Raw genomic sequence first — 54,854 nt, 5'->3', positions numbered from 1 at the left:
AAAGCGCCGCGGTGGCCGATGATCTCGGCTGGGCCATGGTCGGGCTGCGCGATGCCGCCGATCGGCTCGACGGGTGGGCTCAGGCGCTCACCGAACTGGCCGACCAGCGTTTCCGAACGCGTCCCTGAGAACTGCCCGCGTCCGAGACGAGAACTCCGTGTGGTCTGGGGCTCTCTCGTCAATGCCCGCACTGCCGCCCGCATCGATGTCGCGGCGGCGCGTCCCATTCCCGCATCTGTGGACCCCGGGGTCGCGCTTCGGGCGCGCGTGCGCGCGATTGCCGGGGGCAGCGACGCCCGCGGCGGCCTCGGCCGGCAGCACCGCAGGTAGGGCGGGGTCCGGCACGCCGGATCGACCGCTCCTGGACAGTCGCACGACCTCGGGGTGAACCCTGATTCTGTCCCGGATATCGCGGCTGACCTGGTGATTTTCTGGCCCGGCCGACGCAGTATGGATGGTGTCGGATCGCGCGGACGGCGGTTCGGAAACTAGGAGGCAAGGAATGTTCTGGAAGATTCTCGGCGTCGTCGTCCTCGTCTGGATCGCTTTCATGATTCTCGGCGCGCTGATCAAGAGCCTGTTCCCCATCCTGATGGTGAGCGCGGTCATCTTCGGCCTGTACCTGCTGTACAAGGCGGTGTCGGGGTCGAAGGACAAGTCGCCGCTGAGCAAGTTCTGACCGTACGGCCCACGACGGACCGTCTACCCGGGGAGACCCGGGCGGGCGGTCCGTTCTCCGTATGATCGCCGTATGGCTACTGCTGTCGTTGCCACCGCTTACGGTGGACCGGAAGTCTTGTCGCTCATCGACGTCGATGTGCCCGACCCGGGGCCTGGCGACGTCACCATCGCGGTGCGTGCCGCCGGGGTGAATCCCTTCGACTACAAGCTCTACAGCGGTGCGTTCGGCACCGATCCGAGCAAGCTGCCGATCCGGCTGGGGCTCGAGGTGGCCGGCGTGGTCACCGCCATCGGCCCCGACGCGGTGGGCCCGGCCGGGCCGATCGAGGTCGGTGACGAGGTCATCGCGACGGTGGGCGGCGGATACGCCACCGCGGTCACCGCGAACGCCTCCCGCGTCGTGCCCAAGCCCGCCGACGTGGACTGGAAGCAGGCCGCGGGCGTGCTCAGTGTCGGCGGCACCGCGGTGCATCTACTCGCCGCCACCGCCGTCGGCCCCGGTGACACCGTGCTCGTGCACGGCGCGGCGGGCAGCGTCGGCGCTCTGGCCGCCCAGCTGGCGGTCGCGCGCGGCGCCCGGGTGATCGGCACCGCCTCGCCGAGTCGTCACGAGCGGCTGCGGGCGTACGGCGTCGAACCCGTCGCCTACGGTCCCGGTCTGGCCGATCGGGTGAAGGCCTTGGCCCCCAAAGGAATCGACGCCGCCATCGACACGGCCGGCACCGACGAGGCGGTGGACGTCTCTCTCGAACTGGTCGCCGACCGCGGCCGGATCGCGAGCATCGTGGCCTTCGGCCGCGCGGCCACCGACGGTTTCAAGGTGCTCGGCCAGGGCCCCGGCGCCGATCCGGGCACCGAGATCCGCGGCAATGCCTGGCGTGAACTGCTGCCGCTGCTGTCGGCGGGCAAGCTGGATCTGGCCATCGCGAAGACGTTCCCGCTGGCGGAAGTGGCTGCGGCGCATACCTTCGTGATGGACGGCCACGCCGGTGGAAAGGTCATTCTACTGCCCTGATCGGCCTCGCCAGTTTTGGCGAATCGTCCCCTCCGTGACCGCGCACGGCATATGTTGTTGCCCACAACATATGCCGTGTGTGCGGTCGCAACCCAGTGACCGCTGCTGAAAGGTCACCCTGATGAGGACGAAAAGCGCGCTCCCGCCGAAGAAGTCCGGACGTCGACGGGGTTACGCCGCCGCCGCGCTGGCTCTGTCCGGCTTGCTCACCCTCACCGCCTGCGGATCCAATTCCAGTACCGACACCGCCACGTCCAACGCTCCCGCCGGTGGCGGGGGAAACGGGACGGTCGGTGTCATCCTCCCCGAGACGGCCACTTCGGCCCGCTGGGAATCCTTCGACAAGCCCCTGCTGCGAAATGCCTTGAACCAGGCCGGATTCGACGCCGACGTCCAGAACGCGCAGGGCGACGTCCAGAAGTTCACCACCCTCGCCGACGGCATGATCTCCAAAGGCGTCAAGGTCCTGGTGATCGCCGCCATCAACAGTGAGGTCGGCAGCGCCGTCGCGGCCAAGGCCAAGAAGGCGGGCATCCCGACCATCGACTACGACCGCCTCAACCTCGGCGGATCCTCCGACTACTACGTGTCCTTCGACAATGTGAAGGTCGGTGAGCTGCAGGGCCAGGGCTTGGCGACCGCACTCAGGGACAAGCCGGGCGCGCAGGTCGTGGAGATCGAGGGCGCGCCGACCGACAACAACGCCACTCTCTTCCACCAGGGCCAGCAGAAGGCGTTGCAGCCGCTCTACGATTCGGGCGCGCTGAAACTGGTGCGCAGCCAGCCCATCGACGACTGGAACAACCAGAAGGGCGGCACCACCTTCGAGCAGATCCTCACCGGCAATGGCGGCAAGGTCGACGGCGTGGTCGCCGCCAACGACGGCCTGGCGGGGGCGGTGATCACGGTGCTGAAGAAGAACGGCCTCAATGGCAAGGTGCCGGTGACCGGTCAAGACGCCACCGTCGACGGGCTCAAGGCGGTGCTGCGCGGGGACCAGTACATGACCGTGTTCAAGCCCATCAAGGAGGAGGCGGAGAACGCGGCCAAACTCGCCGTCGCCCTGGCCAAGGGTGACAAGGCGGCCGCGGACGCGCTGGCACAGGCCGTGAGCCAGGACCCGAAGGGCAAGCGGGACGTGAAATCCGTACTGCTGCAACCGCAACCGATCACCAAGACCGAGGTCAAGCAGGTGGTGGACTCCGGCTTCGTGAAGGCCGGTGACGTCTGCTCCGGTGACGTCAAGTCCGCCTGCTCCGCGCTCGGCATCGCCTGAGGATTCGGCATGAATGAGCCGCTGCTCCGGATCACCGGCCTGAACAAGAGTTTCGGACCGGTGCACGTGCTGCACGACGTGGACCTCACCGTGCCGGCGGGCGAGGTCACCGCACTCGTCGGTGACAATGGCGCGGGCAAATCCACGCTGGTGAAATGTGTCGCCGGAATCCACGCCGCCGATTCGGGCGAGGTGCGATTCCGGGGCGAACCCGTTCACCTGCGTGGCGCCAAGGACGCGGCGGCGCTCGGCATCGAGGTCGTCTACCAGGACCTGGCCCTGGCCGACAATCTCGACATCGTGGCCAATATGTTCCTCGGCCGGGAGCGCGGCAAGCCGTGGCTGCTGGACGAGGCGAGCATGGAGGAGGCGGCGCGGCGCACCCTGGCCTCGTTGGGGGTGCGCACCGTGAAATCGGTGCGCACCCCGGTCGCGGCACTTTCCGGCGGGCAACGCCAGACCGTGGCGATCGCCAAAGCCGTGCTGTGGAACAGCAATCTGGTGCTGCTCGACGAACCCACCGCGGCGCTCGGCGTCGCGCAGACACGGCAGGTGCTGGATCTGGTGCGGCGGCTGGCCGAACAAGGTCTCGGGGTGATGTTGATCAGCCACAACCTGGCCGACGTCTTCGAGGTCGCGGATCGGATCGCAGTGCTGTACCTGGGGCGGATGGCCGCGCAGGTGCGGACCGCCGACGTCACCACCGGGCAGGTGGTGGAGTTGATCACCGCCGGGCGCTCGGGGGATCTCGGGTTGGCGCGTCCGGAAGCGGTGGCGATGTGAGCGAGGAATCCACCGCTATGACCAATGTTCCCGAAGCGACGGCCGAATCCGGGACCGCCGTCACCGACTTCGGAATCGACACCACGACACTGTCGGTGCGAGAAGCTTTGAGCGACTATATGGCTCGGCTGCGCGGCGGCGAGATCGGTTCGCTGCCCGCGATTCTCGGCCTCGTGGCGTTGATCGTGTTCTTCTCGGCCCTCTCGGATGTGTTCTTCTCGCTCAACAACATCGCCAACCTGCTGGCGCAGGGCGCGGGGCAGACCATCATCGCCATCGGGATCGTGTTCGTGCTGCTGATCGGCGAGATCGATCTGTCGGCGGGCACGGCCTCCGGGGTGGCGGGCGCGGTGCTGGCCATGCACTACGTGGAGAACGGGAACCTGTTGACCGGCATGGGGTCGACGGTGTTCTTCGTGTTCAACGCCATGCTGGCGCTGGCCGCGATCCTGGCGGGGCTGCTGCGGATCTGGCCGGGGGTGGCGTTCTCGCTGCTCGGGATTCTGCTGACGGTCCTGGGCCTGTCCGCGAATCCGTGGGTGGAGATGCTGCTCGCGGTATGCGTGGGCGCGGCCATCGGGTCCATCACCGGGTTCCTGATCGCCAAGATCGGGATGCCGTCGTTCGTGGTGACGCTGGCGCTGTTCCTGGCGTGGCAGGGCGTGATCCTGCAGCTCATCGGGGAGGGTGGGGTGCTGGGGATCAGTTCCTCGCACGTGCTCGACGCGGTGGCCAACGGGAATCTGTCGACGGTGGGCAGCTGGGCGCTGTGCGTGGTGGCGGCGGGCGGGTACGCCGTGGTCACGCTCGGCGGGCACGTGCTGCGCCGGCGGCGGGGGCTGGTGACGCGGCCGACGGCGCTGGTGGTGGTGAAGGTTTCGGCGCTGGTGATCTTCGCGGTCGTCGTGACGGCGCTGCTCACCGTCAACCGGTCGCCGAGCTCGCTGATCGTCATTTCCGGTGTGCCGTACGTGGTTCCGATCGTGCTGGTGCTGCTGGTCGCCGGAACCTACGTGCTGACGCGGACCACCTACGGCCGTCACATCTACGCGGTCGGCGGCAATGTCGAGGCGGCGCGGCGCGCGGGCATCAATGTCACCCAGTTGCGGGCCAGCGTCTTCGTGATCAGTTCCGCGTGCGCGGCGGTCGGGGCGATCGTCTACTCCTCGAAGGTCGGTTCGGTGGATCCGCAAGCGGGCGGGCTCAATACGCTGCTGTTCGCGGTCGGCGCGGCCGTGATCGGCGGGACGTCGCTGTTCGGGGGGCGCGGGCGGGTCGCCGACGCGGTGATCGGCGGCGCGGTGCTGGCGGTGGTGTCGAACGGGCTGGGCCTGCTGCGGCAACCGGCGGCGGTGGTGTCCATCGTGACCGGGCTGGTGCTGCTGCTGGCCGCCTCCGTCGACGCGCTGTCGAGACGCCGCGTGGCGATGTCCGGTCGGTGAGCCGCGCGATGGTATATCCGAGTTCATGACCGTCGCCCGTCCGGACGAGGTGCGCCGGTTCAACCGGTCGACCCTCCTGCGGCTGCTACACACCGGAGGCCCCGCCACCCGCGCGACCCTCGCGGCCGAACTCGGGCTCAACCGATCCACCATCAAGATGCTCGTGGACGGGCTCGCCGAGGACGGCGTGGTGGAGGAGAAGGTGCCGCGGCTGGCCCGTGGGGCCGGACGGCCGTCGCTGCTGGTGCTGCCGCAACCCGAGGCGGCGGTGGTGCTGGCGGTGGACGTGCAGGTCGAGCACGTGGGGATCGCGCTGGTCGGGTTCGGCGGGCAGATCATGGGCCGCAACAGCTGGAATCTGCGTGGGAGGCAACGGGAACCGGACGAGGTGATCACCCACGTCGCGGAGTCCTCGGCGATCCTGGCCGAGGATCTGGGGCTGCGGCCGGTCGCGGCCGGGGTGTGCGTGCCCGGGGTGGTGCGGCGCGCCGACGGGCTGGTGCACCATGCCGCGAATCTGCGCTGGGGCGAGGTGGCGCTCGGGCAGCGGCTGCGGGCGGTGCTGGATGTGCCGGTCACGGTCGGCAACGACGCCGAATTCGGCGCTCTCGCAGAGCATGTCAGGGGTGCGGGGCGCACCGCCGCCGACGCGGTGTTCGTGTCCGCCGATGTCGGGGTGGGCGGCGGGCTCATCGCCCAGGGCGCGCTGCTGCGCGGGCAGGCCGGGTACATGGGCGAGATCGGGCACATGACGGTGCGACCCGGCGGGCGAAAGTGCTACTGCGGCAACGAGGGCTGCTGGGAGGGTGAGGTGGGGGAGGCGGCGCTGTGCCGGGCCCTCGGCATGCCCGAGCACGGTCCGCGCGGCGCGATCGTGGCCGAACTGCGTGCGCTGGGCGGGAATTGGGAATCCCAGCTCGACGAGTACCTGGACTGGCTGACGCTCGGGCTGGTCAATGTCGTGAACATTCTCGGACCCGAACTGGTGGTGCTGGGCGACCTGTTCACCGCGCTGCCCGACGGAGCGATCGCGCGGGTCCGCGAGGAGGTGCACCGGCGCAGCATGGTGAGCCGGGCATTCGGCGGGGTGCGGATCGAGAAGTCTTGTCTGGGACCGGATCTCAAACTGCTGGGAGCGGCCGAGGCGGCGTTCGAGGGCGTGCTCAGCATGCTGTGATCCGCCGCTGCCGGCTCGGCGCGGGCGACGCGATACGGGTCCGGGGTGCGAAGTTCGTGCCCTGGTGGCGCGGGCCGGTGCGGCCGGAGTTGAATACAGGCATGGAGCAGCTTCCCGAGGACTGGCAGCGGGGGATCGTCATCGTGGCGCATCCCGACGACATCGAGTACGGGGCCGCCGCCGCGGTCGCACGATGGACCGGGCAGGGTAAGGACATTCGCTACGTGCTGGTCAGCAGTGGTGAGGCCGGTATCGCGGGGCTGTCGCCCGCCGAGGCGGGGCCGCTGCGCGAGGACGAGGAGCGGGCCTCGGCCAAGATCGTCGGCGTCAGCTCGGTCGAATTCCTCGGCTACCCGGACGGCCGCATCGAGGAATCCCTCGCCCTGCGGCGCGACCTGGCCGCCGCCATCCGCCGCCACCGCCCCGAAATGGTGCTCCTGTTCAACTACGGCGACACCTGGGCGCGCGGCTACGTCAACTCCGCCGACCACCGCGCCGTCGGCCGCGCCGCCCTCGACGCCGTCTCCGACGCGGGCAACGAGTGGATCCACCCCGACATCGCTGACCTGCCCGCCTGGTCCCCGCGCTGGGCCGCCGTCTACGGCGTCGGCGACGGTAGCCACGGCCTCGACGTCACCGACACCGTCGAGGCCGCCGTCGAATCCCTCACCGCCCACCGCCGCTACCTAGAGGTCCTCAGCCCCGAACCCGTCGAAGCCCAGGCCCGCGCCGTCATCGAGATGACCACCGGCCCCAAGGAGGGCTTCCCCGCCGCCCGAGCCCTCAGCTTCGAGCTGTACCGCTTCGCGGGCTGAGCTGGGATGCCGCCGTCCGCCCGGCGGCGCGAGGTCGGAATGCGGGTGAGGTTCCGGAACTGTCGGGCGGGTGTGGCACCCTGGCTGCGTGCGAGTAGCGGTGGTGGCCGGGCCTGATCCGGGGCATGCGTTTCCGGCGATTGCGTTGTGTGAACGATTGCTGGCGGCCGGGGACGAGCCGGTGCTGTTCACCAGCCCGCGCTGGTTCGACGCCGCCCGCGACGCCGGGATCGGGGTGCGACGGCTCAAGGGCCTCGCGCCGCGGGCCGAGGACGACGACAATGACGCCGGGGCGCGGATTCATCAACGGGCCGCGCATATCTCGACCGAGATCCTGCCGGATCTGAGCGCCATGCTGCCCGAACTCGTGGTGTCGGACGTGCTCACCGCCGGCGGTGGGATGGCCGCGGAGCGGTTGCGGCTGCCGTGGGTGGAACTGTCGCCGCATCCGCTGTACCTGCAGTCGAAGGGGTTGCCGCCCATCGGGAGTGGCCTCGCGGCGGGAGAGGGGCTGCGCGGTCGGGCCCGGGACTCGGTGCTGCGCGGGCTGAGCTCGCGCGCCGTGCGACGCGGAGAAGTGCAGCGTGAGCAGGCGCGGGCCAGTATCGGCCTGCCCGCGGAGGATCCGGGGCCCGATGCCCGGCTGATCGCCACGCTGCCCGCCCTGGAGGTGCCGCGGCCGGACTGGCCGGAGAACGCCCACCTGGTCGGGCCCCTGCTGTGGGAGCCCACCTCTCACATCCTCGACCTGCCGCCCGGCGACGAACCGCTGGTCATGGTCGCCCCCTCGACCGCTCAGACCGGCCAGGTCGGTCTGGCGGAGGCCGCATTGGCGGCGTTCGAGGGCGCGGGCGTTCGTGTCGCCATCTCCACCCTCGACACCCCGCCCACCGACCTCCCGTCCTGGGCCACAGCCGGTTTGGGTCGTCAGGACGAACTGCTGCGGCACGCCTCGGTCGTGATCGGCGGTGGCGGACACGGTCTGCTCGCCAAGACCCTGTTGTCAGGCGTCCCGATCGTCACCGTTCCCGGTGGCGGCGACCAGTGGGAGCTCGCCAATCGCGCGGCCCGCCAAGGCAGTTCCCTGTTCGTGCGGCCGCTCACCCCCGAGGCCCTGCGGGACGCGGTGAAACGCATCCTGGACGATCCCGCCTACAAGACCGCCGCGGAGTCGGCCGCCGCCGGCATCGCGGACACCGTCGACCCGGTCGAGATCTGTCACGCCGTTGTGCGCTGACGCCGCCTGCTCGGAGAGTGTCGGACCAGCGGCGCGAGTTCCGGACCAACCGGTCGTGTACGAGTCGGGCGATCCGGTCGGACCGGTATGCCACCGGCCGGATTCGGTCGGTGGCGTAGGCTCGCGGCCGTGCGGCTGACGGAGTTTCAGGAGTTGATGCATACCGAGTTCGGCACGGCGCGCGCCGACGCGCTGCTGGCCGATCACGTGCTGCCGTCCATGGGGCGGACCGGCGCGCAGGCCATCGAGGCGGGGATCGATCCCCGCGACGTGTGGCGGGCGCTGTGCGCGGAATTCGATGTACCGAAGTCGCGCTGGTGAATTCGGGTTACCCGGCGGACTGCTCCGACTGGGTCTTCTTCGCGTAGTGCCGCGTCGCCTTGGCGCGATTGCCGCACGCCGCCATGGAATGCCAGCGGCGGGTGCCGTTCTTGGAGGTGTCCAGGAACCACAGGACACAGTGCGGGTGCGCACACTGCTTGATGCGTTCGGGGGAGCTCGCCAGCAGGTGTAGCAGGTTGTCGGCGGCGAGCCAGGCGGGTAGCCAGGCCGGGTCGGCGACCTCGGGGACGTCGGCCGGGCCCGCTGCGGTCAGGGCGCGGCGGATGCGGCCGTGCGCGAGCACCGCATTGAGGTCGTCGGCGATGTGCGGATCATCCGCGGAGTCGGCCTTGACCACGCGCAGGATCGCGTCGCGGGCGGCTATCAGGGCATTGAGCGTGTCCTCGTCGGCGGGCATGTCGAGATCGTTGTCGGCCAGCCACTGCCGGGCGCCGGCCACATCGGTGAGCAGATCCTGCGGGCCCGTCTGCGCTATCCAGCGCGTGTTGAGCAGGTCCAACGCGGGCGGTTCACCGAGGTGGGGGCGTGGTTCGGGCACGTCTGAGGGTAACCGGCTCCATGTCGTCATCGGATCATCCACTCCCTTCTAACCAGACAAATCAACTATAGGGGTTGACGGTGGGCGACCCACGCGACTAGTTTCTAACCTGTCAAACAAAGAACATGGGTTAGATCATTCCGAAGGGATTCATCATGACCGCACCCGTCCTCGCCACCGGGCACATCGGCCTCAATGTCACCGACCTCGACCGCTCGGTGTCCTTCTATCGGCGCGCACTCGGCTTCGAACAGCTCGGCGCGGGCGGGGAGGGCGCGCAGCGCTTCGCCTTCCTCGGGCGCGACGGGCAGCTGCAGGTCACGCTGTGGCAGCAGAGCGACGGCGAGTTCTCGGCGAAAACTCCCGGCCTGCACCACCTCTCGTTCCAGGTCGACACCATCGACCAGGTCCGTGCGGTGGAGACCGCGCTGAAGGACCTGGACGTCGCGTTCGCGCACGACGGCGTCGTCGCCCACGGCGAGGGCGCGGCCTCCGGCGGCATCTTCTTCATCGACCCGGACGGCATCCGCCTCGAGGTGTACGCGCCCTCGGGCGCCGAGCACGCTCCCGCTCCCTCGGGCAGCGCCCCGACCTGCGGGTTCTTCTGAGCCGGAATATCGGACTGCCACCGCGGGATTCGCATGGGGTGCCGCTGCGGCGCCTCGCTACCGAACCGAGCCCCCGAAGGGAGACGGACATGAACGACATACGGGTCCGGGACCTGCCCGGCGGGGTCGCCTATCACCCCGGGGAACTGGCGGTGCAGCGGCGGCTGGGCCAGGCCGACATCGCGCAGCGGGTCGGCCGGATGATCCGGCCCGACATTCCGGCCGCCGCCGCGCAATTCCTGGCCGAACAGCCGATGATCGTCCTGGCCGCCGCCGATGACGCGGGCCATATGTGGGCGGGCCAGCTGGCGGGGTCGCCCGGGTTCGTCCACGCCACCGGCGAGCGCGTCATCGAGGTCGAGGCGACACCGGTGGCTGGTGACCCGCTGGCCGAATCGCTGCGCGGCACACGGCATGTCGGGATGATCGCCTTGCAGCCGCAGACGCGCCGTCGCATGCGGGTCAACGGGGTGGTCGCGCCCACCGCGACCGGACTGCGCATCGACACCGAACAGGTGTATTCGAACTGCCCGAAGTACATTTCCCGTCGAGGGGTCGAGGAATGGATCGCGGGCGCGACGCCGGAGGTGCGCCGCGGCACGGAGTTGGATGCCGCTCAGCGGGAACTCGTCTCATGCGCCGACACCTTCTTCGTCGCATCCGCCGACGCCGACGGGCACGCCGACGCCTCCCATCGCGGCGGCAATCCCGGCTTCCTGCAGGTGCTTTCCCCGACCCGCCTGCGCTGGCCCGACTACCGTGGCAACTCCATGTTCATGACCCTCGGCAATATCGCCGCCGATCCGCGCTGCGGCCTGCTCGTGCCCGACTGGGGGACCGGGGCCACCCTGCAACTCACCGGAACCGCCGAGATCACCTGGGACGAGGCGGTTTTCACGCCCGGCGCGCAATGCGCCATCGATTTCACCGTCACCGAGGTCGTCGAGATCTCGGGCGCCACGCCCCTGCGCTGGACCGACCCCGAGCTGTCGCCGGTCAACCCCTGACCCGCGATCCCCGTCAACCCGAAAGGCCCGCCGCCATGCGTCCTCCACTGCCGCCCTTCGACCTGGAATCCGCGAAGCAGAAGGTTCGCGCCGCCGAAAACGCCTGGAACACCCGCGATCCCGAGAAGGTCGCGCAGGCGTACACCGAGGATTCCGTCTGGCGCAATCGCGACGAATTCCTCACCGGCCACGCCGAGATCGTCGACTTCCTGAAGCGCAAATGGTCCACCGAGAACGGCTACGCCCTGCGCAAGGACCTGTGGACCTTCACCGAGAACCGCATCGCCGTCCGTTTCCAGTACGAATGGCACGACGACGAGGGTCGGTGGCATCGCAGCTACGGCAACGAACTCTGGGAGTTCGCGCCCGACGGCCGCATGTCGCGCCGCGAGGCCAGCATCAACGATGTGCCGATCGCCGAGTCCGAGCGCCGCATCTTCGGCCCGCGCACCGAGGAGGAGGACGACGCCCTCCTCCCTGTGCGCTAACGGTCAGACCAGCGCGGGAGCGGGAGCCGGTTCGGTATCGCGTTCGTGGGTGCGGAAGAGCGCGAAAACCGCGACGCCACACACGATTCCGACGGCACTCGCCACCGCGACCGCCGAATCCAGACCCGTCACGAAGTGCGGCAGCGTCGGACGGCCGTCACCGGCGGCGCCGCGGAACACGGTGCCCAGCACCGCGACCCCGAGCGCCAGGCCCAGCTGCCGCGCGGTGTTCACCGCCCCGGCCGCCGTCCCGCTCTGCTGCGGCGGGACGGCGGCCATGCCCACGGCCACCAGCGGCGGGGCCATCACGCCGACGCCGGCGCCGATCACCAGCAGCCCGGGAACCGCGGCGGTCCAGGACGATCCGGCGTCGATCAGGGTCAGCAGCCCGCTGCCCACGCCGATCGTGAGCAGGCCGCCCCCGATCGACCACCTCGGCGACAGGTCGTGCAGCTGCCGGCCGAACACGCCCGACGTCAGGAAGGCGCTCACCGACATCGGCAGCAGCGACAGCCCGGCCCGCAGCGGAGTCAGGTGCAGTTGCTGCTGGAGCCACAGCGAGATCAGCGGGCTGGCCGCGAAGGCGGCGAAACTCATGCCGAGAGCGGCGATCAAGGTCGCGACCAAGCCGGTGTGACGCAGCAGGGTCAGCGGCAGCATCGGTGCGGCGCTGCGGGATTCGACGGCCAGGAACGCCAGCAGAGCTGCCGCACCGGCGATCAGGGCGGTCACCGCGCGGGCATCGGTCCAGCCGTGTTCACCGCCGCGAATGATGCCGTAGGTCACCGCGGTCGCCGCCAGCGCGAACGCCGCCATACCCGGCAGGTCCACACCACGATCGGCGCGGCGCGGCGACGGGCCGAAAGCGATGGCGGTCAAGGGAATCGTGATCGCCGCGATGGGCAGGTTCACGAAGAAGATCCACCGCCACGACAGCAGATCGGTCAGCACACCGCCGAGCACCACGCCGATGCCCGCGGACGCGCCCGCCACCGCGCCCCACGCGCCGAACGCCACACCGCGCTCCTTGCCGGTGTAGGTGGCGTGCAACAGGGACAGCGTCGTCGCCAGCATGGCCGCGCCGCCGATGCCCTGCGTGGCGCGCGCGGCCACCAGCACCTCCGCGGACTGCGCGACACCGCAGGCCAGCGAGGCGGCCGCGAACAGGACCAGGCCCACCAGATAGGTGGGTTTCGCGCCGACCCGGTCGGCGAGCGAGCCCAGGACCAGCAACAGCGCGGCCAGGGCGAGAGCGTAACCGTCGACGACCCACTGCAATCCGGACAGGCCGGTGCCGAGATCGACGGCGATGTCGGGCAGGGCGACATTCACGATCGTGACGTCGATGAGAAGCATCAGCGTGCCCAGGCAGGCCGCGACGAGGGGGAGCCATTTCCGCATGGGAACCTCCAGGAGAACGAGCGATTTCGTCACCTAGACTGACCATGAAGGCCGGTTTCCCCTAGCCGTACCGGCTCTGGCGAAAGATTCCTCCCATGGATGCTGAACAAGCGGACGAATCCGCCGTTCTGGATACGCTCGACAAGCAGATCATCCACGGCCTGGTCACCGACGCGCGCATCCCGTTCGCCCGGCTCGGCGCGATCCTCGGCGTATCCGAACAGACCGTCGCCCGCCGCTACCGGTCGCTGCGGCGGCGCGGCATGCTCCACGTCGCCGGGCAGGTGAATACGGTGCCGCTCGGGCGCACCCGGTGGATCCTGCGCATGCGGACCCCGCCGAATCGGGCGGTCGCGCTGGCCGAGGCGCTCGCCCGGCAACCGGATGTGAGCTGGGTTTCCTTGCTGGCCACCGGATTCGAGGTCACCTGCGTGTGCCGGCCGCGATCGGTGGAGCGGCAGGACGAGCTGCTGTTGCGGATGATCCCGCGCGCCACGCAGGTGCTCGAGCTGACCGTGCACGAGGTGATGCGGCAGTTCCCGTTCGCCGAGGAGTGGCCGCGCTACAGCGGGCTGCTCACGGCCGGGCAGCTGCGTGAACTGGGGCCGCGGCCGCCCATGTGGGAGCCGCGGGGGCCGGAGAAATCGGTCCAGCTGTCGCGGGAGGACGAGGCGATGCTGGCCATCCTGGGGCGTGACGGGCGGGCCTCCTACGCGCAGATCGCCACCGCCACCGGGTGGAGTTCGAGCCGGGTGGCGCGGCGCATGAGCGAGCTCATCGAATCCGGGGTGCTGTACTTCGATCTCGACTTCGCCTTGGAGCGAATGGGTTACGTGTCGCGGGCCATGCTGTGGATGCGGGTGCGGCCCGGGGATCTGGAGGCGGTGGGCCGGGCCGTCGCCACGCACCCGGAGGTCGCCTTCGTCGCGGCGACGACGGGGACCGTGAACCTGGTGGCCGCGGTGGTGTGTCACGACACCGCGCATCTGTACCGGTACGTCACCGAGTCACTGGGGGTGCTGCCGGGGATCAACGATGTTCAGGTGCTGTCGGCGTTGCGGATGTTCAAGCAGTCGACGACGTTGTTGGATGACCGGAAGGTGGGGGTCGTGCCCTGAGCCCGGTCGGCTTGCCGATCGGTTGCTACCAGGTGTTTCGCGTGTCGTTCAGCGCGTCGCTTGCATCGAACACCTGTTCGTCTAAGCTCGTCGTCGGAAGTTGTCGGTGCCTCCCTCTAACGTGGGCGCCAACCACAGTATGAGACTCACCCGTTGAGAAGGGGACAGACGATGGCACCTCCGGCTTTCGATCGTGACAAGGCCCTCGAACTGGCGTTGGCGCAGATCGAGAAGGGTTTCGGTAAGGGCGCGGTCATGCGCCTGGGAGAAGAGGCGCGCCAGCCGATCGCGGTGATTCCCACCGGATCCATCGCGCTGGACGTCGCTCTCGGCATCGGCGGCCTGCCGCGCGGCCGCATCGTCGAGGTCTACGGCCCGGAATCCTCGGGTAAGACCACCGTCGCGCTGCACGCGGTCGCCAACGCGCAGGCCAACGGCGGTGTCGCGGCGTTCATCGACGCCGAGCACGCGCTCGATCCCGACTACGCCCGCAAGCTGGGTGTCGACACCGACGCGCTGCTGGTCTCCCAGCCCGACACCGGTGAGCAGGCGCTCGAGATCGCCGACATGCTGGTGCGTTCCGGCGCCATCGACATCATCGTCATCGACTCCGTCGCCGCCCTGGTGCCGCGCGCCGAGATCGAGGGCGAGATGGGTGACAGCCACGTCGGTCTGCAGGCCCGCCTGATGAGCCAGGCGCTGCGCAAGATGACCGGCGCCCTGAACAATTCGGGCACCACCGCCATCTTCATCAACCAGCTGCGCGAGAAGATCGGCGTCATGTTCGGCTCGCCGGAGACCACCACCGGTGGTAAGGCGCTGAAGTTCTACGCCTCGGTCCGCCTGGACGTGCGCCGCATCGAGACGTTGAAGGACGGCTCGGACGCGGTCGGTAACCGCACCCGCGTGAAGGTCGTCAAGAACAAGGTCTCGCCGCCGTTCAAGCAGGCCGAGTTCGACATCCTCTACGGTGTCGGCATCTCCAAGGAGGGCTCGATCATCGACATGGGTGTCGAGCAGGGCTTCATCCGCAAGTCCGGCTCCTGGTACACCTACGAGGGCGACCAGCTCGGCCAGGGCAAGGAGAACGCCCGCAAGTTCCTGCTCGAGAACACCGACGTCCGCGACGAGATCGAGAAGAAGATCAAGGAGAAGCTCGGCATCGGCGCGGACGTCACCGCCGAGGAAACCGCCGCCGACTTCTGACATGACCTCGCGGGATTCCGAAGGGCCCCGGCGCACCCCGCCGGGGCCCACCCCCCAGCTCGACGCGGTGGAACGCCTCCGCCGCCAACTGGAATCCCGCGACGCCAAGTCCGCGCGCCGCGGATCCCGCCCTTCCGCCCCTCGCTCGTCCGAGCCGAGCCACGACCTCTTCGGCCGCGACTCCGCCGACCCCTACGCCTCCGGCGGCGGCTGGAACTACGGCCCCTCCGGCCGAGCCGACTCCTACCGCCCTCCCGCCGAACACAATCCAGCGGAGGGCCACTCCTCCACCTGGCGCACCACAGACGCATCCGACGCGGCCACCCCGCACCCGCCGGCCCACGAGACCCCGCCGACTCGGGCGACCGAGCCCGGATCCCTCAACGAGCCTGCCGCCCCTGTCTCCGGGGAGACGGCCACCTCGGCGACCCCGCTGTCGCCGATCGCGCGCACCGCTGTCGGTGGGGGAGAGTCGAATTCGGTCACCTGGGCTCCGGGCCACAAGCTGGCTGCGGCGCGGGCGGCCTTGGCCGAGGCCACCGCCATTGCCGCTGCGAACGCGGCGCAGGCTGCGGCGGATTCGGATCGGCGTCGTCGAGGCCGCCGTGCTGAGGCTGCGGCCTCGGCGGATCCGGACGGTACCGAGCATGACGATGCTGACCAGGGGAGTAGCCGTCGCACTGCACGTCGGGCCGGACGGAACTCGGTTTCGGCGGGGGCATATCCGGCCGATAGCGAGAATTCAGGTGCAGCGGGGTCGTATCCAGGTGATTGCGAGAGTTCGGTTGCGGGCGAGCCGTATCCCGATGACGATGAGACTTCCGGCCGGGCTGGTCGACGCGGGCGGCGTGGTGGTCGTCGGCACGGGGAGTATGGGGAACGGGATGGCAGAGATGCGGAACGGGCTGGGGTAGATGGTGCCGACTCCGACGATGACGGCAGTCGTCGCGGTCGGGGCGGCCGTCGTAGGCGACGAAGCGGGGCCGGTGAGGAGACTGCCGGACCGGGTGCTCCGGCGGGCGGCGGCACGGAAGCGCAGGCGAAGGATGTGTGTCTGCGGCTGCTGACCGATCGGGCTCGGAGCCGGTTCGAGTTGGCTGATCGGCTGGCGGACAAGGGTTTCAATGCCGAGCTGGTGAAGCGGGTGCTCGATCGGCTGACCGAGGTCGGGCTGATCGATGACGCGGCGTTCGCCCAGCAGTGGGTGCATTCGCGCCACACCTACTCGGGCAAGGGCAAGAAGGTCCTCGCCGAGGAGTTGCGGCGCAAGGGAATCGCACCCGAACACGCGGAACCGGCCCTGGAGGCGATCACCCCCGCCGCCGAGCGGACTCGTGCGTCGGACCTGGTCCGCCGCAAAGCCGCGAATCTCTCCCCGGAACTCGACCGTGACAAGGCTGTCCGTCGCCTGGTCGCCATGCTGGCCCGCAAAGGCTACAACCCGGGCACCGCCTTCGACGTGGTGGCCACCGAACTCCCGCCCCAACCCACCTCTCGCCGCGCCGCCGCGTCCACGCCGACCGGCGACTCGAATTCCACTCACCCCCGCCGCGAATCCCCCTCTGACGACACCGAATCCGCAACCGAACTGATCCGCACCAAGCTCCGCACGCTCTCCCCAACCCTCGACCGCGAAACAGCCACCCGCCGCCTGGTCGGCCTCCTGGCCCGTCGCGGCTACGCCTCCGCCACCGCCTACAAGGTCGTGACCACGGAGTTGAACGCCGCCAACTTCGGCACCGATGCTCCCGATCGGACCGACCGGTCATCTGGAACAGAGTCCTCGCCTCGCCGTTCGAAGCTCTCGTCCCCGCCCCCTACCGACTCGGCCGAGGATGACGAGCAAGCCCGTGCCGCCGAATTGGTGCGTTCGAAAATTCGCACCCTGCCCCGAAACCTGGACCACGCCAAGGCCACCCAACGCCTGGTCGGCCTCCTGGCCCGGCGCGGCTTCAGCGCATCGACGGCCTACGCGGTGGTGAAAGCCGAACTGGCCGAGGCCGATCTCTCGGGCGACTGATCACAATCGCCGAGTGCTCACTCCGCCAGCGCGCGTAGTTAGGTCAGCAGGTCAGTGCAGGACCCCACCCGGGCGGCGGGTGGAGAGTGCGCGGCGCGCGTGCCGGTGTCCGGTGTGGCGGAACGGGCGCTGGGCGGCGAGGTGCGGGAACTCGGGCTCCGGAGGTTTCTCTCGGCGGGCGGCGCGGAGCCGGTGTGCGGCCGCGCGGGTGAGGTGGGCGCCGAGGATGGCGGCGAAGGTGGTGAGCCCCGCGAGGAGCGGGGCGAGCACCGTGGCCAGAAAGAGCCCGAAGACGAATTCTCTTCGAGCGCTGTCGTCTTCGGTCATGAAATTCAGTATGCGAGCTGGGGGAGCGGCTTGTCCGGCGGTCGGGCAAGCCGCACCGGTCAGTTCGGCGGTTTCTGCAGGGAAACGTCGGACACCATGGCGTCCATGCCGGGCGGGGCGGTGATGGTGCCCGCCGCGACCACGGCTCGGGAGCCGCGTTTGCGGGTGCGCAGCCACTTCTCGACGCGAGTGGCCAGCACGGTCAGCGTGTAGTTGAGCACGATCATGATGATGGCGATCACGATCAGCGACGGGATCGGGTTCTGCTGGGCGGCACCGAGTTGGGTGCCCGAGCGCACGATCTCGAGGTAGGTGATCTGGTAGCCGAGCGCGGAGTCCTTGAGCGCCACCACCATCTGCGAGATCAGCGCCGGCATCATGGCGGTGATCGCCTGCGGGAGCAGGATCGACACCATCACCTGGGTCTTGCGCATGCCCAGCGCCACGGCCGCCTCGGTCTGCCCCTTGGGCAGCGCGCGGATGCCCGAGCGCACGATCTCGGCGATGACCGACCCGTTGTAGACCGTCAGCGCCGTCACTACCGCCGCCAGCGCCAGCTGATCGGAGGGGAAGGCGTTCTGCTTGGCGAACAGGTAGTAGAGGAAGATCATCAGGACCAGCACGGGAATCGCCCGCGAGACCTCCACCACCACGGCCGCGAACCAGCGGATCGCCCGATGATCCGACATGCGCAGAATGCCGAACAGCATGCCCAGCACCAGCGCCAGCACGATGGACAGCGCCGCCGCCTCGAGCGTGCCGCGCAGACCCGGCAGCAGGTAGGTGCTCCACACCTGGCTCTCGGTGAACGGCTTCCACTTGGCTTCGGTGAACTGACCCTTGTCGGCGAGCCCGCGGTAGACGAACCACAACACCGCGGCGACGGCGGCGATCGCGATGACCGTATAGATCCGGTAGCGCACCCGGGCGCGGGGGCCGGGCGCGTCGTAGAGCACGGACGCCGCGGTCATCGCGCCACCTCGTATCGTTTGGCCAGCCAGCCGAAGAACAGGCCGGTCGGCAGGGTCAGGATCACGAACCCGAGCGCGAAGATGGCGCCGATATTGAGCACGGCCGCCTCGTTCTCGTTCATCTCCGCCATGAGCAGCGCCGCCTCGCCGACACCGATGGCCGAGGCGATGGTCGAGTTCTTGGTCAGGGCGATGAGCACGCTGCCCAGCGGCGCGATGACCGCCCGGAAGGCCTGTGGCAGCACCACCATGCGCAGGTTCTGCCCGAAGGTGAACCCCAGCGAACGGCCCGCCTCCGACTGCCCGAACGGCACCGTGTTGATGCCCGCCCGCAGCGACTCGCAGACGAAAGCCGCCGTGTAGACGCTCAATCCGACGATCGCGAACCGGAAGTTGTTCTCGGAGATACTGTTCGGACCCTCCGCCGCGAGCCGCAGCCCGAGCGTGGAGTACAGGCCGATGGAGCAGAACACGATGATCAGCGTGAGCGGCGTGTTCCGGATGATGTTGACGTACAACGTGCCGATCCAGCGCGCGATCGGAATCGGCGACACCCGCATACCCGCGACGAGGGTGCCGAGAATCAGCGCCCAGAACCCCGAGTACAGCGTCAGTTTGATGGTCACCCAGAACGCGTCGAGCAGCTTGGTGTGATAGTTGGAGATCAAGTCGAACACGACTGCCCCATTCCTCCGATCGGAAAACGAAGCGTGCCAGGTGATTTCAGCAGCAGGAAATCACCCGGCACGAGTCCGCGAATCAGTACCGGTCGACCTTGGGCGGCTCCGGAACCTGGAATCCGGTGGCGCCGAACTCCTTCTCCAGCGCGGCCTTCCACGCTCCGGAGGCGATCATGGCGTCGATGGCGTCATTGATCTTGCCGCGCGATTCGGTGTCGCCCTTCTTCACGCCGATGCCGTACTTCTCGACGGTGAAGGTGTTGCCGACCACCTTGAGCGCGCCCGGCGACTGCGCCGCGTAACCGCGCAGGATGATGTCGTCGGTGGTGACCGCGTCGACCGCGCCGGACTTGAGCGCCTCCACGCACAGCGAGTAGGTGTCGTACGTGATCAGCTGCACCTCATGGGCGGCGACGTACTTGTCCTTGATGTTCTGCGCCGGGGTGGAACCCTTCACCGAGCACAGCTTCTTGTTGCCGTTCAGCGAGTCCGGCCCGGTGATGTCGGTGTTGTCCGACCGCACCAGCAGCGACTGCCCGGTCTGGAAGTACGGGCCCGCGAAATCGACCTTCTCCTTGCGCTTGTCGGTGATCGAGTAGGTGGCGACGATGAAATCGACCTGCCCGTTCTCGATCAGCGTCTCGCGCTGCGCCGACGGCGACTCCTTGAAGGTGATGTTCTCCGCCTTCACGCCCAGCTTGTCGGCCACGTAGGTGGCGACGTCGACGTCGAAGCCGCTGAAGCTGCCGTCCTTGTTGTGCAGGCCCAGGCCCGGCTGGTCGTACTTGATGCCGATGGTGAGCTTGCCGTCGGCGGCGTGCTGGCTGGCGGTCTTGTTGCTGCCGCCGCCGCACGCGGTGACGGCGAGGGCCAGGGCAGCCACTCCGGCGGCGATCCTGAGCGTGGGGTTGATCCTCATCGAACGTCCTGTTCTCTTGTGGAGTCAGTGGGAGAGGATCTTGCCGAGGAAGTCCCTGGCGCGATCCGATTTCGGTGCGGTGAAGAAGGATTCGGGCTCGGTGTCCTCGACGATCTGCCCGTCGGCCATGAACAGCACCCGATTGCCGGCGCGGCGCGCGAAGCCCATCTCGTGCGTGACGACCAGCATGGTCATGCCGTCGCGGGCCAGCCCGACCATGACCTCGAGCACCTCGGACACCATTTCCGGGTCGAGTGCGGAGGTGGGCTCGTCGAACAGCATCACCTTCGGGCTCATGGCCAGCGCGCGGGCGATGGCCACGCGCTGCTGCTGTCCGCCGGACAGCTGCGCCGGATACTTGTCGGCCTGATTGGCGATGCCGACCCGGTCGAGCAGCTCCAGCGCCCGGGCTCGCGCCTTGGCCTTGTCGGTGCGGCGCACCTTCACCGGCGCCAGCATCACATTGTCGAGAATTGTCTTGTGCGCGAACAGGTTGAACTGCTGGAACACCATGCCCACGTCGGCGCGCAGCTTGGCGAGGGCCTTGCCTTCCTCGGGCAGTTTCACCCCGTCGACGGCGATCTCACCGGAATCGATGGTCTCGAGCCGGTTGATGGTTCGGCACAACGTCGACTTGCCGGAGCCCGAGGGTCCCACCACGATCACGACCTGCCCCTTGGGCACTTCGAGATTGATGTCACGCAAGACGTGCAGCGAGCCGAAGTGCTTGTCCACATTCCGCATCGAGATCATCGGCGCGGGAGTGCTGATGGAATCGGCCACGTCGGTCATGACCAGTGACCCTAACCACCTTGCGCCCGAAATGCTCGTCTTTGCCGGTCCGGCCCGGGCTGTGCCGAGACTCGACACCCGCGCGTAACCAGCGATTGACGCCGCCGAGACCAGTCCGGCCGGTCGGGCGTTGATTCAGCGACAACTCCGCGACCATCGGCGGCCGTCGACCGATGGCGTTTATGGCCCGCGCGGGGCAGCTATTACCCTGGTTGAGTGAATTCCCCGGCCCGGACCTACGAGGTCCGCACCTACGGCTGCCAGATGAACGTGCACGACTCCGAGCGGCTCTCGGGTCTGCTCGAGGACGCCGGCTACGTCAAGGCCGTGGCCGGCGATACCGCTGACCTGGTCGTATTCAATACCTGCGCGGTGCGCGAGAACGCCGACAACAAGCTGTACGGCACCCTCGGCCACCTCGCGCCGATCAAGGCCGAACGCGAGGGCATGCAGATCGCGGTCGGCGGCTGCCTGGCGCAGAAGGACCGCGACACCGTGGTCAAGAAGGCGCCCTGGGTGGATGTGGTGTTCGGCACCCACAACATCGGCTCGCTGCCGGTGCTGCTGGAGCGGGCCCGCCACAACGAGCAGGCGCAGGTCGAGATCATCGAATCGCTCGAGGCGTTCCCGTCCACGCTGCCCGCCAAGCGCGAGTCCGCGTACGCGGGCTGGGTGTCGATCTCGGTGGGCTGCAACAACACCTGCACGTTCTGCATCGTTCCGGCGCTGCGCGGCAAGGAGGTCGACCGGCGGCCCGGCGACGTGCTCGCCGAGGTGCAGGCGCTCGTCGAGCAGGGCGTGCTCGAGGTGACGCTGCTGGGTCAGAACGTGAACTCCTACGGCGTCTCCTTCGCCGACCCCGAGGAGCCGCGCGACCGTGGCGCTTTCGCGAAGCTGCTGCGCGCCGCCGGCACCATCGAGGGCCTCGAGCGGATCCGCTTCACCTCCCCGCACCCGGCCGAGTTCACCGACGACGTGATCGAGGCCATGGCCGCGACCCCGAATGTCTGCCCGCAGCTGCACATGCCGCTACAGTCCGGCTCGGACCGCGTGCTCAAGGCCATGCGCCGCTCCTACCGCAGCGCCAAGTTCCTCGGCATCATCGAGAAGGTGCGCGCCGCCATGCCGCACGCCGCCATCACCACCGACATCATCGTCGGCTTCCCCGGCGAGACCGAGGAGGACTTCCAGGCCACCCTGGACGTGGTGCGGCAGGCGCGGTTCACCAGCGCGTTCACCTTCCAGTACTCGATCCGCCCGGGCACCCCGGCCGCGACCATGCCCGACCAGCTGCCCAAGGAGGTCGTGCAGGAACGCTACGACCGGCTGATCGAGCTGCAGGAGCAGATCTCGCTGGAAGGCAATCAGGCGCTGGTCGGTTCGACCGTCGAGCTGCTGGTCGCCGAGGGCGCGGGCAAGAAGAACAACAGGACCGCCCGCATGTCCGGGCGCGCCCGCGACGGCCGCCTGGTCCACTTCCGCCCCACCGTGAACCCGGCTCCGGGCAGCGAGATCCGGCCCGGCGACATCATCACCATCGACGTCACCGGCGCGGCCCCGCACTACCTGATCGCCGACGGCGAGGTGCTGAGCCACCGCCGCACCCGCGCGGGCGACGCCCACGAGCAGGGCATCACCCCCAAGACCGCGCCCATCGGCGTCGGCCTGGGCCTGCCCAGCATCGGCGCGCCCGTGGTGGTCGAGACCGCCGCCGCGGGCTGCGGTTCCGCCTGCGGCGACTAGCGGACGCCGCCCGCGCGCGAGCCCGGGCCCGCCCGGGCGCCGCGAACCGTGGGTCGGCTGTCAACTACGCAGCGTCATAGGGCAGGATCGCGGGGGACGTGCGGTGGATCGCCATCGCGGGATTCCGCCCGACACGCCGCCGACCACTCCGGTGCCGCGCCCGAGCGCGGTGCGGGACTCGACGACCCAGGCGTGAGCGAGGATCGCAGCGGTATGACCGAGCAGCAGCCCACCGGCTCCGACGAGCCTCGTGACCGGCCGGAGCAGCCGGAAGACGAAGCAGCACAATCGGATACGGCGTCGCAGCAGGCGCCCGACGCGAACGAGGAGAGCATGAAGGCGGCCGACCACAGTCAGGACTTCGAGCAGTTCCGCGCGGACCTCGAGGCTGTCGAACGCAAGATCGCCGGCGAGATCGACCCGGGCATGCGGGCCATGGTGGTCGCCGGTTCGGTGTTCGTGCTGCTGGCCTCGCTGGTGCTGCCGCACGCGGGCAAGACCCGCGGCTTCGACGTGCTGCTCTACGACACCGTCGCCCAGGCCGACCACATCGGCCTGCCGTCGCGGGTGTTCGTCTGGTTCGTGGTGATCTTCGGCATCGGCTTCTCGGTGCTCGCGCTCATCACCCGCCGCTGGATGCTGGCCTGGATCGCCGTCGCGGGTTCCGCCGTCGGCAGCGTCTTCGGCGTGCTGTCCATCTGGCATCGCCAGACCCCCGGCCTCGGCAACTATCACGGCGCGGGCCCGGGCGTCGGCCTCATCGTGGCCACGCTCGCCATCATCGTGCTGACCTTCCACTGGGTCCGCGTGGTCTGGGCCCGCACCTCGGTCCAGCTCGCCGCCGAGGAGCAGCGCCGCCTGGCCGCCGCCAAGGCCGAGGACCAGCAGCGCCGCCGCCTCTTCGGCGACGAGGACTGAGTCGCGGCAGGAACTCCACGAAGGCCCGGAGGCAACCTGATCGGTTGTGACCGGGCCTTTTTCGTGCGATCTCGGCGTTCCGTCGAGCGCTGCGGTCACCGGGTGGCGTAGACCGCCGCGGTCGTGCCTGCGGGGAGGTCGATCGGGTGGCGGCGGCGCGTAAAAGGCCCGGCCGCAACCTGATCGGATTGCCGCCGGACCTTCTTCGGCAGGACATGAGCCGATCGCCTGGGCCGCAAGGGGATCCAGGCGATCGGCGTTCTCAGCGCTGGCTGACCGCGCCCTCGGCGGCATCGGCCCATTCGCGCCACTGCTTGGCCTGCTCCAGGGCCTTCTCCGCGTCGCGGGTCTTGCCCGCGGCCTGGGCCTTGGCGGCCTGCTCCTCGAACTGGGCGACGCGCTCGCGGAACTGGGCGGCGCGGGCCATGGCCTCGGGGTCGGTGCGGCGCCACTGGGCGTCGGCGGCCTCGCGGACCTTCTTCTCGATGGCGCGCAGTCGCGATTCCAGGTCGTGCATGCGCTCGCGGGGCACCTTGCCGATGGCGTCCCACTTCTCCTGGAGTTCGCGCAGGGCGTTGCGAGCGGCATCGAGCCCGGTCTCGGGGTTGATGTGCTCGTAGGCCTTCAGCAGTTCCTCCTTGAGGGAGGCGTTCTGCTCGAACTCGTGGTCGCGTTCGCTGGCCGCGGAGTTGCGGGCGGCGAAGAACACGTCCTGGGCGGCCTTGAAGCGACGCCACAGCTGCTCGTCGGCCTCGCGGGGAGCGCGACCGGCGGCCTTCCACTCCGTCAGCAGCTCACGGAAGATGGCGGCGGTGCCGGACCAGTCGGTCGAGCCGGACAGTTCCTCGGCGCGGACGCAGAGCTCTTCCTTGCGGCCCTTGGCGGCGGCTCGTTCGCGATCCAGATCGGCGAAGTGCGCCCCGCGGCGGCGGTTGAACGCCTCGCGGGCCTTGGAGAAGCGGCGCCACAGCGCGTCGTCGACCTTGCGGTCCACGCCGCGAATGGTCTTCCACTCGTCGAGGATCTCGCGGAGCCGGTCGCCGGCGACCTTCCACTGGGTGGAGTCGTTGGCGATCTGCTCGGCCTCGGCTGCCAAGGCCTCTTTGCGCTCGGTTTGCTCGTGCCGGGTGCGGTCCTTCTCCTCCTTGGCGTGCGCGGCCGCCTCGTCGGAGTGTTCGATGATCGCCTGCAGCCGGGTGGTCAGACCGTCCAGATCACCGATCACCGCGGCCGTCGGCAACGTTTCGGCAAGCGCGGTGGCGGCGGTCTTGGTCTTGCGGGCGTCGGTGCCGGCGGCCAGGCGGGCCTCCAGCAGCGCCACCTCGGTGGCCAGATCGTCATAGCGGCGGCCGAAGTGGGCCAGACCCTCGGCGGCGTCACCGGCCTGCCAGGAGCCGATCACCCGCTCGCCGTCGGCGGTCTTGACCCAGGCGGTGCCGTCGTCGTCGACGCGTCCCCACTGGCTGGGGTCGCTGACGCTGGGCACCACGACCGGGTGCGGATGCGCGGCGGCCGGGCCGGGCATGGCGTGCGGTTTGGGAGTTTCGGGTTTGCGGCGCGGGCCCCCCGGGCGGGGTGCGGCGGCGGCCGCCGGTGATGGCTTGGCGCTCTCGCTCGGGGCAGGCACGGCGGCGCCGGGCTGGGGCGTCGGGGTCGACTCCGGGTGGGTAGCCTTCTCGTTTCCGTTGTTGTCGGTCATAGCTCCTCGTCCCTGCCGCGCGTCACGGCTGCCTGGTTACGCCCTAGCTCATCGGTCTAGCTCATCCCATTCAACCAGGCTGAGATGCGAAATGCTGTCTTTGAGGCCGCTTCGGCGGCGCGGCGATCGGCGGGGGTGGGGCTGGTGAGGTGCGGTAGCGCTACGGTTGACGGCGTGTTCTGTGTTGCGTCACTGGTCCCCTCGCCGCCTGTGCTGGTTCCCGAACTGGAGGGTGCGGCCGGGTCTGCCGTCGAGGGGGCTGTCGCGGAGCTGCGAGCTGCGGTGTTGGCCGCGGGTGAGGACTTGGCCGCCCGCGTGTCGCGATGGGTCGTCGTCGGCGTGGCGGAGCCGGGGGAGGGCTCGGGCGCTGGCGATTCGGGCCGGGTGATCGGAGCTGACGCGGTCGGCACCTTCCGGGGCTACGGCGTGGACGTGCGGGTCGGTTTGTCAGGCCGGGTTGCCGAGCGTGTCGCGGATGTCCTGTTACCGCTGCCCGCGCTGATCGCGGGCTGGCTACGCGAGCAGGTAGCGCCCGACACCGTCGCGGAATGCCGTCTGATCTCGGCCGATGCCACCGCGGAGGAGTGTTCGGCCTTCGGCCGGGCGCTGCGCGCGGAACTCGACACAGAATCCGAACCGGTCGGTGTCCTGGTGGTTGCCGACGGCGCGGCCACCCTCTCCCTGAAGGCTCCCCGATACCTGGACGAGCGCGCGGAGGGCGTGCAGGCCGACATCGATCGCGCCCTGAGCGCGGGCGATCGCCAGGCCCTCGCCGCCCTCGACACCACCCTGTGCGCCGAGATCGAGGTGGAGGGCCGGCCCGCCTACCAGGCGCTGGCCGGACTGTTCGCCGCCGACCCCGCCGATCCGCGGGTCGAAACCCGCTACGCCGCAGCCCCGTTCGGCGTCGCCTACCACGTCAGCGTGTGGCGCCCGACCCTCTCCTCCGGCAGCGGGGTCACCGCGTGACCCGCCCCATCGCGGTCGTCGGCCCCACCGCCACCGGAAAGTCCGATCTGGCCCTGGATCTGGCGGAACGCCTGGACGGTGAGATCGTCAATATCGACGCCATGCAGCTCTACCGCGGCATGGACATCGGCACCGCGAAACTCCCGGTCGCCGAACGCCGCGGCATCCCACACCACCAGCTCGACGTCCTCGACATCACCGAAACCGCCACCGTCGCCTCGTATCAGGCGGCGGCCCGGGCGGACGTGGAGGCGATCATGGCGCGCGGCCGCACCCCGGTCATCGTGGGCGGCTCCATGATGTACGTGCAAGCGCTGCTGGACGATTGGGACTTTCCGGCCACCGATCCGGAGATCCGCGCCAAATGGGAGACGGTGCTGGCCGACCGCGGCACGGTCGCCGTGCACGAGGCGCTGAAACAGGCCGATCCGGTGGCCGCGCAGACGATCCTGCCGACCGACGGCCGCCGCATGGTGCGCGCGCTCGAGGTGGTGGAGCTGACCGGGCAGCCGTTCGCCGCCTCGGCGCCCCAGATCGGTGAACCCCGTTGGGGCACGGCCATTATCGGTGTCGATCGCGAGACCGCCGAACTGGATGCCCGCATCGAACTGCGCACCGCGAAGATGTTCGAATCCGGTCTGCTCGACGAGGTCGAGGGCTTGCTCGCGCACGGTCTGCGCCACGGCCAAACCGCCCGCCGCGCCATCGGTTACGCCCAAGTCCTCGATTTCCTGGACAACGAATACGACCTGAACGAAGCTCAGGAGCGCACCTTCATCGGCACCCGGCGCTATGTCCGGCGACAGCGGTCGTGGTTCCGCCGAGATCAGCGGGTGCGATGGGTGGACGGCGCGGATCCCGCCTTGGCGGAGACCGCGCTGGCCCTCCTCGAGCCGCACCGTTGAGGGACGAACAGGAACAACCACAGTGACGCGTCGCGCGAACACACGCACCGCCGCGGTCGGGGTGTGGCAGGCCTACCTGACCACCCGCGCCGCACGCACCCGGGATTCCCGATTCCTGGTGCAGGGCATGCGGCCCATCAGCCGCGCCCTCGAATGCCGTTGGCCGCTGGAGACTCTGGTCTACCGGCTGGGCGATCCGGAACCGTCGCCGTGGGTGCGGCGGGTGCTGGATTCCAGTGGCGTGCCCAGCATCGGCCTGGTGCCGGAGGTGATGGCCGAACTGGCCGAACCGAGCGAGCCGGTGCCGGAACTGGTGGCGGTCGCGGTGACGCGTCGGCCCGAGCTCGAGGACTTCGCGCCGGGCACCGCGGAGGATCCGGCGACCTTGGTGGTCGTGGACCGGCCCGCGTCGGCGATCCGGTTGGGCGCGTTGATCCGATCGGCGGCGGCGTTCAGGGCGGGCGGGGTGATCGTGACCGGTTCCGGCGCCGACCAATACGACCCGCAGAGCGTGCGCGCCTCCGACGGCGCCCTGTTCGAGGTGCCCGTGTTGCGCACCTCGGGTCCGGCGCAGGTGGCGGCGTTCCGGGACCGGCAGCGGGCGCGTGGCATCTCGACGCGGATCGTCGGCAGTGACGATCGCGGCGGCCTGGCCCTCGACGACGCGAAGTTCGACGGCGGCACGGTGCTGGTGCTCGGCGACGAGACCGAGGCCCTGGCCCCGGGCTGGCGGCAGGTGTGCGACGAACTGGTCTGCATCCCCACCGACGGCACGCTCGGCATGCCGTCCGCGGCCGCGGTGGCCCTCTACGAAATCTCCCGTCAGCGCCGGGCGCTACCGTAATGACCATGACGAGCGAGAGCAGCGCCGCCGATATCGAATTCAGCAAGGGCCACGGCACCCAGAACGATTTCGTGGTGCTGCCGGACCCGGACGCCTGGCTGCAGCTCACCGAATCCCGGATCGCCGCCCTGTGCGACCGGCAGCGTGGGCTCGGCGCGGACGGGGTGCTGCGGGTGGCCCGCGCGGGCGCGCTGATCGAGACCGGCGTGCTGGCCGCGCTGCCCGAGGGCGTCGACGTGGACGACTGGTTCATGGACTACCGCAACGCGGACGGGTCCATCGCCGAGATGTGCGGCAATGGGGTGCGGGTGTTCGCGCACTACCTCGTCGCGACCGGGCTGGAGCAGCGTTCCGAGTTCGTGGTCGGCTCCCGGGCGGGCGCGCGGCCGGTGGTCGTGCACCACGCCGACCCTGTGCACGGTGAAGTGACCGTCGCCATGGGCATTGTGAAGAACCTCGGTCCCTCGACGGCGACGCTGAGTGGACGGGAATTCACCGGGATCGGCATCGACGTCGGCAATCCGCACCTGGCCTGCGTGGATCCGGACCTGACTCCGGCGCTGCTCGCCGACCTCGACCTCGAGCAGGCCCCCGGCTTCGATCACACGCTGTTCCCGCACGGTGTGAACGTCGAGATCCTCACCCCGTTGAATGTCGGCTCCGACGGCGAGCGGGGTGTGAACATGCGCGTGTACGAGCGCGGCGTGGGCGAGACCCGATCCTGTGGCACGGGAACCGTCGCGGCTGCGGCCGCCGCCCTGGCCCGCGACGGCTTCGACCTCGCCTCCGACACCGGGCATGTGAAGGTCCGCATTCCCGGCGGCGTGGTGACCGTCGGCATCGAGCACGGTTCGGCGTGGCTGCGCGGCCCGTCGGAACTGGTGGCGACGGGCCGCATCGCGGCCAAGTGGTGGCAGGACGCCTGAGCCTTCGCTCACGCGGCGACCGTGTCGAGCACCGGGTAGTCGGTGTAGCCGGTCGCGCCGCCGACGTACATCAGGTGCGCGTCGCGGACGGTGTTGAGCGGCGCGCCGATCCGCAGGCGTTCCACCAGGTCCGGATTGGCCAGGAACGAGCGACCCAGCGAGACCAGGTCCGCACCCGCGCCGAGGAGCGCCTCGGCCGCGGCGGCTCCGCCGTCGGCGGGTAGCGGGACGCCCCAGCCGAGGTTCGGGTTCGCGATCAGGGTGGTCGGCCACAGGCTCCGGATGCGGTTGAACAGGCCGCTTTCCGGGTCGGCGAAGACCACGTGCAGGTAGGCGGGGTGCCGCTGCGCGAGCGCGGACACGAGCGCCGGGTACAGCTCGTCGGTGTCGGTCTCGGCGATGCCGTTCACGTTCACCCCGGGCGCGATCCGCACCCCGACCCGCTCGGCTCCGATGGCCGCGATCACCGCGTCCACCACCTCGACGGTGAAGCGGATCCGGTTGGCGATCGAACCCCCGTAGGCGTCGGTGCGCTGGTTGGTGTTGTCGGACAGGAACTGGTGCAGCAGATAGCCGTTGGCGCTGTGGATTTCGACGCCCTCGAATCCGGCCGCGATCGCATTGCGGGCGGCGGTGACGAAATCGGCGACGGTGTCCTGGATTTCGGCGACGGTGAGTTCGCGCGGGGTGACCGCGTCCTGGTGCCCGGTGGGGGTGTGCACGGTGTCGGGCAGCGCGATGGCGGACGGCGCGACGGGAGTCAGCCCGCTGTTGTCCGGGTGTCCGACGCGGCCGCCGTGCTGGAGTTGCAGCACCATGCGCCCGCCCGCGGCCCGCACCGAGTCGGTGACCCGCCGCCAGCCCGCGATGTGCGAATCGGTGTAGATGGCGGGGATATTCGGGTACGTCAGTCCGACCTGGTTCGGGGTGGCGGCCTCGGCGATGATCAGTCCGGCGGTCGCGCGCTGGGTGTAGTAGGCGGCCATGAGCTCGGTCGGGGTGCCGTCGGCGGCCGCGCGATTGCGGGTCATCGGGGCCATCACGAGGCGGTTGGGGAGGTCGAGTGCGCCGACGCGGCCGGTGGTGAAGAGGTCTGTGTTCGTCATGCCGGTAAGGTAAAACCTGACATCAATGTGAGGTGCAAGCCTCGGATTCCGGAGTGCCGCATGCGAATCGGTGAGCTGGCAAAACGTACCGGCGTGAGCGATCGGTCGCTGCGCTACTACGAGGAGCAGGGGCTGCTGGTCGCCGACCGCACGCCCGGCGGGCAGCGCGATTACCCGGAGCTCGCGGTCGATCGGGTGATCCACATCCAGGAGCTGTTCGCGGCCGGCCTCAACAGCAAGAAGATCTTCGAGATCCTCCCGTGCATGCGGGACGTCGACGGCGGTGCGAACGAGCGCGCCACCCCCGAGCTGGTGGACGAGTTGCGTTCCGAACGCGACCGCATCGACCGGACGATCGCGGACCTGCTGCGGTCCCGCGAGGTGCTCGACGATGTGATCGTGCGCGCAGGCGAGCGGTTCGTGACCAGGTCGTGAGCGGTGACGCGGGTGTCGCATGGTGGTCGCCCCGAAATAACCGAGTGCGGTCGTTCGTTGGGACGTGGGACTATGGAGGTGTATGAGTAAGCCAGAAACGTATGAGTTCACTCCCGCCGAGGACCTCGACGAGGAGACCAACGACGCGCCCGAGACCGGCCGCAATGGCTGGTCGGCCGCGCCGACCGTCGGCGAGCAGCAGCTCGAGGAGCGCGCCGCGCTGCGTCGCGTCGCGGGTCTGTCCACCGAGCTCGAGGACGTCACCGAGGTCGAGTACCGGCAGCTGCGACTGGAGCGGGTCGTTCTGGTCGGTGTCTGGACCGAGGGCACGGCCGCGCAGGCCGACGCGAGCATGGCCGAGCTGGCCGCGCTCGCGGAGACCGCGGGTTCGGAGGTGCTCGACGCGCTGATCCAGCGCCGCGACAAGCCGGACAAGTCCACCTACATCGGCTCGGGCAAGGCCGACGAGCTGCGCGGCATGGTGCTCGAGCACGGCGCCGACACCGTCGTCTGTGACGGTGAGCTCTCGCCCGCGCAGCTGACCGCGCTGGAGAAGATCGTCAAGGTGAAGGTCATCGACCGCACCGCGCTGATTCTGGACATCTTCGCCCAGCACGCCACCTCGCGGGAGGGCAAGGCGCAGGTGTCGCTGGCCCAGATGGAATACATGCTGCCGCGTCTGCGCGGTTGGGGTGAGTCCATGTCCCGGCAGGCCGGTGGTCGTGCGGGCAGCAATGGCGGTGTGGGTCTGCGTGGTCCCGGTGAGACCAAGATCGAGACCGACCGTCGCCGGATTCGTGAGCGAATGGCGAAGCTGCGCCGCGAGATCCGCGAGATGAAGACCGCCCGCGACACCAAGCGCGCCAAGCGCTCGTCCAGCGGCATTCCGCAGGTCGCGATCGTCGGCTACACCAACGCGGGCAAGTCGTCGCTGATGAACGCGTTGACAGATGCCGGAATCCTGGTGCAGGACGCCCTGTTCGCCACCCTGGATCCGACCACCCGCCGCGCGGCGCTGGAGGACGGTCGTGAGGTCGTGTTCACCGACACCGTCGGCTTCGTCCGCCACCTGCCCACCCAGCTGGTCGAGGCGTTCCGGTCCACCCTGGAAGAGGTGACCGGCGCGGACCTGCTGCTGCATGTGGTCGACGGCTCCGACGCGCTGCCGGATCAGCAGATCAAGGCCGTGCGCGAGGTCATCACCGACGTCCTGCGGGAAACCAAGACTCCCGCGCCGCCGGAGTTCCTGGTGGTCAACAAGATCGACGCGCTGGACCCCCTGGAACTGACCCAGCTGCGCGGCTGGCTCCCGGACGCGGCCTTCGTCTCGGCCCGCACCGGCGAGGGTATCGACCAGCTCCGCGACCGCCTCGGCCAGATCCTCGGCGGCCTGGATGTCGAGGTCAGCGTTTTGCTGCCCTACACCCGCGGCGACCTGCTCGCCCGCATCCACGCGGACGGCAAGATCCTCAGCACCGACCACGAGGAAACCGGCACCCGGGTCCGCGCCCGCGTCCCCAACAGCCTCGCCGGCCAGCTGGCGGAGTTCGCCTACGCGGGCGGCCCCGCCACCGACATCGAAGAGCTCGACCTCGAGGACGACCTCACCGACGAGCTGGACGACATCGACGAGTTGGACGCCACCGACGGCGAGCACGATGCCGACGAGTCGAACTTCGGTGCCGCGTAACCCAACCCGACCCTGACCCGCCCCGGCCGGAAGCCCTGCACAGGCTTCCGGCCGGTGCGTTGTCCGGCCCGTTTCGCCTCACGGTTCCCGTGCCCACAGATTCCATCCCGCCGAAGCCGCCCGCCGCCGCGCGATCATCTCCAGATGCGGCACCAACGCCGTGAAATACCGCTTGGCCTCACACTCCTTACCGCAGTCGCGATGCGCCTCGAGCCCGCGCCGCGCCACCTCGAGATTCTGCACCGGATAATCCGGCACCTCATGACTGATCGCCCGCACGGCTCAGCCCCTGACCCGCCGCCGCTGCGCCCGATGTCTCCCCACCCGACCGCGTTCCGCATTGCGGGAACTCCTGACGTCCTCGATCACGCAGAACGCGATCGACAACCCACCCAAAGCGGTCATCACCGACAAAACCCAAGCATCCCAAGGCATTACGACTCCCGATGTCGTGTCCGATTTTCCGAGGTGAGCGCTCAGGAATAAGTAGACATCGAAATTCGAGTTCCGTGAAACGTTCACGGCGAATCTTTCTCGAATTACTCTGTGTTACAACATGAAACGTTTCACGGTGATCGATTGTCGAATAGCGAGGCTAACGAATGACCGGTGTCACCGCGGTTCGAATGGCTTTCGGGGGCTTCATGCGTCAACTGCGCGGTGCGCGCAGCCTGACCAGGGCGGGGCAGCAGATCGATGTCTCGCCTCCGACGGTCATGCGCTTGGAAGACGGTTTTCCGTCCAAGGTCTCGACCCCGCAGATCCGTGTCCTGCTCGACTATTACGCGGCCGCGCCCGAGCAGGTCGCGCACGCGCTGGCCTTGTGGGCCGACATCAAGACTCAGGAGAAGATCGCCAAAGCCGCAGGCGCGAGCAAAGGGTGGTGGCAGGGCTACAGCGATCAATACGCCCGAGACTTCGAGAAGTACCTGCTGTTGGAGTCGGCGACCGACGATCTGACGACGCATCAGCTCGTTGTCGTTCCCGGTCTGCTCCAGGCCCCTGATTACCGGCGCGCGATGATCAAGGGCACCGACCCCGACGTGACTCCGGTGGATATCGAACTCGGCCTGACACTGCTCGGCACCCGCAGACGGCAGAAGCTCGACGAGGAGCAGTGTCGGGTCTCGGCGGTGCTCTCCGAAGCGGTCCTGCACCATCGACCCTGCGATCCGGAAGCCATGGCGGCCCAGCTGTTTCAGCTCATCGCCGACAGTGAACGACCGAACGTGTCGGTTCGGATCATCCCGCTCGCGTCCGGCTTCCATCCCGGTCTGACCACCGGATCCTTTACCTTGCTGCGCTTTCCACTGCTTTTGCCGAACAAGATTGCCGCCCCGCCGGTCGTCTATGCCGAAACGGCAGGCGAGTCGCTGTACACCGATCGACCCGATCTGGTCGCCCGATTTTCGGCGGCGGTCGCCGACATGCAGGCGGTAGCGTTGGCGGAGGAAGCGACCAGAGATCTGGTGTCGAAGCTGGCGAAGGAGTACACGGCGTGAGCACCAACCCGCCACTGGCGACGTGGTTCAAGTCGAGCAGATCCGGCAAGCAGAACGAATGCGTCGAGGTCTATCTCGGCGATGGGACTGTAGGAGTGCGGGACTCGAAGCATCCGGGTGGTCCTGAGCTGTGGTTCCCGGACGCGGCGTGGCGGTCGTTCCTCGACAGCCGGGTCTGGGAGCGCTGAGGCGCGTTCGCGGTCAGGAGGGCTGGATGTCGGGGAGTTTCCAGGTCTTGTCGAACAGGGGTGGCTGGGGGCCGTAGAAGCGGAAGACGATTTCGAAGCCCTCGCCGGATTTTGTGGGGATCCAGTTCGGCTTCTTGCAGTCGGGGGCGGTCGGGCCCAGGTAGAGGTCGAAGGAGCCGTCGGAATTGGGTTGCAGATCAGGGGTGTTGGAGGCGCGGCTGGGCCAGTCGGCGTTCTTGATCAGGGCATGGGTATCGCGGTTGTAGGCGGTCGCGGACCAGTAGAGGGAGACGGGGGCGTTGGCGGGGACGGTGAGGCGGTAGTTCTTGCCGCCGTCGAGGGGCCGGCCGTCCTTGTCCTCGATGCCGACCAGGTAGAACTGGCCGCTGCCGAGGCTCTTGGCGGAGAAGAACGCGAACGAGTATGTGACACCACGGATGTCGACGGGGTAGCTGGAGGTGTCGGTGTAGCCGTTCTGCAGGTCGTTGATCAAGGTTTGATCGACGGGCAGGGCCCAGTGGGCGTTGTCGTAGTAGGCGGGGGTGAAGCCCTTCACGTACAGCTCGTCGAGCCACTTGCGGGCGTCGGCGGCAGCGCTGTCGAAGACCTTGCCGATGGCCGAATCCGGTTGGAACGGTGAGCCCTTCTTGATGCCGAGGCTGGCGACCTGGTCGATCATGGCCATGTCGCGGGCCAACCAGGGCTCGGCCTGTACCTGCCGGTTCAGGGCGGTGAAGTAGTCGCGGTTGTAGGGGATGGTGGCGTCGAAGTCCTTGCCGGAGGCGTCCACGTAGGTGGTGGGCGGCGGGTTCGCGGCGGCGTCGAGGCGGTAGAGGCCGCACCGTCTTCCGTAGGCGACGGCGGCGGCGATGTCGGCATCGTTGCCGCTCTTCAGGTTCGAGCGCAGCAGCGCGAATCCGGCTTTGGTTTCCGAACACAGCGGAATGAACCCGTCCGGGACCTCGCCGTTGTAGCCCGGCGGCAGGATCAGATAGCGGCCACCCTGGCCCTTGTCGGTACCGGCCGGGCCGACGTCGGCGAGCGGAGTCTGCCAGACCGAGTCGATGGACCCGGTGATCGTCGAATCGCCCTCGGCGGGCGGGATGTCGAGGACGATGGGCCCGTCGGAGGTGTCGTAGAACGGCATCAGGTAGATGGCGTTCGGATTCGGGGTGAGGGTCTGGTTGTGCCAGTCCACCAGCTCGGACCAGTACACGATCTGATTCGGTCCACTGCCGATCGCCTTCGCGGCCTCCAACATCCGGTCGAAATTGACCGCCGGCATCCCCCACACGACCGCCTCGAACGCGCGCGCCGCGATCACATTGCTGTCGACATCGGACCCAGACGGCGACGAGGACGGTGTGGAGGTCGGCTCGCTATTTTCTGGCATGGCTAGAAGCTAGCCAGGCGTCCTTGGCGATTGTGGAATCGCCACGCCGACTCTTGCCCCGGCGTGCCACTGTATGAAGGCTCTGACCTGTGGCTATGCTGCGCGGCATGGCTTCCGGCGGCAGCGATGGGGTGAGCGGGCGGGCGGATCGTCAGGATTCGGAGGGCGAGGGCGGCTCGGAGTACGGGGAGGCGTGGGCTACCGGGCTGTCGTTGACCGGGGCCGCGGTGTTGTTCGTGGTGTTGCGGTTGTTCGCGGTGGCGGATTACGACTGGGTGCGGGCGGCGTCGGTGGCGGACACGATCGGGCTCGATGACGCGTCGCGGATGGTGTTCGGGACGATGATGGCCGATCCGACGGTGACGGGTGTGGTGCTGGCGGTGCTGGTGCCCGCATCGCTGAGTCACCAATGGCGGCTGGGGAAGCCGTCGTTCCGGACCGCCGGGAACCTCGTGATGCTGATCATCGTGCTGCTGTTCGCGGTGGTGCTGCTGGCCACCTACCGGTTGTGGTGGCTGCTGATCATCGCGGGGGTGGTCGGGGCGCTCATGATCGTGTTGCAGGCCAAGGGGCATCGGGATGCGCAGGGGCGGCGGTTCGCGTTGTTCGTCATGCATCGCACCGGTTTGGTGGCGATTCTGGCTCTACTGGTGACGGCGGCGATCGTGCGGGTGCCGTGGGCGCCGTTGGAGCGCATCGAGACTCGCGGGGGCACGATCATGGGGTACGTGCTGGAGAATCCGCCCGGATTCCTGAAGGTGCTGACCGACGACGAGCGGGAGATCCTGATCATCGATATCGATCAGGTGCGTTCTCGCGAGGAGATTCCGACGAAGCCGTGACGTGCGCGGCGGGCCGGTGTGAGCGGTGGGCGGTGTCGGGGCCGAGCGCGCGCAGGATTTCGAGGGCCTCGGCCGCGGGGGAGTCCGGTGGTGGGGTGAACAGCCGCAGGCGCTGGTCCTCGGCCTGTGTGTGCAGTAGTTCGTAGTCGAATTCGATGGTGCCGATGGCCGGATGGTGCACGCGCACATGGCTTTCGCGGCGGACGGCCACCTCGTGGCGTCGCCAGAGGGCGGTGAACTCGGGGCTCGCGGCTTCGAGGCGCTCGATGAGAGCGGTCGCGGTGTGGTCGTAGCCGCGGCGGGTGGCGGCGGCGCGCAGGTCCGCGACGCGCAGGCGGCTCAGGTTCTCGTGGTCCGCGGCGGGATACGCGGCACGGACCGTGGGTTCGGTGAACCAGCGCCACACGATATTGCGATCCGGCTCGGCGATGCTGCAGACGCAGCCGAACAGGGCCTCGGCCAGAGCATTCTGCGCGAGCAGGTCGCCGAGGTCGGTGATCAACTGGGCGGGGGTGTCGCCCAAGCGGTCGAGCAGGTAGCGCAGAGCGGGTCGCACGGTGCTCCCGGCCAGGGCTCCGGCGGGCGGCCGATGCCCGGCCAGCAGGTACAGGTGGTCGCGTTCGTCGGCGCTCAATCGCAGGGCCTGGGCGAGGGCGGCGAGCAGCTGAGTCGAGGGCTGGGAGCTGCGGGCCTGTTCGAGCCGCATCACGTAATCGGCTGATACGCCCGCCAATTGGGCCAGCTCCTCACGCCGCAGGCCCGGGGTCCGGCGGCGCGGCCCGGCGGCCAGGCCCGCGTCCCCCGGTTGTAGCCGCTCGCGGGATCGGCGCAGGAAGTCCGCCAGTTTGTCGCGATCCATGGTCATGTCATCCATCTTCCGGTGCCTAGGAGAGCCGCTCCTAGGGGAAACTCTCCGCTCCTCATCGCCCGACGCCCTTGGCAGGGTCGATGACATCGAGCGAAAGGAGCTGGACATGAAGGAAATCACGGTGGGCACAGCGCAGGTGCCGTACGAGGTGCTGGGCGCCGGACGGCCGCTGGTGCTGGTGCACGGGTCCGGTGCGGGTGCGCGGTCGTGGGATCGGGTCAAGGACGCGTTCGCGGAAACCAACACGGTTGTGCTGCCGAACCTTTCGGGCAGCGACACAGCCCGTGACGACGGCGCGGACCTGACCGTCGAAGAACTGGTGGAGCAGTTGGCCGCCGTGGTCCGGGACCTCGACGCGGGCCCGGTCGACGTCGTCGGGCATTCCCTCGGCGGCGTGGTGGTGGCCGCCCTCGCCGCCTTGCATCCCGACCTGGTTCGCACCGTCGTCCCGGTCGCGACCTTCGCGGGCCACGGCGACGAATACCTGCGCAACGCCCTGACCGTCTGGCGTGAACTCCTCGGCGACGCCGACACGTTCGCCCGGTACTCGATGCTGCTGGCGTTCAGCCGCGCCCACCTGCGGACCATCGGCTACGACGCCGTCGAGGAGCTGGCCGCCGCCTTCCGTCCCAATGCCGACCGGCGGCGTCAGATCGAACTGGCTCTGCGCCTGGACATTCGCGACCTGCTGCCGCGTATTCACGCCCCGGCCCTGGTGATCGGCGCGGCGCACGACGCCTTCCTGCCGGTGGAGAATGCCCGCGAGCTGGCCGCGGGCATCCCCGGCGCGGTGTACGAGGAGGTCGACACCGGACACGTCGTGATGGCCGAGCAGCCGCGGGAATTCGTGAAGCTGATCCGCGACTTCATCGCGTAGGCGCGAGGATCAGCTGGTCGGCTGCGGTCGCAGGGTGAGACTCTGCTGGGCGTAGCCGACCGGGCCGCGCAGGTCGTGCAGGACCGTGGTGGTCAGGCCCTGGCCGCTGTGGCCGAACACCACAGAGGTGTCCATCCCGACCCACGGGGTTTCGGGCTGCCGGTACAGGTGGATGGTCATGTCGACGTTCGGGAACATCCATTTCGTGGGTTCCTGCCGGACGGCGATGCCGTTCGCGGTGTCGACAAGCGCGATGTAGGAGGCCAGCGGATCGACGTCCTCGCCCTCGACCAGGTCCACGGCGGTGGTGATCCACGCGGTGGCGCGGCCGGGTTCGGGGAAGCCGACCTGCCGGGCCTCGATCGATTCGATGTAGCCGCCGGGCCAGACGGGGGTGAGGGACCACGGAGCGAGCGCATCGGGGGCAGGCAGCCGGTCCGGTTCGCCGCCCGCGACGATGCCGGTGTCCTGCGCGCCGAGAAACCAGGCCCGCGCGCTGATGGTGTCGCGGCCGCCGATGACCACCGTGGCCTCCACCAGTTCGATGGTGCGGCCCGGCCGGATGGTCTCGACGCGAATCTCGAACTCCTCGAACGCGATCCGGCCGAGGATGTCGAAGCCGACGCGGCTCATCACCAGGTCGGGGCGATCGGTGCGGGCGCGCAGGATCTCGTGCACGACCAGCCCGGCCACCGGGCTGAAGTGCTGTTCGCCGGAGGACCAGGCCCCGCCCGCGTGGTGAGTGGGGACGAAGCGGCGGTCGCCGACGCGCCGGAAGTAGGCGGTTTCGGGTGAGGTCGTATCCATCACGATTCTCAACCTACGGGTCGAGTTTTGATATTGCCAGTCGGTAAACCAGCTTTGTGGTTGAACTAACGGACCCTAGGGGCGGATATGATCGGACGATGAGTACGACCGTGGACGAGGAAGCCGCCCCCACCGGGCGCGCGGCCCGCCGGCGTGATCGCCGCAAGGCGGAGATGATCGCGACCGCGCTGCAGATCCTGTCCGGCAGCGGCTACCAGGGAATGCGCTTCGAGGACGTCGCGGAACGCACCGACATCGCCAAAGCCACCCTCTACCACTACTTTCCGAGCAAAGACGCGCTGGTCTCGGCCGCGCTGGAGAAGCTCACCACCGATGTGCTGACCCGCCTGCGCGAAGCGCTCGACGCCGCGGCCGACCGGTCACCGGCCGAGCAGCTGCGGATTCTGATCGCCGAACAGCTGCACATCCTGACCGTGCTCTACCCCGAAGTGGGCAAGCTGTTCTCGTTCCCCGCCCCCTGGCCCGCCGAGCACAGCGAGGCCATCAAGACCATGCGCCGCCGCCACGACCGTATGTTCCGCGAGGTGATCGACCGCGGCATGGATTCGGGCGCATTCGATTGCCCCGATCCCGCGGTGGCCCTGCACTGCCTGCACGGCATTCTCAATCACGCCTCGATCTGGCTGCGTCCTGACACCGACCCCGACCACCACGCCCGTGACGGGGTGGTCGAGGCCTCCCTGCGGCTGTTCATCCGAGGCTGACCGCGGGCTCGACGGCGCGCCGCGTGATCAGCAAGACGATCGCGAGCAGCGGGATACACCAGGACCGGCAGCATCGTTCCGAGCCGGCCGACGTGACATCGGTGGTGCTCATGCGCAGAACGTACCGAGCACTAGCTTCGATTGGTGGCATTCGGAGGGGCTGTGTGATGAGCCTCGTAACCGGCTGTCCCACCCAGTTGGACGAATCGCCCGTTCCCCTTCCGGTCGACCCGGCCGCTCGTCAGTCTGGTCGGATGCCCATCAGTGTGGAGGGAGCAGCGTGACCGAGTCGGCGCCGCCCACGAATCCGCTCCGGCTGTCCGAGCTCGGTTCGGACCCGGCGGCGGTGCTGCGGCTGATCACCCATTTCGACGCCTTCGACGAATCCGCGGCCAACGCCGACACCGTGATTCGCGCCGCGGCGCTCCTGGCCGAATGCCCGGCCGGCGCGAGCTGGCCCTCCGGCACCGTGATCCGCTACGACGCCGCCGGCCGCCTGCTCCTTGCCACGGCCGCCCCCGCTGACGCATCCGGCTCGGACCCTGCGGTCTGGCTGGAGCGTCCGCCGCAGCAGCGGCCCGCGGATACGTCGGCCCGGCCGCATCCGTTGGACGGCGTGGTGCTCGATCGCCTCCGGCATTGTCTGCGCGTGGTGGCGGCGCGGCAGGTGGCCGATCCGCTGCGGATGGATGACCCGGCGCTGCTGGAAGTTGTGCTGTCGGAGAAGGAGCGGCGGGAGGATCGGGTGCGGGCCATGCGGCTGCTCGGTCTGGATCCCGGGCGCGCCACACGCGTGCTCGCGGTGGCCGGGCCGGGGGCCGCGGAGGCCGTGCGGATCATCGGCGAGTACGTGCCGATCCTGCGGCAGGCGGTGATCGGGGCGACGACGGCCGTGCTCGTTCAGGATCTGACCGCCTTGGGTGGAGCCGACGGTCGTGGCGCGGTCAGCGCGATCGGTCACCACGCCGCTGCTCTCGGGCAGACCGCGACCGGACCCGGGCGTCCGTCCATGGTGGATCGCGGACTGTCGGACACCTTGAATGCCGCTGTGGTACACGCATTTCCGGCCTCCCAGGCGGGCGCGGCCGGGCCCTGGATCGGGGTGGGGGAGCGGTTGCCCGCGCTGGCGGCGGCCGCGTCGTGGGAGCAGGCGCGGCGGGCCTTGCGGTTCGCCTCGTCGACCTGGCACGGGCGCAGGGTGATCGCGTTCGAACGGTTGGGGGCGCTGGAGCTGCTCGCGGATCTGCCGGTGCAGCGGCTGCTGGGGACAGCCGATGTGACGCGGATCAATGAATTCGCCGCGACCGAGGCGGGCGCGCTCGCGGTCGACACGCTCGAAGCGTTCTGTGTCTTCGGCACGCTGCGGCGCACCGCGACCGAGCTGCATCTGCATCACTCCACGGTGGCCGCGCGAATCGCGCAGGTGGAGGCGGTGATGGGCTGGGATGTGGACGATGCGCTGGACCGGTTCACGGCCACCCTGGTGCTGTTCGTGCGCCGGATGGCGCTCTCGTCCGCGCAGTTGTCGGCCCCGGCGGCGGTTGACCCGACAAGCGTCGGGCACGGACGGTGATACCCGCGACGGGCGGCGGGTGATCCGGGTCACGTCGATGTCCGACGATCGATGGGCACGGCACCGCCGCCGTTGCGGGAGAAGGAGATTCACAGCATGGCCATCGTGGAACCCACCAAGACCTGGAAGCTGCTCGAGGAGCGGCTGGCTGTCACCACCAACGAGCGCCACCGTCAGGTGCTCTCGATCGTCATCGATCACATGAAGGCCGAGGCCGTGCCGGATCTGGACGGTCTGATGAAGACCCTGACGGCGGAGCCGGACTATCACTTCTGGCAGAACGGCCAGGATGTCGGGCCCAAGGGCTGGGACGTCGTGCACGCCTACTACTCGGCATTCGTGGAGAGCAAGTCCAACATCCTGGAGTTCGAGCTGGACCGCCTGCTGGTCGACGACGACTGCGTGGTCACCGAGGGCTACCTGCGCCAGATCTACCCGGGCGCCTACGCCGCCCAGATCGGCATCCCGGTCGAGGACCCCGAGGCCGACTACCTGATCTCGTTCCGTCAGCTGCTGCTGTGGCCGGTGGACGAGGCGGGCCTGATCATCGGCGAGGACTCCTACCACTCGGGCCCGGTGGAGATCCGCAAGCTGTCGTTCGACGAACTGCCCAGCGAATACGTCGAACTCGTGTACCCGGGTAACTGACAACGGCGAGACTCGGCAGATGGAAGGCGAATCGGACATGACGGACCTATCAGTGGCAACCCCGGCGGCGCAGGCCCCGGTCGAGCGGCGCGCGGACATCGCGAGCCTGCTGCTCGACCGGCTCGGTGACGAGCGGCTCGGCCTGCGCACCCGGGAGCGGGACTGGACCTGGGACGCGGTGGTGCGGGAGTCGGCGGCGCGCGCCGAACTGGCTCGCGACCTGCGGCGCGATGGGCCGTTCCACATCGGTGTGCTGCTGGACAATGTGCCCGACTTCGTCTTCTGGCTGGGTGCGGCCGCGCTGGCGGGCGCGACCGTGGTCGGCATCAATCCCACACGCGGCAACGCTCAGCTGGAAGTCGACATCCGCTATGTCGACTGCCAGCTGATCGTCACCGACGCCGCCGGCATGGCCCGGCTCGGCGCCCTGGACCTGGGCCTGGAACCGGACCGGTTCCTGCTGGTGGACGACCCGGCCTATGTCGAGCGGGTGGCGGCGCACGCGGCCGAGCCGGTCGCCCACGCCGGTGCGGAGGCCCTGCTGCTGTTGCTGTTCACCTCGGGCACGACCGGCACCTCGAAGGCGGTCAAGTGCACCCAGCGCCGCCTGGCCATCCTCGGATACGCGGCCAGCGACAAGTTCGGGCACATCCGCGAGGACGTGGACTACTGCTGCATGCCGCTGTTCCACGGCAACGCGATCATGGCGTTGTGGGCTCCGGCGTTGGTGAACGGCGCGACGGTGTGCCTGACCCCGAAGTTCTCCGCGACCGGATTCCTTTCCGACGTGCGGTATTTCGGCGTGACCTTCTTCACTTACGTGGGCAAGGCGCTGGGCTACCTGCTCGCCACTCCGGCCACCCCGCAGGACGCCGACACCACCCTGGTCCGCGGTTTCGGCACCGAGGCGTCGGTGGCCGACCAGGCCGAGTTCCGCCGCCGTTTCGGGGCCGAGCTGTTCGAGGGTTACGGCTCGAGCGAGGGCCCGGCCCTGGCGGCGCTGGATCCGGAGGCTCCGGCCGCCGCGCTGGGCCGTCCGGCGCATCCGGGTGTGGCGGTCGTGAATCCGGAGACTCTCGAGGATTGTCCGCGCGCGGTATTGGATGAATACGGCCGCGTATTGAATCCGGACGAATCGGTCGGCGAGATGGTCGACAAGGCGGGCGCGATCGTATTCGAGGGCTATTACAAAAACGATGTCGCGGATGCCGAACGTTTGCGGAACGGTTGGTATTGGACAGGTGACCTGGGCTATATCGACGAAGCCGGATTCCTGTATTTCGGCGGCCGTAAAGGCGATTGGCTGCGCGTCGACGGCGAGAACACCTCGACGCTGTCCATCGAACAGGTCATCCGTCGGCACCCGGCGGTCATCGCCGCCGCGGTCTACGGGGTGCCCGACCCGCGCTCGGGCGATCGGGTGATGGCGGCCATCGAGGTCGCGGACCCGGACGCCTTCGACGCGGACGAATTCGCCGAATTCCTCACTGCCCAGGACGATCTCGGCTCCAAGGGCGCGCCCCGCCTGCTGCGCGTCTCCGGCAGCCTCCCGGTCACCGGCTCGAACAAGGTGCTCAAACGTGAACTCCAGGAACAGCGCTGGCACACCGGCGAGCTACTCTTCCGCTGGTTCGGCCGCGGGAAGCCCGAATACGAACGCCTGACCGATTCCGGCAAATTGGAACTCGAAGCCGAGTTCGTCTCATTCGGCCGGGGGAACCTGTTCTAGCCCTGATTCGGTGACCTGCGCGGACTTTCGTTACCATGAAGTTATCGAAGGTTCCGCAGGGAGGGTTGCCTTGTCTCACGATAAACATGGGTCCGAAGAACGAACGCCGAAGGGGCTGACCGACGGCGCGCCGTTGCACGTCGATCTCACCGATACCGATCGCCGGATCATCGACGCGATCATCGCGCCCTCGCGGGCCTGGTTCAGCCCGCGCTTCTACGGGATGGAGAACTTCCCCCTCGAGGGTCCGGTGCTGCTCGTCGGCAATCACAGTCTGGCGGGCGGCACCGACGCGCCGCTGCTCGCACACGAGATCCTGGTGCGCCACGATCGGCTGGTGCGGGGACTGGCCGAGAACCTCCTCATCGATGTGCCGGGGCTTCGAGATGTGTTGCACCGCTGGGGAATCGTGCGCGGCAACCGTCACAACTGCACCACGCTGCTCGAGCAGGGCGAAGCGGTGGCGGTGTTCCCGGGCGGCGGCCGCGAGGCCATGCGCGGCAAGGGGCAGAAGTATCAGCTGATGTGGGAGGGCCGCACCGGCTTCGCCGCGATGGCCATCGCGGCCGGTGCGCCCATCGTCCCGATCGCCATGGTCGGCGGTGACGACGTGTTCGACATCGTCTTCGACGGCGATCACCCGGTCATGTTCCCGCTGCGCAAGGCTGTCGAGGGCTTGGGTCTGCGCTCGAGCCTGACCCCGCCGCTGATCCGCGGCCTGGGTCCGACCCTGGTGCCCAAGCCGGAGCGTTTCTACTTCTCGCTGGGCACCCCGATCGACACCAGCCCCTGGCGCGACATCCCCGACACCGACGCCGCGGCGAACGAACTGCAGGCCGTGGTGAAGAAGGCCCTCGAAGGCGAACTCGACTTCCTGCTCGGCGAACGCGACCGGGACCGCGGTCGCAGCCTGCTGGGACGCACCCTCGGCCGCTTCGGCCTCTGACGCCAGGCTCTCTGACTTCCCGGTAGGTTTACCCGGGTTCAGGACCTCCGTTCCGCGACGTCAATGGCGACTGTCGCAGTTCGGACTACTTTCTCGGCCCGTGAAGTTAACCTCCGTTCGACTTTCGAGTACGGTATTGAACACAGGCGATGGTGCCGATGTGGTCACTGTAGGAGGTTGGCGTGGAGCGCACCCTTTTCGAACCCGAACACGAGCTGTTCCGGGAGTCGTTCCGTAAGTTTCTCGATCAGCATGTGGCCCCGAACCACGAGCAGTGGGAGCACGACGGCGTCGTCGATCGCTCGGTCTGGCTCGAGGCCGGCAAGCAGGGGTTCCTCGGCATGGCGGTGCCGGAGCAGTACGGCGGCGGGGGCGAGGCCGACTTCCGCTACAACGCCATCGTGACCGAGGAGGTCACCAAGGGCATGTACTCGGGCCTGGGTTTCGGCCTGCACAATGACGTCATCGCGCCGTATCTGCTGGAGCTGGCGAACGAGGAGCAGAAGCAGCGCTGGCTGCCCGGCTTCTGTTCCGGCGAGATCATCACCGCGATCGCGATGACCGAGCCCGGTACGGGTTCGGACCTGCAGGGCATCAAGACCCGCGCGGTGAAGGACGGCGACGACTGGATCCTCAATGGCTCCAAGACTTTCATCACCAACGGCATCAATGCCGACATCGTGATCGTGGTCGCCCAGACCGATCCGGCCGCGGGCGCCATGGGCTTCTCGCTGCTGGTGGTCGAGCGCGGCATGGCCGGTTTCGAGCGCGGCCGCAATCTGGACAAGATCGGCCTCAAGGCGCAGGACACCGCGGAGCTGTCCTTCGCCGACGTCCGCGTCCCCGGCAAGAACCTGCTGGGCACCGAGGGTCAGGGCTTCATCCACCTGATGCAGAACCTCCCGCAGGAGCGGCTGTCCATCGCCGTCATGGCCGCCGCCGCCATGGAGGGCTGCCTGGAGCTGACCTGCCAGTACGTGCGCGACCGCAAGGCTTTCGGCAAACCGATTGGCGCACTGCAGAACACCCGTTTCGTGCTCGCCGAGCTGGCCACCAAGACCACCGCGGTCCGGGTCTTCGTCGACCGCTGCATCGAACTGCTCAACGATCGCAAGCTGAGCGTCGAGGAGGCCGCCATGGCCAAGTGGTGGTCCACCGAGGAGCAGCTCGACCTGATCAACCGCTGCCTGCAGCTGCACGGCGGCTACGGCTACATGCGCGAGTACCCGATCGCCAAGGCCTACATGGACGCCCGCATCCAGACCATCTACGGCGGCACCACCGAGATCATGAAGGAGATCATCGGCCGCAGCCTGAAGCTGACCTGACCCGGGTGCCGGCCTCCGCGGAGAGCGACCGGAATGCGTTCCGCGTCAGGGGTTTCCGCGGTGGCCGGGCCGGATGCCGGGCGGCGACGCCCGGCACGGGAGACTCCTCCGATCCGGAGTGGGCCCGAGTGGTCCACCGGCCGACACGCGATGGGTTGCTCTAATGTTGCCCCCTCGTTGGCAGGCTCTGTCAAAATGGTCCGGACCTTGTCTTATGGCTGGACTTTCGCCTCGTCAGCGCAGGCTCCACGGTCGGTAGCTGGTGATGTTCCGGGGCGTCGGCAGAGCATCCTGGAGGAGCCGGGCGTATGCAGGGATCGCGGAGCGACCACCGGACCACCTACCGTGAGCTGGATCGGCGCTCGAATCAGCTGGCGCACTTGCTCATCGAATTGCGGGTCGTGCCCGACGCGGTGCTCGCGGTCGGCATGCCGTGCTCGCCGGAATGGGTGCTGGCGGTGTGGGCGGTCGCCAAGGCCGGAGCCGGTTGGCTGTCGGTGGATCCGGCCCAACCCTACGAGCGGAATCGGTTCGTGTGCGCGGATTCCGGTGTGCGCCTGGGTATCACGCTGGAACGATACGTCGACGAGTTGCCCTTCGAGGACATGTTCTGGGTGGTCCTCGACGACCGGGCCGTCACGGGGCGGATCCGGCGGTATCCGGAGACCGGCTTCCGAATCACCAAGCGTCCATTTGCCCTGTTTGGGCACTCGGATCTGTCATGATCCACACGGGACCGGCGGCGGGCCGGATCACCGAGGAAAGGCGTGTCTCGTGAGTTCAGAGCTGGTCACCAAGACGGTCGAAGACGGCGTCGCCACCCTCACCCTGAACCGGCCCGAGAAGCTGAACGCCCTGACCACGGGCAGTTTCGAGGAGCTGCGCGCCCACCTGGACGCGCTGTCCGGCGTGGACGTGCGCTGCATCGTCCTCACCGGCGCGGGCCGCTCCTTCTGTGCCGGGCACGACCTGGAATCGCTCGCCGCGGGCGACGCTCTGGAATCCCGCTACGACGAGGCCAAGACCGTCACGATGCTCGAGGAGTTCCCGGTCCCGGTGATCGGCAAGATCCGCGGCCACTGCTTCACCGGCGGCCTCGAGCTCGCCCTGGCCTGCGACTTCCTCGTCGCCGGTGACACCGCGCAGTTCGGTGACACCCACAGCCAGTGGGGCCTGGCCCCGGTCTGGGGCATGTCGGTCCGGCTCCCCGAGCGTGTCGGCATGGCCCGCGCCAAGGAACTCAGCTTCACCGCCCGCCGCATCAGCGGCGTCGAGGCCGCCGACATCGGCCTGGTGAATCACTGCGTCTCCGATGTCGGCCTCGACGAATTCGTCGCCCGCCTGGCCGCCCAGATCGCCGCCAACTCCGCGGGCTCGAACCGAATCTACAAGTCCCTCTACGCCAATTCCCGCGACCTGCCCCGCGCCGAGGCCTTGCAGACCGAAACCGACCTCCCCTTCGGCATGCCCGACGACGCCATGGAGCGCCTGACCCGGCGCTGACGCCACCGTCCCCGGCAGGCGACAGCGCCCTCGGCTCAGACCTCGAGGTTTTCCTCGATGTCGCGCAGGCGGTGCCGGGCCAGGGCCAGGTTGCCGCGGGCGCGGTCGATGGCCACGTACAGGAACAGGCCGCGGGATCGGCGGCCGCGCAGGGGGCGCACCAGGTGGTACTGGTTGTTCAGGGTGATGAGCAGGTCCTCGATCTCCTCATTGAGGCCGAGTTGCTCGATGGTGCGCAGTTTGGCCCGCACCACTTCGGTATTGCCGGCCGACGCCACCTCGAGATCCAGGGATTTCGAGCCGCCGAGCATGCCCAGGGGCATGCCGCTGCCGTAGTCGACGACGGCGGCGCCGATGGCGCCGTCCAGCATCATCATGTCCTTCAGGGCAACTTCCAAGTCCGCCATGGATTTTCCTCTCCTAGCCGTGACGGTTTCTCGCGAGCGGTGACGCTACGCCCGTACGGGCCCGGCGGTATGTGGATTGCTGAAGGATTCCGCAAGGTACGCAATTAACAACTTACGCAATCAGTTAGAACGGGTGGGCGCGAAGAAAACTGCGGGCGCAACCGTTTCCGGTTGCGCCCGCAGGCATCACGTCAACGGGTCAGCCGCAGAGGCTGCCCGGGGCCGTGGCCGCCTCCAGCACCAGCGCGGCCTCGGCGTCCTCGCCTGCGCCACCCGGCAGGCGCGTCGACAGCTGGTCCCGGGGCACCCCGGCGGCCAGCGCCGAGCAGTACGCCTTGCCCAGATCGACGGCCGCGAGCTTCTGGTCCAGATCGACCAGCACGTCCCCGTGCTCCTCCAGGTAGGTGACGAACACCTGCTCCTGTCCGGTGAGCGCGCGCTCCGCGGCGGCTACTCCGGCGGTCGCGCCCATCGTGGCGGCAGCGGCGGCAACCAGTGCGAAACCCGAAGCGAGACGGCTCTTCTTACCCACGAACTCTCCTTCAACATCGAATGAACCCGGCGAGCGTACCGCGCGCCCGGCCGATGGCCGCGTTGTCGAAGGTGACGGGCTCGGCCTACTTCAGCGCCGCGTGGAGGAGCGTCACCCCGGCGGTCAGCGCCGCGCCCGCCACCGGCCAGCTGGTGCCCGCCGGCTGGGTCGAGAGCACCACGATCGCGTACCGGTAGGGCTGATCCGGCGACGTGCCGACCAGGCCCGTGGTGTCGAGGGTGGTCGACGAATTCAGGTCCATCCAGCCCTGTTTGACCGCCCAGGTCTTGCCGGTGAGCGCGTCGGGGATGCCGAAGAACTGATCGGTGCCGTCGGCGGCGGTCCGGGCGGTGTCGCGCAGCGCGCCCAGGATCAGATCGCGGGTCGCGGCCGGGGCGGTGGCGGTGATGTAGTGGAAGATCGCCACGACATCGCGTGGGGTGGTGAGGGTTTCGCCCCACTGTGCGGTGTCCTCGGGCGCGGTGGTGGCGGTCAGCCCGATCGCCGCGACCATCCGATCGATGATTGCGTCGTTGCCGCCGATCTCCCAGAGCTGATCGGCGATGTCGTCGTCACTGGCCGAGAGCATCTGGGTGACTTTCGCGGTGGTATCCGGATCCGGCTGCGCGCCTTGGCTTCCCAGGGTGTCGAGCGCGATCAGGAGCTTGACCACCGACGCGGTGTAGAACTGCTGGTCGGCATTGAGACTGGCGATCGCCGTCCCGGTCGTGGTGTCCACCACGTCGATCCCGACCGTGGTGCCCGGCGAGGCCGCCTGGATGGCGGTCTGCATCTGCTGGGCGATGGCGGTCACCGAGATGGGATGCTGCACGGCCACCGCCGCGGGCGCGGTGGCCTCCGGCGTCCGGCCCGGCCCGGCCTGGTCGTGCGAGGTCGCGAAGGCGGCGGGCGCGCCCAGCGCCGACAAGGCGACCACGGCGACGAGGCCTCCGGTCGCGATCCACGACCACCGTGCGCGCGGGGTGCGGGCCTGAATCGAGCTCATGCTCCATTACATCGACACGAAGCTCGAGACATTTCCAGCGGAAACCTGTCAATTTCCTGTTAAGTGCGCGTCGATCTGATCTCGGTTCGGCGACGGTGCTGACCGGCTATTTTGTAGCGAACTAAGATCATCGCTGGGTCCGAAACCATACCGGTGGAGACAGCCATGAGCGCATACCGTGAGATCTTCCGAAATGTCCTCATAAGAAGCCTCGCCCCAGTCGGATTCGGGGTACTGGCGCTGATTGTCCCGGTCTCCGCGCACGCCGACGCGGACCGTGGAAACGGCTGTGTTCTGTACTCCGACAACACATCAGCAACTGTGGACTCACTCCGGTTCAGATGTGCCCTCGAGCAGCTGGACGCGATCTATCGGGACGCCCCGCCCGGTGACGTCCCGGTCGGCGCGAAGGACGGCTGGGTCGCCGCCCCCCTCCAGACGCAGCCCTGGCCACCGTTGGTCTGGATCGGCAAGGACTTCTACACCGGTCCCACCGGCGGCTACCTGCAGAACCGCCTGACCCCCGCGGGTCTGGAAGCCTGGCCCGCCACTGTCTATACCGGGCCGTCCGTCGTCGACGGCGAGCCCACCTGGATCCTCGACTACGCCCCGTCCCCGACCCCGTTCGTGTACGACGAGATCCGCCAAGTCACCCCCGGCGTCTGGCTCGGCTACACGTGGATCCGCGTGGGCGGCAACTTCGTACCGCAGTTGAGTTTCATCCTGGCCTGAGCCGTCCGGCGGCTTCGGATCAGCGCGCACGTAACCGTCGTGCCCGGTGGTCTCGGATTGATAGACGTGGACTCCGTTGCCCACGAAAGGAATTCGATGACCACCTCGTTGTTTCTCCCTGCCCGCGTCCGGGTCGTGTGGTCATGAGCGCGCCCGCGGAGACCGAGGCGTGGGCGCCGGTCGGGCGCACCGTGGGCGCGGTGTGCGCGGTCGGGATCCTCGTGGTCGGGCAGTTGTACGTGGTCCTGCCGGTGCTGAATCGGCTGGCGGCGGACTGGGATACCTCCAAATCCGCGGCAACCTGGACGACCACGGCCTTCGGGCTGGCCTACGGGGCGGGCTTCCTGGTGACCGGGCCGCTGTCGGACCGGTGGGGGAGACGGCCGGTGATCGTCGGCGGGCTGGCGGCCACTGTGGTGAGCACCCTGCTGGTGGCGGCCGCATCGGGTCTGGTGGCCGGGCTGTCGGCGCGAATCCTGCAGGGGCTCACGGCGTCGTTCTTCGCCCCTGCGGCGTTCGCCTATCTGTCGGAGCGGATCGCGCCGGAGCGCAGGATCTTCGCGCTCACCTGCCTGACGAGCTCGTTCCTCGGGGCGGGGGTGGTGGCGCAGGTGCTGGCTCAGCTCATCGGGAACGCGCTGGGCTGGCACGCGATCTTCGTGGCCGGGGCCATCGCGTTCGCGGTCTCGGCGGTCGTGCTGTGGGTGGTGCTGCAACCGCCGGTCCGGTCGGCGGATTCCCTTGCGGACGAAGGTGATCCAGGAACCGGCGTTACGCCGCTGCGGTCGGTGTTCGCGCCGTTCGCGGATCTCCTGCGGCAATCCCGCCTCCTGCTCTTGTATCTGAGCTGCCTGGCGATCCTCGGCTCCTTCGTGGGCATCTACACCGGAATCCAGCTGGCCCCGCCCGAGGGTGTGGGCTCCGGCAATGGCGCGCTGCTCGCCCTGCGGGCCAGCGCGATTCCCGCCATGGTGGCGATTCCACTGCTGGCCGGACGGCTCGGCGGCATCGCCCCGGCCACCCGGCTGGTCGCCGCGCTGGGAGCCGCCGCGCTCGCCGTGGCTGTGACCGCGGTGCCGCTCGGCGGGGTCTGGGTGGCGGTCTGGTTGTTCGTGTTCGTCGCCGCCATCGCGGTGGCCGCCCCCGCCGCCGTCCAGACGATCACGGCCCGCGCGGGTGCGGCCCGCGGCGCGGCCACCGCGCTGTACACCTTCGCCCTGTTCGTCGGCGCGAGCGCGGGCCCGCAGCTGGCCAATCTCGTGGCCCGGCACGGCTATTCGGCGGTCGCCCTGGCCGTCGCGGCGCTCGCGGCGATCGGCGCCGCGCTTGCCGCCACGGCCGGGTTTCGATCGGCGTGGTTGAAATGATTCTCGAAAGTATCTGCCCCCCATACTGTTTCGCTCACGGTCATGAGTTCCAGCGCGAAGCCCCGGCTCGCTGGGCGGCAACCCTCCGGGCGGTGGGGTGCTCCGGGTGACGACCGGATGGCGGCGAGCGTCGCCATAAGCGTCTTGTTCTCGGAGGGAAAATGTCTGTAGCTCAGCTCGATTCGGCGTCCGCGACCGTGGCGGAGGCGACCGTCGGCGAGGTGTTGCTGGTGGCCGACCGGTTCCGCGGGATCGCCGCGGACGATCGTGCCTTCACCGTGTCCGGTCTGGTGGCCGCGCTGCGCGCGGGCCGCTGGCGGACGGCGGAGGAGCCGTTGACCGTACGGCTCGGGCAGGGGGTCACCCGCCACGATCTCGACTACGTCGAGCATGTGGCGATCGTGCACGCCCCGGCGGGCTTACGGGTGGCCGGGGCGGTCGCCGAACCGGCCCCGCGCCATCAGGTGCACAAGTATCAGCACTCGAATGTGCTGCTGGCCGGGCTGGTCCGGGAATCGGAGACCGTGTTCCGGGCGGATTTGCGGATCCACGGCGACAACGAACTACTGCTCGACCATCAGACCGGCGAGCATGTGCAGGGGATCGTGATCGTGGAGGCGGTGCGCCAGCTGTTCCTCGGCGCGTTCGAGCTGGAGTACGGCCGCCGCTGGCCCGAACAGCACTTCTACATCGTGTGGAACAGCATCGAATTGGAGTTCAAGTCCTTCCTGTTCCCGCTGCCCGCCACCCTGCACGCGACGCTGACCCCGGTGTCCATCGATGATCCGGGGAAGCTGGAATTCAGCATCGAGGTGGAGGTGCGTCAGCTCGGCCGCGCCGTCGCCACCACCCGGATCGGCTACGCCGCCCTGCCCAACGAACGCATCTCGCAGATCGAACGGCACAAGGCGGCCAAGGCGATCGCGGCCTACCTCGACGAGGTGGCATGAGCGCGGGCGCGGCGTTCTTCGACGTCGACGAAACGCTGATCACCGTCAAGAGCATGTTCGCGTTCCTGCGGTTCTGGCTGGCCGAGAACGGGGACGACGGCGGCGAATACGCGCGACTGACCAGGGAGATCCAGCAACGGGCCGCGGCGGGCACACCGCGGGAGGAGGTGAATCGGCACTACTACCGGGCCTATCGCGGCGTCGAGGCCACGGCACTGGACGCGGCCGGGCAGCGCTGGTTCGCGGAATTCGCCGCGAGCGATACCGTCTACTACACCGACACCGTGGAAAGGCTGCGCGCACACCGCGATTCCGGGCACGCCACGGTGCTGCTGTCGGGCTCGTTCGGCGCGGCCGTGGAACCGGTAGCGGCGGCGGTCGGAGCCGACCACGTCATCACCACCGTGCCCGTCGCCGACGAGCACGGCGTGCTCACCGGCGAGGTGTGGCGGCCCATGATCGGCGGGGCCAAGGCCGCGGCAGTCACCGAGTTCCTGCGTGAACACGGGATCGCGCGGGAGCACAGTTACGGCTACGGCGATCACGCCAGCGACCTGCCGTTCCTGCGGGCCGTCGCGCACCCCGGCTATCGCGGTGACGACGCGGTGCTCGCCGTCCACGGCACCGGCTGGATCCACCTGTCCGACCGGGTCGGCGCGTCCGTCGACGACCCGGGCCGCCTTCTCTCCGACCAGGAAGTGCTCTCCGTATGGTGACCAAGCGCTACGAACTCACCCCGACCACCCAGGGGCCGTTGTACCCGCCGAGCGAAGTGCTCGACGCCGACGGCGATTTCATCGTCGTGGGATACCTGACCGTCCCTGGGCCCGGCGGCACCGTCACCCGGCGCTGGGGGCGGGCCATCGTCGCGGCCGACACGCCCGTGCCCGCCTTCGGCGAGCTGGCGGCGTACACGATCGTGCGGGAACTGCCCGACGAGTTGCCGGAGGAAGACGCGGCGGGGGTCCTGCACACGCTGCCGCTTCCGCTGCCCGCCAACAACTATCCGGTGGTCTTCGCGCCCGATCAGCTCCCCGAGGCCGCGAGCGTGACGCGGCCGAGCTACCCGTTCCACGAGACGCCCATCCCGGACTTCCGGCCCGAGGACGGACGCAAGCTGACCGGCCCGGTGACACTGGGGGACTGGCTGCGGGCACGCGGCGCCCTGGACGTGACCGTCGACCTGGACGATGCGCGGCAAGCGGAGTTCCGGTTCGAGTTCACCGGGCTCGTCCCGGATTCGCTGTACACGGTGATGTCCCTGCGCGCCAAGGACTTGGACCCGGACGCGCCCACCCGGCCCGGGCCGCTGGGTGTGCCCAATGTGTTCGTCACCGACGAACACGGCACCGCGAGCTACCGGGCGGTGCTGCCCAATCCGTTTCCGGATCCGGCGCTGCCGGGGGCGAACCGCATCATCAGCGTGGTTGTGCTCTGGCAGAGCTATCAGCAGAACTACGGCGGCGCGATAGGGCATTTCGGGTTGGGCGGTGATATCCACGCCCAGCTCAAACTGCCGGACCCGTCCTTCGACGAGTTCCTGACCACCGACTGAGGCCGATCACCGCGCGGCGCGGTACACCCGTCGCGCGGTGAGCACCAGCGGAATCTGCAGCGGGAGGCGGAGCAGGGCACCGGCTTTCAGCGGCAGGGCGCGGTCGCTGCTCAGCCAGTCGTAGGCCATGTACAGGTTGCCGGGGAAGACCGCGACGAAGAGCAGGGCGGCGAGCCGCGCGCCCAGGCCGCGGGTGCGCGGGATCGCGAGCAGGGCGCCCGCGGTGAGCTCGGCCGCGCCCGAAACGTGGGTGTAGGTGCGGGGTTCGCCCGGCAGCTGGGGCGGGATCAGGGTGTCGAAGGGCTTGGGCATGAGGAAGTGCAGGGCGCCCATGCCCAGCAGCAGGCCGGCGAGCGCGATGGCGCGACCCCGAATTCCATTGGTGTCGACCGGTTGGATTGTCGCCGGAGAGTGCGACAGATCTGCTGTCATTGGTGCAGCATAACTGGTTGGTATGTATTGCTCGGCGGGCGGCGGGATCCGCGTTTCCTCTCGGTGTGTCGTTGTGGGCGAGTGGCCGATCACCAAGGGATAGCGCACAATTAGGCTGCCGTCCGGGTCGAGCAGGGGATGTTATGAAGGCGCACAAGGGGCTTGCGATGGCCCTGCTGGTCCTGAGCATGACGATCGGATGCTCGAAGGAGGCCGCCCATCCGGCCAATGCGCCCGCCCAGGCGGTTCCGCAGCCCGCGCCCAAACAGAACAATTCCGCGATCCCGGTCGGGCCCGGACCCCAGGGCACCTACACCGTGCAGGCGCAGCCCGCGCCCGGCAGCTGCCACTACCGCAAGACCGCCGCGGGCGAGCCGCTGCCCGACCCGGCCTGCACGCCGGGCGCGCTGAATCCCACAGTGACAGCGGCCAATCTGGCCGACACCATCTGTAAGTCGGGATACACCGCCTCGATTCGGCCCAACAGCAATGTCACCGGCCGCGAGAAGACCGAGAACATCAAGTCCTACGGCTACAACGGCGACCCCCGCGACGGCGAGTACGACCATCTCATCTCCTTCGAACTCGGCGGCGACCCCAATGACGCGCGCAACCTGTGGGTCGAGCCGCCGTCCCCGGGGCACAAGGACGGGGCGGGCCCGAACAACCCCAAGGACGGCGTCGAGTCCAAGCTGCACACGCTGATCTGCGACGGCAAGGTCGCCCTCAGCGACGCGCAGGTCGCCATCGCGACCGACTGGACGACCGCACTCGCCACGGTGGGCTTCCCCGCCGGCAAGTGAATGCGGGGCGCGCGTCGCCCCCGGCGTGCCGCCGCGAAACCACCTCACGCTGGTGCCACCGGC

General features: G+C 68.9%; 59 protein-coding genes, 2 pseudogenes and 1 riboswitch (1 of these 62 running past the window's edge). Of the genes and pseudogenes, 43 read left to right on the top strand and 18 right to left on the bottom strand.

Annotated features, from left to right (window positions below; translation table 11 throughout):
- The 10 genes from pspM to ACWEOI_RS20850 all read left to right on the top strand — a co-directional run.
- Positions 1-128 carry the 3' end of a phage shock envelope stress response protein PspM gene (gene pspM / locus ACWEOI_RS20895; protein WP_433672317.1) on the top strand. The gene continues 679 nt to the left of window position 1, outside the view, so only the last 128 of its 807 coding nucleotides appear in the window; the start codon falls outside the window, past its left edge; it ends in the stop codon at positions 126-128.
- Positions 129-502: 374 nt separating this feature from the next.
- The gene (locus tag ACWEOI_RS20890; protein ID WP_357096697.1) at positions 503-679 is read left to right on the top strand and encodes a hypothetical protein; all 177 of its coding nucleotides are present in this window, start codon (positions 503-505) and stop codon (positions 677-679) included.
- 72 nt (positions 680-751) lie between these two features.
- Positions 752-1,696 carry an NADP-dependent oxidoreductase gene (locus tag ACWEOI_RS20885; RefSeq protein ID WP_452360632.1) on the top strand — a complete coding sequence of 315 codons (945 nt, stop codon included), beginning with the start codon at positions 752-754 and terminating at the stop codon, positions 1,694-1,696.
- 121 nt (positions 1,697-1,817) lie between these two features.
- Positions 1,818-2,972, top strand: coding sequence for a sugar ABC transporter substrate-binding protein (locus ACWEOI_RS20880; RefSeq protein WP_452360631.1), 1,155 nt, complete (start codon positions 1,818-1,820; stop codon positions 2,970-2,972).
- Positions 2,973-2,981: 9 nt separating this feature from the next.
- Positions 2,982-3,755, top strand: coding sequence for an ATP-binding cassette domain-containing protein (locus ACWEOI_RS20875; RefSeq protein ID WP_433672320.1), 774 nt, complete (start codon positions 2,982-2,984; stop codon positions 3,753-3,755).
- A 17-nt stretch (positions 3,756-3,772) separates the two neighbouring features.
- Complete coding sequence (locus ACWEOI_RS20870) at positions 3,773-5,197, top strand: sugar ABC transporter permease (protein ID WP_452360630.1); 1,425 nt, start codon at positions 3,773-3,775, stop codon at positions 5,195-5,197.
- A gap of 25 nt (positions 5,198-5,222) precedes the next feature.
- Entirely contained in the window at positions 5,223-6,374 is a 1,152-nt protein-coding gene (locus tag ACWEOI_RS20865; RefSeq protein WP_433672322.1) for an ROK family protein, read from the top strand.
- A 101-nt stretch (positions 6,375-6,475) separates the two neighbouring features.
- Positions 6,476-7,189: a PIG-L deacetylase family protein gene (locus ACWEOI_RS20860; RefSeq protein ID WP_452360629.1), complete on the top strand. Its 714-nt coding sequence runs from the start codon at positions 6,476-6,478 to the stop codon at positions 7,187-7,189.
- 88 nt (positions 7,190-7,277) lie between these two features.
- Entirely contained in the window at positions 7,278-8,426 is a 1,149-nt protein-coding gene (locus tag ACWEOI_RS20855; protein ID WP_452360628.1) for a glycosyltransferase, read from the top strand.
- 129 nt (positions 8,427-8,555) lie between these two features.
- A complete protein-coding gene (locus ACWEOI_RS20850; RefSeq protein WP_433672325.1) occupies positions 8,556-8,747 on the top strand; it encodes a DUF3046 domain-containing protein in 192 nt (63 codons plus the stop codon).
- Positions 8,748-8,754: 7 nt separating this feature from the next.
- Here the strand turns inward: ACWEOI_RS20850 and ACWEOI_RS20845 are convergent, their stop codons facing one another.
- Complete coding sequence (locus ACWEOI_RS20845; RefSeq protein ID WP_452360627.1) at positions 8,755-9,336, bottom strand: CGNR zinc finger domain-containing protein; 582 nt, start codon at positions 9,334-9,336, stop codon at positions 8,755-8,757.
- A gap of 125 nt (positions 9,337-9,461) precedes the next feature.
- Here ACWEOI_RS20845 and ACWEOI_RS20840 point away from each other — a divergent pair, with 125 nt between their 5' ends.
- The 3 genes from ACWEOI_RS20840 (at position 9,462) to ACWEOI_RS20830 (ending at position 11,409) form a co-directional block, all read left to right on the top strand.
- Positions 9,462-9,914 (top strand): VOC family protein, encoded by a 453-nt coding sequence (locus tag ACWEOI_RS20840; RefSeq protein ID WP_379280123.1) that lies wholly within the window; start codon positions 9,462-9,464, stop codon positions 9,912-9,914.
- Between the two features lie 89 nt (positions 9,915-10,003).
- Positions 10,004-10,921, top strand: coding sequence for a pyridoxamine 5'-phosphate oxidase family protein (locus tag ACWEOI_RS20835; protein WP_452360626.1), 918 nt, complete (start codon positions 10,004-10,006; stop codon positions 10,919-10,921).
- A gap of 35 nt (positions 10,922-10,956) precedes the next feature.
- Positions 10,957-11,409, top strand: coding sequence for a nuclear transport factor 2 family protein (locus tag ACWEOI_RS20830; RefSeq protein WP_433672329.1), 453 nt, complete (start codon positions 10,957-10,959; stop codon positions 11,407-11,409).
- Between the two features lie 3 nt (positions 11,410-11,412).
- Here the strand turns inward: ACWEOI_RS20830 and ACWEOI_RS20825 are convergent, their stop codons facing one another.
- Positions 11,413-12,810 (bottom strand): MFS transporter, encoded by a 1,398-nt coding sequence (locus tag ACWEOI_RS20825; RefSeq protein WP_452360625.1) that lies wholly within the window; start codon positions 12,808-12,810, stop codon positions 11,413-11,415.
- A 95-nt stretch (positions 12,811-12,905) separates the two neighbouring features.
- Between ACWEOI_RS20825 and ACWEOI_RS20820 the strand changes: the two genes are divergently transcribed.
- From ACWEOI_RS20820 to ACWEOI_RS20805, 4 genes and pseudogenes are all read left to right on the top strand, one after another.
- The gene (locus tag ACWEOI_RS20820) at positions 12,906-13,928 is read left to right on the top strand and encodes an AsnC family transcriptional regulator (protein WP_433672331.1); all 1,023 of its coding nucleotides are present in this window, start codon (positions 12,906-12,908) and stop codon (positions 13,926-13,928) included.
- 171 nt (positions 13,929-14,099) lie between these two features.
- Positions 14,100-15,134 (top strand): recombinase RecA, encoded by a 1,035-nt coding sequence (recA, locus tag ACWEOI_RS20815; RefSeq protein ID WP_433672332.1) that lies wholly within the window; start codon positions 14,100-14,102, stop codon positions 15,132-15,134.
- Between the two features lie 1,048 nt (positions 15,135-16,182).
- Positions 16,183-16,611 (top strand): annotated as a pseudogene (locus tag ACWEOI_RS20810) (regulatory protein RecX); the annotation flags it as partial.
- On the top strand, positions 16,594-17,154 hold the full coding sequence (locus ACWEOI_RS20805; RefSeq protein WP_452360670.1) for a hypothetical protein: 561 nt from the start codon (positions 16,594-16,596) through the stop codon (positions 17,152-17,154). The pseudogene ACWEOI_RS20810 and the gene ACWEOI_RS20805, both read left to right, overlap by 18 nt.
- A 51-nt stretch (positions 17,155-17,205) precedes the next feature.
- Here ACWEOI_RS20805 and ACWEOI_RS20800 read toward each other — a convergent pair whose 3' ends face one another.
- The 5 genes from ACWEOI_RS20800 to ACWEOI_RS20780 form a co-directional block, all read right to left on the bottom strand.
- Complete coding sequence (locus ACWEOI_RS20800; protein WP_452360624.1) at positions 17,206-17,481, bottom strand: hypothetical protein; 276 nt, start codon at positions 17,479-17,481, stop codon at positions 17,206-17,208.
- A gap of 59 nt (positions 17,482-17,540) precedes the next feature.
- Positions 17,541-18,452 carry an ABC transporter permease subunit gene (locus ACWEOI_RS20795; RefSeq protein ID WP_433672334.1) on the bottom strand — a complete coding sequence of 304 codons (912 nt, stop codon included), beginning with the start codon at positions 18,450-18,452 and terminating at the stop codon, positions 17,541-17,543.
- Positions 18,449-19,129 (bottom strand): amino acid ABC transporter permease, encoded by a 681-nt coding sequence (locus tag ACWEOI_RS20790; RefSeq protein WP_357096646.1) that lies wholly within the window; start codon positions 19,127-19,129, stop codon positions 18,449-18,451. Before ACWEOI_RS20790 ends, ACWEOI_RS20795 begins: the two co-directional genes overlap by 4 nt.
- Before the next feature lie 82 nt (positions 19,130-19,211).
- Positions 19,212-20,051 carry a glutamate ABC transporter substrate-binding protein gene (locus ACWEOI_RS20785; protein ID WP_452360623.1) on the bottom strand — a complete coding sequence of 280 codons (840 nt, stop codon included), beginning with the start codon at positions 20,049-20,051 and terminating at the stop codon, positions 19,212-19,214.
- Between the two features lie 24 nt (positions 20,052-20,075).
- Complete coding sequence (locus ACWEOI_RS20780; RefSeq protein ID WP_357096756.1) at positions 20,076-20,804, bottom strand: amino acid ABC transporter ATP-binding protein; 729 nt, start codon at positions 20,802-20,804, stop codon at positions 20,076-20,078.
- Between the two features lie 255 nt (positions 20,805-21,059).
- On the opposite strand from ACWEOI_RS20780, the gene miaB reads away from it, so the two are divergent.
- Together miaB and ACWEOI_RS20770 are read left to right on the top strand one after the other, a co-directional pair.
- Positions 21,060-22,586, top strand: a complete 1,527-nt coding sequence (miaB, locus tag ACWEOI_RS20775; RefSeq protein WP_452360622.1) for a tRNA (N6-isopentenyl adenosine(37)-C2)-methylthiotransferase MiaB — start codon at positions 21,060-21,062, stop codon at positions 22,584-22,586.
- Between the two features lie 333 nt (positions 22,587-22,919).
- Positions 22,920-23,504: an Rv2732c family membrane protein gene (locus ACWEOI_RS20770; protein ID WP_433673298.1), complete on the top strand. Its 585-nt coding sequence runs from the start codon at positions 22,920-22,922 to the stop codon at positions 23,502-23,504.
- Positions 23,505-23,766: 262 nt separating this feature from the next.
- Here ACWEOI_RS20770 and ACWEOI_RS20765 read toward each other — a convergent pair whose 3' ends face one another.
- Positions 23,767-25,203 (bottom strand): DUF349 domain-containing protein, encoded by a 1,437-nt coding sequence (locus tag ACWEOI_RS20765; protein ID WP_452360621.1) that lies wholly within the window; start codon positions 25,201-25,203, stop codon positions 23,767-23,769.
- A gap of 174 nt (positions 25,204-25,377) precedes the next feature.
- On the opposite strand from ACWEOI_RS20765, the gene ACWEOI_RS20760 reads away from it, so the two are divergent.
- Genes ACWEOI_RS20760 through dapF form a run of 4 tightly spaced genes read left to right on the top strand, consistent with a single transcriptional unit; the run spans position 25,378 to position 28,847 of the window.
- Complete coding sequence (locus tag ACWEOI_RS20760; protein WP_452360620.1) at positions 25,378-26,172, top strand: hypothetical protein; 795 nt, start codon at positions 25,378-25,380, stop codon at positions 26,170-26,172.
- Positions 26,169-27,077 (top strand): tRNA (adenosine(37)-N6)-dimethylallyltransferase MiaA, encoded by a 909-nt coding sequence (gene miaA, locus ACWEOI_RS20755; RefSeq protein WP_452360619.1) that lies wholly within the window; start codon positions 26,169-26,171, stop codon positions 27,075-27,077. The genes ACWEOI_RS20760 and miaA overlap by 4 nt, the downstream gene beginning before the upstream one ends.
- Before the next feature lie 22 nt (positions 27,078-27,099).
- Complete coding sequence (locus tag ACWEOI_RS20750; RefSeq protein ID WP_452360618.1) at positions 27,100-27,921, top strand: TrmH family RNA methyltransferase; 822 nt, start codon at positions 27,100-27,102, stop codon at positions 27,919-27,921.
- 5 nt (positions 27,922-27,926) lie between these two features.
- Positions 27,927-28,847: a diaminopimelate epimerase gene (gene dapF / locus ACWEOI_RS20745; RefSeq protein WP_452360617.1), complete on the top strand. Its 921-nt coding sequence runs from the start codon at positions 27,927-27,929 to the stop codon at positions 28,845-28,847.
- Between the two features lie 8 nt (positions 28,848-28,855).
- On the opposite strand, the gene ACWEOI_RS20740 is transcribed toward dapF, so the two are convergent.
- Complete coding sequence (locus ACWEOI_RS20740; RefSeq protein WP_452360616.1) at positions 28,856-29,953, bottom strand: alkene reductase; 1,098 nt, start codon at positions 29,951-29,953, stop codon at positions 28,856-28,858.
- Between the two features lie 60 nt (positions 29,954-30,013).
- On the opposite strand from ACWEOI_RS20740, the gene ACWEOI_RS20735 reads away from it, so the two are divergent.
- Together ACWEOI_RS20735 and hflX are read left to right on the top strand one after the other, a co-directional pair.
- Entirely contained in the window at positions 30,014-30,388 is a 375-nt protein-coding gene (locus ACWEOI_RS20735) for a MerR family transcriptional regulator (RefSeq protein WP_433672342.1), read from the top strand.
- Positions 30,389-30,470: 82 nt separating this feature from the next.
- Positions 30,471-31,949 (top strand): annotated as a pseudogene (gene hflX, locus ACWEOI_RS20730) (GTPase HflX); the annotation flags it as partial.
- 207 nt (positions 31,950-32,156) lie between these two features.
- Here hflX and ACWEOI_RS20725 read toward each other — a convergent pair.
- Complete coding sequence (locus ACWEOI_RS20725) at positions 32,157-32,321, bottom strand: hypothetical protein (RefSeq protein WP_433672343.1); 165 nt, start codon at positions 32,319-32,321, stop codon at positions 32,157-32,159.
- Between the two features lie 359 nt (positions 32,322-32,680).
- Here ACWEOI_RS20725 and ACWEOI_RS20720 point away from each other — a divergent pair, with 359 nt between their 5' ends.
- Positions 32,681-33,580, top strand: a complete 900-nt coding sequence (locus tag ACWEOI_RS20720) for a helix-turn-helix domain-containing protein (protein WP_452360615.1) — start codon at positions 32,681-32,683, stop codon at positions 33,578-33,580.
- Positions 33,577-33,768 carry a DUF397 domain-containing protein gene (locus ACWEOI_RS20715; protein ID WP_452360614.1) on the top strand — a complete coding sequence of 64 codons (192 nt, stop codon included), beginning with the start codon at positions 33,577-33,579 and terminating at the stop codon, positions 33,766-33,768. The genes ACWEOI_RS20720 and ACWEOI_RS20715 overlap by 4 nt, the downstream gene beginning before the upstream one ends.
- A 13-nt stretch (positions 33,769-33,781) precedes the next feature.
- Here the strand turns inward: ACWEOI_RS20715 and ACWEOI_RS20710 are convergent, their stop codons facing one another.
- Positions 33,782-35,161: a DUF1214 domain-containing protein gene (locus ACWEOI_RS20710; RefSeq protein ID WP_452360613.1), complete on the bottom strand. Its 1,380-nt coding sequence runs from the start codon at positions 35,159-35,161 to the stop codon at positions 33,782-33,784.
- Positions 35,162-35,250: 89 nt separating this feature from the next.
- Here ACWEOI_RS20710 and ACWEOI_RS20705 point away from each other — a divergent pair, with 89 nt between their 5' ends.
- Positions 35,251-36,003: a hypothetical protein gene (locus ACWEOI_RS20705; RefSeq protein ID WP_452360612.1), complete on the top strand. Its 753-nt coding sequence runs from the start codon at positions 35,251-35,253 to the stop codon at positions 36,001-36,003.
- Here ACWEOI_RS20705 and ACWEOI_RS20700 read toward each other — a convergent pair.
- Entirely contained in the window at positions 35,951-36,862 is a 912-nt protein-coding gene (locus ACWEOI_RS20700) for an MmyB family transcriptional regulator (protein WP_452360669.1), read from the bottom strand. The two genes, ACWEOI_RS20705 and ACWEOI_RS20700, sit on opposite strands and share 53 nt — an antisense overlap.
- 115 nt (positions 36,863-36,977) lie before the next feature.
- On the opposite strand from ACWEOI_RS20700, the gene ACWEOI_RS20695 reads away from it, so the two are divergent.
- On the top strand, positions 36,978-37,748 hold the full coding sequence (locus ACWEOI_RS20695) for an alpha/beta fold hydrolase (RefSeq protein WP_452360611.1): 771 nt from the start codon (positions 36,978-36,980) through the stop codon (positions 37,746-37,748).
- A gap of 9 nt (positions 37,749-37,757) precedes the next feature.
- Here the strand turns inward: ACWEOI_RS20695 and ACWEOI_RS20690 are convergent, their stop codons facing one another.
- Entirely contained in the window at positions 37,758-38,555 is a 798-nt protein-coding gene (locus ACWEOI_RS20690; protein WP_452360668.1) for a thioesterase family protein, read from the bottom strand.
- 98 nt (positions 38,556-38,653) lie between these two features.
- Here ACWEOI_RS20690 and ACWEOI_RS20685 point away from each other — a divergent pair, with 98 nt between their 5' ends.
- A complete protein-coding gene (locus tag ACWEOI_RS20685) occupies positions 38,654-39,280 on the top strand; it encodes a TetR/AcrR family transcriptional regulator (protein ID WP_357282915.1) in 627 nt (208 codons plus the stop codon).
- Here the strand turns inward: ACWEOI_RS20685 and ACWEOI_RS20680 are convergent.
- A complete protein-coding gene (locus ACWEOI_RS20680; RefSeq protein ID WP_433672351.1) occupies positions 39,267-39,392 on the bottom strand; it encodes a hypothetical protein in 126 nt (41 codons plus the stop codon). The genes ACWEOI_RS20685 and ACWEOI_RS20680 overlap by 14 nt on opposite strands.
- A gap of 168 nt (positions 39,393-39,560) precedes the next feature.
- Between ACWEOI_RS20680 and ACWEOI_RS20675 the strand changes: the two genes are divergently transcribed.
- The 7 genes from ACWEOI_RS20675 to ACWEOI_RS20645 all read left to right on the top strand — a co-directional run bounded on the left by ACWEOI_RS20675 (position 39,561) and on the right by ACWEOI_RS20645 (position 47,007).
- Positions 39,561-40,853, top strand: a complete 1,293-nt coding sequence (locus ACWEOI_RS20675; protein ID WP_452360610.1) for a PucR family transcriptional regulator — start codon at positions 39,561-39,563, stop codon at positions 40,851-40,853.
- A gap of 96 nt (positions 40,854-40,949) precedes the next feature.
- The gene (locus ACWEOI_RS20670) at positions 40,950-41,501 is read left to right on the top strand and encodes a nuclear transport factor 2 family protein (RefSeq protein ID WP_452360609.1); all 552 of its coding nucleotides are present in this window, start codon (positions 40,950-40,952) and stop codon (positions 41,499-41,501) included.
- Between the two features lie 37 nt (positions 41,502-41,538).
- Positions 41,539-43,230 (top strand): AMP-binding protein, encoded by a 1,692-nt coding sequence (locus ACWEOI_RS20665; protein ID WP_452360608.1) that lies wholly within the window; start codon positions 41,539-41,541, stop codon positions 43,228-43,230.
- Between the two features lie 70 nt (positions 43,231-43,300).
- Entirely contained in the window at positions 43,301-44,176 is an 876-nt protein-coding gene (locus tag ACWEOI_RS20660) for a 1-acyl-sn-glycerol-3-phosphate acyltransferase (RefSeq protein WP_433672355.1), read from the top strand.
- Between the two features lie 182 nt (positions 44,177-44,358).
- A complete protein-coding gene (locus ACWEOI_RS20655) occupies positions 44,359-45,504 on the top strand; it encodes an acyl-CoA dehydrogenase family protein (protein WP_357096590.1) in 1,146 nt (381 codons plus the stop codon).
- Positions 45,505-45,812: 308 nt separating this feature from the next.
- A complete protein-coding gene (locus ACWEOI_RS20650) occupies positions 45,813-46,229 on the top strand; it encodes an AMP-binding protein (protein ID WP_452360607.1) in 417 nt (138 codons plus the stop codon).
- A 49-nt stretch (positions 46,230-46,278) separates the two neighbouring features.
- Complete coding sequence (locus ACWEOI_RS20645; RefSeq protein WP_433672357.1) at positions 46,279-47,007, top strand: enoyl-CoA hydratase-related protein; 729 nt, start codon at positions 46,279-46,281, stop codon at positions 47,005-47,007.
- A 35-nt stretch (positions 47,008-47,042) separates the two neighbouring features.
- Here the strand turns inward: ACWEOI_RS20645 and ACWEOI_RS20640 are convergent, their stop codons facing one another.
- The 3 genes from ACWEOI_RS20640 to ACWEOI_RS20630 all read right to left on the bottom strand — a co-directional run bounded on the left by ACWEOI_RS20640 (position 47,043) and on the right by ACWEOI_RS20630 (position 48,952).
- The gene (locus ACWEOI_RS20640; RefSeq protein ID WP_379277652.1) at positions 47,043-47,414 is read right to left on the bottom strand and encodes a hypothetical protein; all 372 of its coding nucleotides are present in this window, start codon (positions 47,412-47,414) and stop codon (positions 47,043-47,045) included.
- A 199-nt stretch (positions 47,415-47,613) separates the two neighbouring features.
- Positions 47,614-47,946 carry a DUF732 domain-containing protein gene (locus ACWEOI_RS20635; RefSeq protein WP_433672358.1) on the bottom strand — a complete coding sequence of 111 codons (333 nt, stop codon included), beginning with the start codon at positions 47,944-47,946 and terminating at the stop codon, positions 47,614-47,616.
- Between the two features lie 85 nt (positions 47,947-48,031).
- Positions 48,032-48,952 carry a hypothetical protein gene (locus tag ACWEOI_RS20630; RefSeq protein ID WP_452360606.1) on the bottom strand — a complete coding sequence of 307 codons (921 nt, stop codon included), beginning with the start codon at positions 48,950-48,952 and terminating at the stop codon, positions 48,032-48,034.
- Positions 48,953-49,273: 321 nt separating this feature from the next.
- Here ACWEOI_RS20630 and ACWEOI_RS20625 point away from each other — a divergent pair, with 321 nt between their 5' ends.
- The 5 genes from ACWEOI_RS20625 (at position 49,274) to ACWEOI_RS20605 (ending at position 53,556) form a co-directional block, all read left to right on the top strand.
- Entirely contained in the window at positions 49,274-49,684 is a 411-nt protein-coding gene (locus tag ACWEOI_RS20625) for a hypothetical protein (RefSeq protein ID WP_433672360.1), read from the top strand.
- 143 nt (positions 49,685-49,827) lie between these two features.
- Entirely contained in the window at positions 49,828-51,051 is a 1,224-nt protein-coding gene (locus ACWEOI_RS20620) for an MFS transporter (protein WP_433672361.1), read from the top strand.
- A gap of 38 nt (positions 51,052-51,089) precedes the next feature.
- A riboswitch (SAM riboswitch) is annotated at positions 51,090-51,199 on the top strand.
- A 13-nt stretch (positions 51,200-51,212) separates the two neighbouring features.
- Entirely contained in the window at positions 51,213-52,001 is a 789-nt protein-coding gene (locus tag ACWEOI_RS20615) for an AfsA-related hotdog domain-containing protein (protein ID WP_452360605.1), read from the top strand.
- Complete coding sequence (locus tag ACWEOI_RS20610) at positions 51,998-52,717, top strand: HAD family hydrolase (protein ID WP_452360604.1); 720 nt, start codon at positions 51,998-52,000, stop codon at positions 52,715-52,717. Before ACWEOI_RS20615 ends, ACWEOI_RS20610 begins: the two co-directional genes overlap by 4 nt.
- On the top strand, positions 52,711-53,556 hold the full coding sequence (locus ACWEOI_RS20605; protein WP_433672364.1) for a hypothetical protein: 846 nt from the start codon (positions 52,711-52,713) through the stop codon (positions 53,554-53,556). Before ACWEOI_RS20610 ends, ACWEOI_RS20605 begins: the two co-directional genes overlap by 7 nt.
- Positions 53,557-53,562: 6 nt before the next feature.
- Here the strand turns inward: ACWEOI_RS20605 and ACWEOI_RS20600 are convergent, their stop codons facing one another.
- Positions 53,563-53,889 carry a DoxX family protein gene (locus tag ACWEOI_RS20600; protein ID WP_433673299.1) on the bottom strand — a complete coding sequence of 109 codons (327 nt, stop codon included), beginning with the start codon at positions 53,887-53,889 and terminating at the stop codon, positions 53,563-53,565.
- A 266-nt stretch (positions 53,890-54,155) separates the two neighbouring features.
- Between ACWEOI_RS20600 and ACWEOI_RS20595 the strand changes: the two genes are divergently transcribed.
- Positions 54,156-54,791 carry a hypothetical protein gene (locus tag ACWEOI_RS20595; RefSeq protein ID WP_452360603.1) on the top strand — a complete coding sequence of 212 codons (636 nt, stop codon included), beginning with the start codon at positions 54,156-54,158 and terminating at the stop codon, positions 54,789-54,791.
- The last annotated feature ends 63 nt before the right edge of the window (positions 54,792-54,854 follow it).

Source organism: Nocardia sp. NPDC004340, from assembly GCF_053602575.1.
The sequence above is the reverse complement of the archived record's forward strand: the minus strand, read 5'-3'. Positions and strand labels throughout refer to the sequence as shown.

Bases quoted from the DNA above. Each gene is read 5' to 3' on its own strand.
- ACWEOI_RS20845 (WP_452360627.1), bottom strand. From the start codon at position 9,336: ATGACGACATGGAGCCGGTTACCCTCAGACGTGCCCGAACCACGCCCC.
- ACWEOI_RS20620 (WP_433672361.1), top strand. From the start codon at position 49,828: ATGAGCGCGCCCGCGGAGACCGAGGCGTGGGCGCCGGTCGGGCGCACC.
- ACWEOI_RS20670 (WP_452360609.1), top strand. From the start codon at position 40,950: ATGGCCATCGTGGAACCCACCAAGACCTGGAAGCTGCTCGAGGAGCGG.
- ACWEOI_RS20820 (WP_433672331.1), top strand. From the start codon at position 12,906: ATGGATGCTGAACAAGCGGACGAATCCGCCGTTCTGGATACGCTCGAC.
- ACWEOI_RS20610 (WP_452360604.1), top strand. From the start codon at position 51,998: ATGAGCGCGGGCGCGGCGTTCTTCGACGTCGACGAAACGCTGATCACC.
- ACWEOI_RS20710 (WP_452360613.1), bottom strand. From the start codon at position 35,161: ATGCCAGAAAATAGCGAGCCGACCTCCACACCGTCCTCGTCGCCGTCT.
- ACWEOI_RS20695 (WP_452360611.1), top strand. From the start codon at position 36,978: ATGAAGGAAATCACGGTGGGCACAGCGCAGGTGCCGTACGAGGTGCTG.
- ACWEOI_RS20640 (WP_379277652.1), bottom strand. From the start codon at position 47,414: ATGGCGGACTTGGAAGTTGCCCTGAAGGACATGATGATGCTGGACGGC.
- recA (WP_433672332.1), top strand. From the start codon at position 14,100: ATGGCACCTCCGGCTTTCGATCGTGACAAGGCCCTCGAACTGGCGTTG.
- ACWEOI_RS20740 (WP_452360616.1), bottom strand. From the start codon at position 29,953: ATGACGAACACAGACCTCTTCACCACCGGCCGCGTCGGCGCACTCGAC.
- ACWEOI_RS20595 (WP_452360603.1), top strand. From the start codon at position 54,156: ATGGCCCTGCTGGTCCTGAGCATGACGATCGGATGCTCGAAGGAGGCC.
- ACWEOI_RS20870 (WP_452360630.1), top strand. From the start codon at position 3,773: ATGACCAATGTTCCCGAAGCGACGGCCGAATCCGGGACCGCCGTCACC.
- ACWEOI_RS20600 (WP_433673299.1), bottom strand. From the start codon at position 53,889: ATGGGCGCCCTGCACTTCCTCATGCCCAAGCCCTTCGACACCCTGATC.
- ACWEOI_RS20860 (WP_452360629.1), top strand. From the start codon at position 6,476: ATGGAGCAGCTTCCCGAGGACTGGCAGCGGGGGATCGTCATCGTGGCG.
- ACWEOI_RS20780 (WP_357096756.1), bottom strand. From the start codon at position 20,804: ATGATCTCGATGCGGAATGTGGACAAGCACTTCGGCTCGCTGCACGTC.
- ACWEOI_RS20875 (WP_433672320.1), top strand. From the start codon at position 2,982: ATGAATGAGCCGCTGCTCCGGATCACCGGCCTGAACAAGAGTTTCGGA.
- ACWEOI_RS20650 (WP_452360607.1), top strand. From the start codon at position 45,813: ATGCAGGGATCGCGGAGCGACCACCGGACCACCTACCGTGAGCTGGAT.
- ACWEOI_RS20685 (WP_357282915.1), top strand. From the start codon at position 38,654: ATGAGTACGACCGTGGACGAGGAAGCCGCCCCCACCGGGCGCGCGGCC.
- ACWEOI_RS20630 (WP_452360606.1), bottom strand. From the start codon at position 48,952: ATGAGCTCGATTCAGGCCCGCACCCCGCGCGCACGGTGGTCGTGGATC.
- ACWEOI_RS20615 (WP_452360605.1), top strand. From the start codon at position 51,213: ATGTCTGTAGCTCAGCTCGATTCGGCGTCCGCGACCGTGGCGGAGGCG.
- ACWEOI_RS20720 (WP_452360615.1), top strand. From the start codon at position 32,681: ATGACCGGTGTCACCGCGGTTCGAATGGCTTTCGGGGGCTTCATGCGT.
- ACWEOI_RS20765 (WP_452360621.1), bottom strand. From the start codon at position 25,203: ATGACCGACAACAACGGAAACGAGAAGGCTACCCACCCGGAGTCGACC.
- ACWEOI_RS20890 (WP_357096697.1), top strand. From the start codon at position 503: ATGTTCTGGAAGATTCTCGGCGTCGTCGTCCTCGTCTGGATCGCTTTC.
- ACWEOI_RS20865 (WP_433672322.1), top strand. From the start codon at position 5,223: ATGACCGTCGCCCGTCCGGACGAGGTGCGCCGGTTCAACCGGTCGACC.
- ACWEOI_RS20830 (WP_433672329.1), top strand. From the start codon at position 10,957: ATGCGTCCTCCACTGCCGCCCTTCGACCTGGAATCCGCGAAGCAGAAG.
- ACWEOI_RS20665 (WP_452360608.1), top strand. From the start codon at position 41,539: ATGACGGACCTATCAGTGGCAACCCCGGCGGCGCAGGCCCCGGTCGAG.
- ACWEOI_RS20885 (WP_452360632.1), top strand. From the start codon at position 752: ATGGCTACTGCTGTCGTTGCCACCGCTTACGGTGGACCGGAAGTCTTG.
- ACWEOI_RS20800 (WP_452360624.1), bottom strand. From the start codon at position 17,481: ATGACCGAAGACGACAGCGCTCGAAGAGAATTCGTCTTCGGGCTCTTT.
- ACWEOI_RS20690 (WP_452360668.1), bottom strand. From the start codon at position 38,555: ATGGATACGACCTCACCCGAAACCGCCTACTTCCGGCGCGTCGGCGAC.
- ACWEOI_RS20840 (WP_379280123.1), top strand. From the start codon at position 9,462: ATGACCGCACCCGTCCTCGCCACCGGGCACATCGGCCTCAATGTCACC.
- dapF (WP_452360617.1), top strand. From the start codon at position 27,927: ATGACGAGCGAGAGCAGCGCCGCCGATATCGAATTCAGCAAGGGCCAC.
- ACWEOI_RS20605 (WP_433672364.1), top strand. From the start codon at position 52,711: ATGGTGACCAAGCGCTACGAACTCACCCCGACCACCCAGGGGCCGTTG.
- ACWEOI_RS20770 (WP_433673298.1), top strand. From the start codon at position 22,920: ATGAAGGCGGCCGACCACAGTCAGGACTTCGAGCAGTTCCGCGCGGAC.
- ACWEOI_RS20700 (WP_452360669.1), bottom strand. From the start codon at position 36,862: ATGGATCGCGACAAACTGGCGGACTTCCTGCGCCGATCCCGCGAGCGG.
- ACWEOI_RS20735 (WP_433672342.1), top strand. From the start codon at position 30,014: ATGCGAATCGGTGAGCTGGCAAAACGTACCGGCGTGAGCGATCGGTCG.
- ACWEOI_RS20880 (WP_452360631.1), top strand. From the start codon at position 1,818: ATGAGGACGAAAAGCGCGCTCCCGCCGAAGAAGTCCGGACGTCGACGG.
- ACWEOI_RS20795 (WP_433672334.1), bottom strand. From the start codon at position 18,452: ATGACCGCGGCGTCCGTGCTCTACGACGCGCCCGGCCCCCGCGCCCGG.
- ACWEOI_RS20835 (WP_452360626.1), top strand. From the start codon at position 10,004: ATGAACGACATACGGGTCCGGGACCTGCCCGGCGGGGTCGCCTATCAC.
- ACWEOI_RS20825 (WP_452360625.1), bottom strand. From the start codon at position 12,810: ATGCGGAAATGGCTCCCCCTCGTCGCGGCCTGCCTGGGCACGCTGATG.
- ACWEOI_RS20785 (WP_452360623.1), bottom strand. From the start codon at position 20,051: ATGAGGATCAACCCCACGCTCAGGATCGCCGCCGGAGTGGCTGCCCTG.
- ACWEOI_RS20680 (WP_433672351.1), bottom strand. From the start codon at position 39,392: ATGAGCACCACCGATGTCACGTCGGCCGGCTCGGAACGATGCTGCCGG.